A 57671-nucleotide genomic window follows, 5' to 3' on the forward strand; every position below is an offset into this window, starting at 1 on the left:
GGTAAAGAAAAACACTATCCGCATCAACTTTCTGGCGGTCAGCGCCAGCGTGTCGCACTCGCTCGAGCGTTGGTGGTGAAACCTCGCATATTATTGCTTGATGAGCCACTTTCTGCGCTTGATGCCAAAATCCGCAAACATCTTCGTCAGCAAATCCGAGACATTCAGAAAGAGATGAATCTCACCACTATCTTCGTAACTCATGACCAAGAAGAGGCGATGATTATGTCTGATCGTATCTTCCTAATGAGTAAAGGAGAAATTGTTCAAGCAGGAACACCTGAAGAAATTTATACTCATCCTGCTAACGAGTTTGTGGCCGGTTTCATGGGACACTACAACCTTGTAGAAGCCAATAAAGCCAAGCAACTCTTCAACATTGATACTGAATGGAAAGTAGCGATTCGCCCAGAGTCTATATATGTAAAAGAGCAAGGTCGTCAATATGATAGCCACATCTCAGCGCCACAAGTAGGTACGATCACCAACCACCAGCTTCTAGGTAATGTTATTCGCTATCAAGTGAACGTTGAAGAGTGTGAGCTCACTGTTGACTTGCTTAACCGCTCTTCAGAACGCTTACTAGCGAATGGCAGCCAACTAGAGCTACTCTTTAACCTAAACGAAATTCAACCAGTGAGAGCCTAAACATGTCCAAACCTTTGTATGTTTTTGATATGGATGAAACCCTAATAAACGCTGACTGCGCAATGATTTGGAACGAGTTTATGGTTGAGAGAGGCATCGCGACTGATCCTTTATTTATTAAGGAAGATCAGCGTCTAATGGCCTTATACTCTGAAGGCAAAATGGACATGGAAGATTACCTAGCGTTCTCCATGAAGCCACTAGAAAACATGCCGATTGAAGAAGTAAACGCCTTGGTTGAAGAATGTGTTGAAAGCCATATTTTGCCTAAACAGTTCCCTCAAGCCAAAACCCTAATTGAGCAACTGTCTCGTGATGGTATAGATATGGTTATCATCTCTGCCAGCGTCACTTTTTTAGTGGAAGCCGTTGGTCGCCGTCTTAATATTCCAACCACACTCGGCATTGATTTAATTGAGAAAGACAACCGTTATACCGCTGAAATTGACGGTGTCCCTAGTTATCGCGAAGGTAAAGTCACACGCTTAAAACAGTGGCTAGAAAATCAGCCTGAGCCTTATTCAGAAATCCACTTCTATACCGATTCAATCAACGATTTGCCGCTCTGTGAGTACGCGGACTACGCTTACCTGGTAAATCCATGCCCACGCCTAAAAGAACACGCGAATCGATCAAACTGGATGCTATTACGTTGGAATTAGCCTTCGGTCTTTATAGCAATAAAGGGCAGCGAACTGCTGCTCTTTTCCTTTAATTGCCTGGTTATACGTGAACTCAAATTTGAGACCATCGAAAAACAAACACACCAGTAACAAAATGGCGTAAGCCATGTCGAGTTATTAAAAATAATGAAGATTTAGCAGTGTGATATGACAAGATTTATATAACCAAAATGGATAAAGAAAGGGCCATCTATATCTCATGATGTATTCAAATTCGACAGTCAAGCATTCCAGGAACAATAGAACAACATATTCACAATCCAGGCTAACGATAATGAAAACATTGATTGAAGAATTAACATTTTAACAATCATTGCAACAATGTTAACTTTAGCTCCGTTGGTCGCGCTGGTGGTAAGCCTCTCACCAAGCCTATTGTCAGTTTTATATGGACGTTCGACCACCTCCAAAATGAATAGACACCCAATTTGGTGCCCTTTTTTCGCCCGCAGAGGAAATTCTTTGCGGGCTTTTTTCTTTAAGTTGAAAGTCAGAGCGCACAGGATCAATTTTATTTGGTCAATCTCTCTACCTTGGAGGTAGTATACGAATCAACAAGCGGAGACAATTCTAGTAACTCTAACACCTTTTTCTCAAAGGTTTCATCAGCACTTCTCACCCAATCTAAAAACTTTTTTTGAGCAAACATAGGCTCGATTTCGTATAAAAACTCGATACTAAAGTAAAACTCATTTTTGATATGCAAATTGTAGACTCTTCGATAGTCCTTCTTATACTCCAAGTTACCTTCTACGTATTTTGAGTACGTTTTCTCTCCAACATCAATAGCCTGGCATTTAATTGGGGGGTAGCCGCGAAGAAACTCTCCTACGAGAAACTCTTCTTTCGCTCTCTTTTTTTCTTCGTTTATCGGCTCTAATCCCCAGCGATGATTTGCGTAATCGTTAGCATCATTCATCATCTCTGTATGATCTCCTTTCTTAGATCCTTCAGGAGACTCTAGAGCATGATAAAACTCCACATACTCTTTTTCTATGAATGAAGATAATTGATTGACAGATCTAATATTCTCATTGGCAGACTTGATCCTTAGTCTAATATATAAACCACCTTGTTTATTTATAGGTAATAGAGGGTTTAATATTTTTTTTGAAATGAGAAATAAATAGAAGCCAATTTTATTAACTTTTCATGCCGTTCTTCTTTTGAGTCAACATCGAATTGTTTTAACTCCACAAGATCTTGGTATACATGCCCTTCATATATATTGTTCGGACACTCAAATGACAATACTAAGTCATCTATCTGGAATACATTATGTAGCAAGTTTGAAAAATCTGGTTTTCCTCGAAAGCCATCTTTACAAATTTTAATAAGGCCCATATTTCTAACTCTTGTTCTTTAAATATGCATCAATACCTTTAAACGAGAGCCTGCAATATGAGTTCTAATTCAAGTAAAGGTAAGGCACATACTAAGGTATGATGAAGGTCAAAAAGGAGAACGGCTCTTTTCTAAATTTAAAATATCTAACATCGCCTCCAGTTTGCTGAAATCTACACTTTTAAAAGTTACATCCGCTCCAGCGATAGCTCATCAAACACGCCAACGATTGATAATAAGCTTGAGGCTCTGAGACCACCTATAAAATGAGAAACAAAAAAGCCAGCCTTAAAAGGCTGGCAAGTAGAGCAACAAGGTCAGTGCTTACTGCTAACTAACACCGAACTCGTATTGGATTCATTTTCGTCTGTTAGTCTCTTTTATCGGCGGTTATGACTTGCTTGCTTTCTCTTTGTGGCACGTTACCTTTACTAACTGTTCTTGCTCATCTTTAATGTTTTTCACGATACGCTCATCGCGTGCGTGGATGGCATCCATATTCATTTGCTGAATATCTGCTACAGCTTCATGCTTCATTTCAGAAAAGTCCTGACGTAAATCTGAGCTCCACTCCTCTTTGTCTAAAGTGTTAGCAGCAGCGATTGGTGATGACATTACAACAATAAGACTTAGAGTAGATAGAAATACGCTTTTCATAATAAGCTCCTTGAGGATTAGCAGTTCGTTTTAGTTACAATTTATATATTGCACATACGATGCCAACCTTTATTTTGTTATTTTTCAATAACTTAAATAAATCCATATATTCATCATTATCTCCCTCTGGTAAATTTCGCTAACCAAGTGTTAAATTAACCAATGGAATCAAACACGCAAAAGGTATTCATAAAAAGAATAACTTATCAGGAGATTTTCTCGCTGTTCTTTCATCGAATAAATTACGTAACAACCCACTCTAGAACTGCTTTGAATCAAAATACAGAAATAAAAAAGCAGCCCGAAGGCTGCTCCTAATCGTTAACATCAAGCTTGTTAACTCTATATATTTACTTCAACGCTCGACGTCACTGGCGACTTTCTGAAACGATTGATAAAGCGATGAAGAAGCCCCTTAATCGATCTGAAAATATTTTTAATATCTTCAAGCATTAAATACAAACAAGGCACCAGCACTAAAGTCAGAACCGTTGCGTACAACACCGCAAAGCCCAAAGCTACAGCCATTGGTATGACAAAACGCGCCTGCAAGCTCGTTTCAAACATAATCGGCAATACACCCGCAAACGTCGTTATTGAGGTGAGCGTGATCGCTCGAAAGCGTGCACAGCCCGCTTCAACCACCGCTTGTTTGATGTTCATACCCTTTTCTCTCACTTGGTTTACGTAATCTGTCATAACTAGAGAGTCGTTGATAACCACGCCAGCAGCGGCGATCAAACCAAATGTCGACATCATACTGATATCCAAACCTAGCCAGAAGTGGCCCCAAATCGCCCCCGTCAGACTAAATGGAATGACTGACATTACAATCAAAGGTTGGGTATAACTTTTTAACGGTACGGCTAACAAGATGTAGACGATGATCATGCCTGCAATAAAGAACAAAATCTGTTCATTACGCTGCGCTGCCTGCTCTTCAATATCACCACCTAATTCCGTTTTCACACTCGGGAAGACTTGCTTCATGTCCGGTAAGATATTGTCGTCGATGACCTTCACGACTTCTTGAGGTTCAACCAATTCTTCGTCTATCGAACCATAGACATAAACGGTTTGATACCCGCCTTCACGCCGAATGCTACTCACGCCCGGCTGCTCGTTGATCTTAACCACATCACCCAGCATGACCTTCTTACCTGCTGGCGTGGTAATCACAGCGTAACGTAATGATGAGAATGCTTCACGTGTCAGTTGCGGGTAACGCACCATAACTTTGATTTCTTCACCATCACGAATAAGACGCTGTGCTTCACCACCGTAGAAGCTGCCACCCACTTGCTCTGCGATCATGGTGAGATCCAGTCCGAGATCGTACGCTACAGGCGCAAGAGAGAGAGTACTTCTTTGCTTCCTGAATCAATAGAAGATGAAATATCGTATAACCCTTCTTCCTGCTGTAAACGCTCTATCAAGTAACGCCCAGCCTCGTTCAATTCATTAATATTAGAACCAAACAGCAAGTAACCAAACTCATCTCTGTCACCGCCACCCGCGCTCTGCTCGCGGATTTTGATGCTCTTCATTCCAGGAATAACTGGCATAGCTTCACGCCAACGTCGAGCAAGTTCAAATGTATTGAACGGGCGTAATTCCTCATCAACCAATGGCACCAAAACACGGCCTTCGGTGCGGCTTCGGTTGTACGAAAGCACATCACGAATCATACCTTGACCATGTTCTGCGATGGTCTCTGATTCAATTTTTTGCATCACACGTTCGATGGTCTTAAGAGCACTGATTGTTTGCTCACTTGAAACGGTATCGTTCATTTCAATAGTGATCGCAGGATAGTCAGTAGGCACTTTAGGGTTAGGGATCACCCGAACATAATTCGCGTTGATCAAAGCCGCACTGATCAGCAGTAAACCGCAAAACACAGCAAACACTGTCCAGCGCCAATGCGTACATGTCGTGACAAAGTTACGATAAGTGCCGTTTACAAAGCCAAAAAAGCGTTGGTTAAATCGGTCACGCCAGCCACCAGGTTTAACTGGCTTAAAGTGGGTATGTGCGAGGTGAGCAGGAAGGATTAACTTTGATTCAATCAAACTGAAGATCAAACAAAGAATCACAACACCCGCGATACCATAGAAGAAAGCACTATCAATACCGCTAGACAACAAGAAAGGGGCAAACACGGCAATTGTGGTTAAAACGCCAAAAGTAGCTGGCGTGGCAACACGTTTGACACCGCGAACCACATTTTCGACGCCACCGCCTTTTTCTTCAATTTCGCTGTAGGCGCTCTCTCCCATCACGATGGCGTCATCGACCACAATACCGAGCACCATAATGAAGGCAAAAAGAGATACGATGTTTACCGTGATCCCTAATGCAGGCATCATCATCACCGCGCCAAGAAAACACACTGGCAGCCCAATCATTACCCACATTGCCAAGCGAAAGCGCAAAAAAATGGTCAGCATGATCGCCACTAGAGCTGCGCCTTGCAGCAAGTTTTTCAACATCATGTCGAGACGACCATTTAAATAATAGGTCGTATCCACTAAGACTTTGAGCTTAACGTCCTGCGGTAATGTCTTATTTTTTGCTTCGATATAATTACGAACAGACTCGGCAACAGGGATAATGTTCTGATCACGAGTCGCTTCAACAGACATGTAGATCGCATTTTGCCCTGAGTACTCAAAGTAGCGCTCTTCTTCCGTAAAGCCATCTTTGATCGTGGCGATATCTTGCAGTAAAACCTTCGCACCATTTGCGCCAAGCTTTACAGGAATATTCCTAAACTCATCACCACGGTAGTACTGATTTTCAATCCTTACTGCGATCATCCCTGAGTTTGTTTTGACTTCGCCCGCAGAAAAGTTGGCAGAATAACGACTGATCGCGCTGCTGATATCGCTCAACGTCAAGTCGTATTTACGAAGAACGAGTGGATCAACTTCAATCGCTATCTCTTCCTCTGGTGCACTCAAATACACCAACATGACATTTTTGAGTTGAAGTAATTCATCCTCGACTTGCTTAGCAATGGGTTTGAGCTCTTCAAGCGGTCGGTCCCCAACTAACCCCATTTCGATTACATCTTGGCGCCACTCAACTTGGTAGACATTGATCGGTTCCATACCGGCAGGTAAGTTGGATAAAGTATCAATGCGTTGATTTACATCATCCAAGACACGCTTGATATCAGCATTAACGTCTACCTCGATAGAGACATACGCGCTACCTCTAGAGGCCGTTGAGACCGTTTTTTTAATCCCGGTGACATCTTTAATCGATTCCTCAACCTTAACGAGAATACTTTCTTCAATTTCTTGAGGTGAAGCGCCAGGATAAGTCGCACGAACATCAATGTAGTTCACCTCAATGTTCGGAAACATCTGCCTTTGAATAAAGAGAAAACTCACCACACCCATGATGATGATGAACACCATCAAAAGGTTGGCAGCGACGGGGTTATTCGCAAAATAGGCAATTAAGCCCTTTTGTTTAGTATCTTCCATGACAAACTCCTACTTACTGTACGACGGTTTCGGAGTCGTCACTCTTTTTTGCGATTTGTACCGCCATGCCTTTTTGAGGGTACTCCGGCAAGGTAAGTACCAACTTATCACTTTGCTCTAAGCCTTCCCCCACAAGTAAAAACTCACCTTCTGCTCTCAAGACCGTTACCGTCCGAGGTTGAAGTTGATTCTCACCATTCACTACCCATACCGTGCGATTTTTGACTAATTCCTGTGGCAGGCGATAGATATGCTTTAGCTCCTTACCTGTAAAGCTCACTTCAACGTAGGAGCCAAATTTAATTGGAGGCTGCTGATTATCAATACCATATGGGTCCGCGATTTGAATGACCATGTTAATCATTCGGGTAGCGCTATCAATCATGCCTAAATCACGAACCACTCGACCTTCTCTAGTGGTAGAAAACACACCTTGCTGCGTTACTGTCGCAGTGAGCTCACCAATGGATTCGGGTAAAAATGCACTATCAAAACCGGCAATTGGTACGTGCACCTCCGCCACTTCAATGTTGTTTAGCGTGGCAACTCGAGAGCCAGATGTGACAAATTGACCAACACCAATATCACGCTCAACAACCAGCGCATCGTAAGGTGCAACGACTTTGCAATTTTCTAAATCTCTTTTTGCTCGTTTGAGTGCTGCTTGAGCCGACTTCACTTGCGCTTGCGCGCTCAAAACCTGAGGCTTACGTAAATACAGGTCTGTCACTTGCTTATCGCTCAGTCTCTTGGCCTGGCGTTTTGCCACTTCCGCTTTGGCTTGCTCCTCAATCAAGCTCGCACGTGCGCTAGCTAAATTGGCTTCGGCTTGCAAAACCGACGCTTCATAGTTGTCACTTTCAATCGTGAACAGCACTTCTCCTCGTTTCACGATCCCACCCGTTACAAAATTAGGGTGCCAACTTATCACTTCACCACTGACTTGCGCGGAAAGGTGTGTTTTTTCAAAAGGGACTAACTCACCATGGCTGGTTATCACCACTTTATGATCGGTAGGAAAAAGAGAAGAAGCCTGAACGGTAGGCTCTGTAATGGCATCTTTGGTTGACTCTTTTTCCGGAGCTGTCGCGGCGATTGCGGCATATCCTGCATAAGATCCACCAACGACAACGAAAGGTAAAAGCCAACGTAATACGGGTTTTGCTAACATCGAAAATCCTTTTTTATTGTTGTTTTCATCACCATGCTTTTATTAAATCTTTGACTCCCTGTAAGCATGATGGTGAGGGAATTACATTTGAATAGACGTCAAAGCAGCGCGTACCTTGCTTTTTCGGTTGCTAACTACAGAGTTATTGCCAATTCAAAGTTAATAAAATTAACAAAAAATTAACTAACTTCGCAAGTTGCCCTGACTTAACTCTTCTTTTAAATAGCAAGGGACGTGCCAGGCATTTATTTATTAAAATTCAAATAGTTATTATTACTCAACTATTTTAACCAGTGTGCTATTGGTCATAATCACCAGATATTAGTGATTATGACCAATTCAGACACAATCATAATTAAAATAAATGATTATCTGCGTTCAAAAAGGTGAACTTAATCCCGAGAACATGACAATTCATTGATTAATAGCCCGTTATCAAACCTTGTTGGATGCACGCTGCGGCAACTTAGGTCTATAATTTCCGATAAGTAACACTCTGTAAGACAAGGAAATGTACTTTGTTACATACACTCGCTAAGCTGCTCTTCCCTTCTTTATTCACAATTTTATCGGCATGTTCATCCGTGTCATTGAACGATCCCAGTGAAAAATCCACTAGCTTCCAACTTGGGTATCAAGGTGACTCTGTGCTTGCACAGTACTTTGAAGCTTACGGGAAAGACCCAAAGTCAATCACTGGCTTTTCCCCGTTAAATCAAGGACACGATGCCCTTCTTGCTCGCACCTCTTTAATCGAGTCCGCACAAAAAAGCCTTGATCTTCAATACTATATTTACCGTGGTGACGAAACGAGTCAGCTAATAACGTGGCGCTTGTATGAAGCTGCAAAGCGTGGAGTCCGAGTAAGGCTGTTGCTTGACGATATGCAAAAGCGAAACGATGACGTGATGGCTGCCCTCAATGCACATCCTAATATCGAAATCCGCTTATTCAATCCGCATCAGTATCGCGACTCCCGCTGGTTCGCTCTTGCTAGCGATTTTGAACGTCTTAATCGTCGTATGCATAATAAGTCTCTGATTGCAGACAGTGTTTCTGCCATTGTCGGGGGTAGGAATATCGGCAATGAATACTTTTCTTTCGAATCACAGGTCGAATTTGGTGATTTTGATCTACTGCTCTATGGTGAGGCGGTACAACAAACTGCAGATCAGTTCGACCTCTACTGGAATAGCGCCTATGCGATACCAATGGAATGGATAACACCGGACTCACAGCAAATTACCGACCTGGCGATTCAAAAGCAGGTCGACAAACTCCAGCTAGAGGAAAAGTTCTCAACCGGCCGTTATGACTTCACTAAACTGGATATGTACCAAGCTCTCAAACAAGGCAATCTCAAGCTCTACTGGGGAGAAGCAAAAGTATGGTTTGACTTACCCGATAAAGTTGCGACCCGAGAGAGCCAACTTATTGATAATTTAACGGAGCTGGTTAAAAGTGTTGAACATTCATTTGTTCTTATCTCCCCCTATTTCGTCCCAACCGAAGTCGGCACTCAAGCATTGAGTAACGCGGCCAAGCGAGGCGTTGATATCACGATAGTGACCAATAGTCTCGCCTCTAACGACGTGTTTGCCGTGCATGGTTGGTACGCAAAATATCGAACAGACCTACTCGAAGCTGGGGTCAAGCTATGGGAAGTAAAAGCGAGCGCGAAACTCAAAAGCAAGTGGAGCCTCACGGGGAGCAGCAGAGCAAGTTTACACGCAAAAGCAATGACGATTGATGACAAAACTCTGTTTGTTGGCTCGATGAACTGGGATCCACGTTCAGCCGCTTTGAATACCGAAATGGCCGTTGTTATCGAACAGCCAGAATATGTGCAAATGTTTCTAGAACAACTGCCGAATCAATTGTCGAATAACGCCTATGCCTTAACTCTACGCGACGGAGACATTGTCTGGACTGACATAAAAACAGGCAAAGAATATGATTCTGAACCAGAGGCCGGAGTATGGCGAAAAATGGGCGCTTGGTTCTCCGGCATATTGCCAATTGAAGATCAGCTATAACACTTGCCAATGTTTCAAAACCTCCCCGATAAAGCAATACAAGAATGGACACTAGATTTGGGGAAACACAATAAATACAAGGAAGTTCAATGTCAGCACAATGGAACGAGTACTATCAGAAAATTTTAAACCAACCTCACCGCCCAAACGTAGAAAATGCCGTAAACCTACTGAAACTCGAGAGCAAAGTCGCTCTTGATATTGGCTGCGGAATAGGTCGAGACAGTCATTTTCTCCTCGAACAGGGGTTTAACGTTCACGCATTTGATAGTCATGAAGATGCAGTAAAAACTTGTTTAACACGCTTTGAAGGCCACAAGCGTTTCTCAATTTCACAGTGCTGTTTTACTGAGTTTGACTATCCTCAATGCAGCCTGGTTATCGCGAATGCCAGTTTGTTCTTTTGCCCGGACGAAGGCTTTGAGCAAGTTTGGACCAAAATAGACAGTGCCTTACAACCTGGCGGTATCTTTTGCGGTGATTTCTTGGGAGTAAAAGACTCCTGGGTTGCATCAGAAATGCATCCGAACATTACCGCATTAACGAAAAAGGAAGTGGAAAGTTTATTCGCGGATTACGAACTCATTTCATTGAATGAAAGAGATGAAGACGGAACCACGGTAGTCGGAAGCCCAAAACACTGGCACATGTTTAGTGTGACCGCTCGCAAGCGCTAAAAGCGGTCTCTCAAGAAAGCAGCACTTCAAATAAGTGCTGCTATCAGAGATTAATTGACTGGATACACCACTTCAAAATGCTCCAAAACTAGCGTACGTTTCTCATGCCAATCTATGTTCAACTCATCGCATTCAGCTTTAAAAAATGCAGTATGCGCGTCACGCCACCAGTTTAAGGTTCTATCACCTTCGCCTTCTGCGTAGGCAAACTCTGCGGTTACATCCTCATATTTGCATGTGCTGACATCAGTAATTCGTATCACACAAACGGGGTCCCCGTTCCAATTCGTGACGACTTGTAAATGGCCCACTTGTGGCATGCTTTCGCCATGCTCTCGATACCAAAGCTCCATACTGCAAGAGGCGGTTTTCTGTCCAATTCGAACCAAATCGGCGCATACGTTGGCGTTGTATTCATCGGCACAATAATAGTCAGCACTAACTGATGGTACGGCTGCTCTTTGTTCTGGTGATAATAATTTTAGATACTGCTCTAAGTAATCCTTGGCTCGCGCGTCCATGCTCACTCCATTAATCATAAATTCGCAAGGAGGATAAAAGATATCACGGCAAATAACCACCAGGAACAAACTGAAAAACAACAAGAATATGACTTTTACGTAGACGACAATTATTTCTTTTGTAATAACTTTGCTAAACGTTTGTGCTATTTGCTATTGTTGCATGGTCTATCTGTACTCTTCTCGTGAAAGGACGTTATATGCGCTTATTTATTGGTATTTTTTTCTCGCTGATACTTGCCTTGCCGACAATGGCATCGGACGAAAAGTATTCAGAATCGGATCTGTTAGATAGACCATTAATGGAACGCTATATTTTAGATGAGCTAAAAGCACTGCGTCAGGACTATCAGAGCCTAGAAAAACGAATGATCACAGAGATCACCGACCGCGAGCTGACGGTTGCGGATAAATCGTTGAACTATGCCAACGTGACCGTAACCTACTTCTTCTACATCATCGCAGGTGTCGCATCGCTGATCGCCTTTGTAGGCTGGCAATCTCTGCGTGAGTTTAAACACAACACCAAAGAGATGGCGGATAAACGATTAGAAAAGATCGCCCAAGAATACGAGAAGAAATTTGTCGCCCTTGAGCGAGATTTAAAACGCAAAACTCGCATTATCAGTGAAAACAATAAAGAAATTGAGAAAATCAACGAGATCCATAACTTATGGTTGCGTGCGCAAAGCTCACAAACACCAGAGCAACGTATTGAAATCTATGATGAGATCTTGCTGATTCGCCCAGGTGATTTAGAAGCGTTGACTTACAAAGCAGACGCCGCGATGGAAATCAACGAATACCACTGGGCACTTAGCATCTGTAACCGCGTACTTGAAGTCGATTACACCAATGGTCCTGCACTGTATCAACGTGCTTGTGCATACTCTCGTCTTGGCATTGAAGAGCAAGCCATTGAAGACTTGGAACGCGCTATTGAATACAGCCCATCTATTCGTGACTTGCTTGCCGAAGAGCGAGACCTCGAATTGCTGCATGGTAACGAGCGCTTTGAAAAGCTCTTACACCTAGCAAACGAATAATGGAATGAGCAGCATGAGTAGTCACTTTAACTTAGAAGACGCCAGCCAAGTGTTGGTTGGCGCTTTTGCCCTCGCCGTACCCATCTCTTTTTCTGAAGAGGCGTGGCGACTGGGTGAAAGCTTGCCAATGGCAAACCTGCTCATGCTGTTAAGCCTTTCTGTCATTTTCCTCAGTTTTTTCGCCTATCAAAGCGTGTTCCAAAGCCACATCAAAAATCGCGTATCCATTTTTATTTTTCGTGTGGTTATCGCCTATTCTATCGCCGCTATCGTAGTAGCGCTGGTGCTATTCTGCCTCGATAAATTACCGCTACTGTCTGACCCTCTGGTTGCGATAAAACGGGTCATCGTCATCACAATGCCGGCGTCAATGGGTGCAATTGTGGTGGACAGTTTCGACAAAGAATAGGAATAGCACCTACTCTTCTAACGTTAAATTAGAACCCGAGTGGTCTTTGCCTAACACATCTTCTGGGTTTCGCAGCGCGCAGGTTTCTAACGACAAACACCCGCAGCCAATGCATCCACCCAAATCGTTTTGCAGGGCTTTGAGCTTTTGAATTTTTTGCTCCAACTGTTCATGCCAATGACTCGCCATGACTTCCCATTGCTGTTTGTTTGGCGCTTGATGTTTCGGCAGCTCATCTAGCGCATGTTTGATTTCTTCTAACGACAACCCCACTTGCTGCGCCGCTTTAATCACCGCAACACGGCGCAAAACGCTGCGGTGGTAGCGGCGCTGATTACCTTGATTTCTCCAGCTCGAAATCAGTCCTTTTTGCTCGTAAAAATGTAGGGCAGATACTTTCACTCCAGAACGTTTTGCCACTTCTCCTACGCTGATTTCCATCCTTGACTCCCTGTGTATCAATTTTGTTAAAAAAATGCTTTACCTCAAGTTTACTTGAGGTTTTAAAGTTGCACCATCTTAATTAACGCTAAACCCAGATGGTCTCGAAATAATGCGTTCGGAATGAACAAGTTGGTCGACAAACATAGCACCATTATAAGTCAACGTTTTGAAATCCAAAGGGAACTTGAGGCAAACATAATGAAAAATAAAACTCAGCCGTACTTAGCAGGCCGCTTCTTCGACAGTATCTCCTCTGGCTTATTCATGATGGCGCTGCCATGGGTCATGCTTTCCGAACCTAACATGGGTACATTCGTCGCTTTAGTTTCTCTGAGCTGCACCGCGATTTCTTTTCTGGCAACGCCTTTCTTTTCCACTTTAGTTGACCGACATTCACGCAAAGTACTACTCGTGCTCAATCAATGGATTCAATCGGGCATGGCTTTGGTGGTGTTCATTGCTTATTGGTTGGGTTTTGAGTCCCACTGGCTGCTTGCTTTTGCGCAATTGGTGTATTGGGTTTCGAGTAATTTTGCATGGACGACCAACAACGCCTTCACCCAAGAAAATTATCAGCACCATGAGTATGCGAAAATTTCGGGTCAGCAAGAAATTGTAATGCAATCCACGACCCTCGGAGCTGGCGCGTTGGGTATTGTTTTGCTTGAAATGTGGGGCATGAAAGAGTTTGCTTTGTTTGCGGCTAGCGCCTCTGCGTTAGCAGCGATGTTTTATATTCTGACGCCGTATACCCAACAATTAAGGGCATCAAAGTCCGTTGCTTTCATCGCACAACTCAAAGAGAGCCAACAAATATTCCGTCTCGAACCCCGCTTTTATGGCTTTATTCTGCTCTCTTGCCTCTCTTATCCTGCATTGACGTATTTGAGCAAATTGGTGCCGATTTGGTTTTCTGAACAAGGCATCTCTGGCGATTGGTTTGCAGGATTCAACATCAGTTTTGGTCTCGGCTCGTTACTAACAGGTTTCATTGTCACCAAAGTGCTGAGTCGCGCCTCCCATAGCCACATTATGTTTGCTTCGATGGTCATGGTATCTCTAGCGTTTATCGGAATGAGTTTTGCGATAAGCCCGCTGACCATCTTATTGTTTACGGCTCTGTTTGGTGTGTTTAACGCGCTAAATCGCATTGCGAGAGTCAACTGGATGCATCACACCGTAGCGGTTCATCAACGAGGTCGCGTCGATGGCGGCATCAGCATGTTTGCCACCACCATTCAATCTCTCAGTTATGTATTCATCGCGATGTTGAGTTATTACGAGCTAACACAATACGGTTTTGCAATAGCAGCTATTGTCATGGTGTTAGCAGTGGTATTGATGGGATTACTCAGCCGAGACGTCGAACCGTTTAACGACCAGCCCCTTCATGCAGCGGCAAAGTGAAGCATAGAAATTGAGAAGTTGAGAAATTGAAAAAGTGAGATAAGAAGATAACCAACATCGTCTTCCTAATTTTCTACACCAGTACTTTTTTCCTCTATCGCTCATCAGCAAGGTTGGGTATTCTGAGGCGACCAAGATGAGCAGAAGGAATTCGCAGTGAACTTAAGACAATTGGAAGTCTTTTACGCCATTATGCAAGCAGGAACGGTGTCAGGCGCGGCTCGCTTACTGCACGTTTCCCAACCTAATGTCACTCGAGTTCTCGCCCATACAGAACAACAACTGAGCTTCGCTTTATTTGAGCGTGTAAAGGGTCGTCTCGTTCCCACTCAAGAAGCCAAAGCTTTATTACCAGAGGCAGAAAAAGTCTATCAACAACTCGGACAATTTCGCTCTCTGACCAACAAAGTCAAACAGGGAACTCAACATTTACGAGTCGGTGCCCCGCCTGTTTTGGCCGCACACTTGTTAGCGCCGACTGTCGCGTTGTTGTCGAAAGAGAACGGCATCTCCTTTGAGCTATTAACGGCCAATCGCGATGAGCTGTGCTCTGGGTTGCTGAAACATGAATTGGATGTCGCTATCGCTTTTGGTGAAGAAACACCACCAGCGATCATGGGGCACGTGTTATTGAAAGAAAACTTAGCACTGATCGCTCCTAAAAGCGCAGCGATACCCGCAGAAAAAACCGTCATTTTAGAAGAACTCTTCAGGCACGATTTACCCATTATCGGTTTAGATAGCCGAGACCCTCTGGGCTTATTGCTGCATCAAACCTTGTCGGCGCGTGACGAGCATTATCAACATGCCATCACCGTACGCAGCTACTCCGCGGCGGCTGAACTGGTGAAACACCAAGCAGGGTTCGCCATTGTAGACCCATGGACTGCAAAACAATATCGCCAAGATGATGCCGTTTCCGTGCATGCTTTGGAGCCAAACATGTCCTTCTCTGTCTCTATTTTATTCGCAGAGCACACTCCTCAATCCATTGCGACAAAGCAGTTTATCACCGCCCTAAAACAACAGATGGTTTAGAGGTATAACTTGAAGTTATATCTGCCCAACAAATAAGCATTCGGTTTCCTAAATCAGTCTGGCTACATTAATGAGCAATAACGATGACGAAGGGAACCATCATGCAAATTGCTCAACCTTACCTACTCTTTCTTGGCGATGTAACCGATCCACTCGCAGCAAAAACTGCGCGTGGCATTTACCAATGGCGACCTGAGATTTGTCTTGGCCAAATCCGCCTGACGCCAGAAACCGTATCACTTGGTTTAACCGACATGACACTACAACAAGCGCAGCAGCAAGGAGCAAAAACACTGGTGCTTGGCACAGCAAACCCGGGGGAGTCATTCCCGAAACTTGGCAAGCTACCTTACTTGAAGCGGCAGAAATGGGATTTGAAATTGCATCGGGCATGCACCAACGTTTGGCGGAATTTGCTCCTCTTGCAGATCTAGAACAACGCGGATTAACCAAACTATATGATGTTCGCCATTATGATGCCCCGCTCAAGGTCGGCAATGGCAAAGCTCGCGCAGGCAAGCGAGTACTTACTGTAGGAACAGATTGCTCCGTTGGCAAAATGTACTCTGCCCTTGCCATTGAACACGCATTAAAGCGTAAAAACTGTCGCGCAGAGTTCAAAGCAACGGGTCAAACGGGAATTCTCATCGCAGGCAGTGGCATTTCAATTGATGCCGTAGTTGCCGATTTTATCTCCGGCGCAGTAGAAGCGATCAGCCCCGACTTCACTGACCACGATTGGGACATCATCGAAGGGCAAGGTTCGTTATTTAACCCTTCGTTTGCTGGCGTAAGTTTGGGCTTACTTCACGGCGCACAAGCGGACGCTCTGGTACTGTGCCATGAGATTGGTCGCCCGCACATCCGCAACTTACCACATGCGAGCTTGCCAACCATTGAACAAACGATAGAAGCGAATCTGGCCGCGGCTCGCCTAACAAATCCAAAAGCTCAATTAGTGGGTATTTGCTTAAATACTTCGGCGATCAACGAAGAAGATGCTGCCCAGTTATGCCAGGATTGGAGCGACAAATATCAGGTGCCCGTCACCGACCCTGTGCGTTTTGGCGTTGATGCGGTTGCAGATAAGATCCTTACGATTTAGGAAACATTTACGGTTTAGAAAATAACTGCGGTTTAGGGAAAACTAGTGAGATGAAAATTCATGTAGAACCTGTCACGATTGCCATGGCGACACCATTTCGCATATCTCGCGGCAGTCGGACAGAGTGCCACGTAGTCCGCGTGACAATTGAACATCGAGGCATGATCGCCCAAGGAGAATGCACACCATACCCACGTTATGGTGAATCGGTTGAATCGGTAATTAAGGCGATTTCTCACGCCGCGCATGAACTGCAAAGTTTGTACGCCAAAGGCGAAGCTGATGTGATGGCTCTCAAAAGCCAGCTTCAATCGTTATTGCCCGCAGGAGCGGCAAGAAATGCATTGGATTGCGCCCTTTGGCATCTTCGCGCGCTTTTGAGCCACAAGCAGCAGGTTCACGACCTCTTTACGTTACCCGAGGCGATTGTGACGGCGATGACGGTTTCTATCGACACGCCGCAAGCGATGGCAAAACAGGCGCAAGCTTACCTTAGCCAAGGCGCAAAACTGCTTAAGGTAAAACTGGATGGTGAAAACGTGATTGAGCGCGTTGCAGCAGTACGCGATGCCGCGCCGCACGCGCAAATTGTTTTAGATGCGAATGAAGCATGGCAAAGCCTCGACCTCGCGACGGTATTTGATCAACTCGAATCGTTTAATATCACCATGATCGAGCAACCGTTGCCACAAGACTGCGACAACGCACTCGCCAGCATTCCGCACCCCATTCCACTTTGCGCCGATGAAAGTTGTCACACCAGAGAGCAATTGCATCAACTGCTTGGAAAATACGAGATGGTGAATATTAAGCTAGATAAAACAGGTGGGCTCAGTGAAGCATTATTGCTGGCCGACGATGCAAAAGAACTCGGTTTTAGCCTCATGTCCGGTTGTATGTTGGGGACGTCGCTGGCGATGCGTGCTGCGTTACCCATTGCTGCTCAGGCAAGCGTTGTCGATCTTGATGGCCCGGTGTTGCTCGGACAAGATGTAACGCCGAGCTTAGTTTATCGCGACGGCGAAATCGTTCTTTCCAAATAGCCTAAATAATCCCGAGGTTTTGATCGAAAAGTCAGAACCTCTGAGTTTATGATCTCGATTAAAAAACAATCAGCCCCATCATGAAATAAGTCACATAAATTATACGGTTATTACGGCATGCTAAGATTACAGTAGTCCAAGAAGGTGGTCTTATGCATCGAGTCATCCGGAAAATGACATGGAAGACGAATAGGCGGTAATCCCGCCCTACTCCAATGCAGTGCGTGGGTTTCTATAGCAACCCACTTCCTAGCAATTCGTAGGTTTTTCACGCCATCTTGCAAGGAGGCTCTATGCCTATAAACAAAATACGCAATATCGCTTTCGTCGGCCAAACCGGGACCGGTAAAACCACGCTGATAGAAAAACTGCTCTTCACCTGCGATGCCACTCACCATTTAGGCAGCGTAGAAAAAGGCGATACCGTTACCGACTTCGACCCTCAATCCATCCAATATCAACACAGTATTGAAGCAACGCCAGTCGCACTGCGCTGGAATAAACATCGGCTCAATATCATCGACACTCCGGGACAAAACGAGTTACTTGGCCGTACGATCAGCGTTTTTCCTGCCGTTGAAACATCCGCCCTTGTCATCGACCCTCAAACCCCACTAAACCAAACTTCCGATCGCTTATTCACCTTTGCTAAAGAGCAGCAAAAATGTCAGATGATCATCATCAATAAGCTCGATAACCACGGTAGTCAGTTAGAAAGATTGATGGAGAACATCGTTGAGCATTTTGGGGACCACTGCTTGCCGATCAACTTACCTTCGGCTGACGGAGAATCTGTAGTTGACTGCTATTTCGAACCAGAATTGGGACGAGAAACCTTACTTGCGACGGTAGATGAAGCTCATGAGACCTTGATTGATCAAGTTATCGAAGTCGATGAAGAACTGATGGAACTGTATCTGGAACAAGGCTCCGAACTCACCGCAGAGCAACTGCATGATCCGTTTGAAGAAGCACTGAGAACTGGACATGTGATTCCGGTCTGTTTTGTCTCAGCACAAACCGGCGCGGGCATCGAGCTTCTGCTTCGTACCTTGGCGGAGATCATGCCCATGCCAAACGAAGGTAACCCTCCTCTATTGGAAAAGAACGGCAAAAAAATCAAAGTAAATTGCGAAACTTTAGAGCACACCGTCGCACACGTGTACAAAGTCAGCGTCGACCCATATATGGGAAAACTTGCCTACTTACGTGTGTATCAGGGTGAAATCAATGCGGGCAGCCAGCTTTATATTGGCGAAAGCAACAAGGCATTTAAAGTTGGGCACTTATATCAACTGCAGGGCAAAGATAGAACCGAGATCCCTCGTGCGCTTGCGGGCGACTTCTGCGTTTTAGCCAAAGTGGATGATCTCGAATTCGATTCAATCGTTCATGACTCTCACGAAGAAGATGGTGTTCAACTCAAAACGTTGGATCTTCCTGACTCCATGTATTCTTTGTGCTTGAAGCCTCTTAAGCGTGGAGATGAGCAAAAATTAGGAGATGTGCTGAATAAAATTGCCAGTGAAGATCCTTCGCTGCGCATCGAACATCGTGCTCGCACCAACGAAACCATCATCAGCGGCCAAGGGGAGTTTCACCTCAAAGTCGCATTAGAAAAGATGGCGAACGTGTACAAACTGGACGTCGAAACCTGCCAACCAAGCGTCGAATACTTTGAAACCATCACCAAACCTGCCGAAGGGCATTATCGACACAAAAAACAAAGTGGCGGTGCAGGCCAGTTTGGTGAAGTGCAATTGAAGGTTCGTCCACTCGAACGTGGCGCGGGATTTAAGTTCATCAACAAAGTGGTGGGTGGCGCTATTCCAACCGCGCTCATTCCTGCTGTTGAAAAAGGTATTTTGCAAGCGTTAGAGGAAGGCGCGATTTCTGGCAACCCAATTAAGGATGTGGAAGTCACCGTTTATGACGGTAAATATCACTCCGTCGATTCGAAAGAAATTGCATTTGTCATCGCAGGTAAGAAAGCCTTTTTAGATGCGATTAACAACGCTGATCCTATTGTGTTAGAGCCAATTGTCCAAATGGAGTTACACGTCCCAACCACAAACGTCGGTGACGTGTCTGGGGATTTGTCAGGTAATCGAGGATTAATAGAAGGCACTGAACCGATCGATGGCCAATTCACGTTGTTGAAAGCTAAGTCACCAGTAAATGAGCTGCAAGATTACGCTCGTCGATTACGCTCCATCACTGGTGGTGAAGGCAGCTTTAGTATGACCTTAAGCCATTACGAGCCTGCGCCACCAGCAGTGCAAAAACAAGTCTGCCAAGGCAGTGCTCAACAAGGTTAATTCCCTACGATTCAAATCAATCAAATAAAAAAGCGCCCTCAAAATGAGGGCGCTTTTAGGTAAATTAAAATTTATTTATCGAGAGACAAACCGATCTGACTGATTTTATTTTCAAACTCTTCGATGCTGTTCGCTTTGTAAGTCGGAGCACCGTTAAAGTAGCGCGGTTTCTCTGGCAGCATCGCATTTTTCAGCTCTTGTTCTTGATCGACATTGTCATGATAAACCGTTACACGATTTGGAATATCCTGCTTTATTACAGCCATATTGGTTCTCCTTGTTTAAATCGAATATTAAGCGTAGAACGTGGTTAACGATGCGTAAAAGCCACTGTGCAAAATTTAGACACCAGCGACAATTTTATACTCAAACCATTGCATTATTTTGTTTCAATGTTCTCTTTAAGTATTCTTGGCGCACACACCTTTCGCGTTTAAGGTAAGTGAAGATTCCACCATCAAAAGACAGGATGTCTTATGTCAAAGCAAGAGCTTAACCAGATGGGCAGTGCCAAAGTTTATCTGGTAGAAAAACACGGCATTTCATTCATTGAAAAGCAGCAGGTAGAACAGGTTGAGGTCGCTTTTTATCAACACCAGGCTAAACCATTCAATGAACTTGGCATTCTTGTACCTGAGCTCATTGATTACGATCACCAACAAAATACGTTACGAATCGAGTATATCCCGCACTCTGTCAATCAAGAATTCCTGCTTGAAGAGCCGCGCGTGATAGAACAACTAGCTAAAATACATAGACTATCTCCGACATCAGACGGTGTTTATCATCCTCATCAGTGGACACAACCAGCCACTTCCCAAGCTTTAAACACGCTCAAACTAGACGCAAAAACAGAGCGGTTCTTTTATCAGCTACAAGAGCAATCCGGCCCGCTTTTCAACGCCAAAAATTTGATCTCTGGAGACACCAATGCCGGGAACTGGGGGCGACGAGATAATGGCGATTTGGTGCTGTTCGACTGGGAACGTTTTTCGACAGGGCATATCGCGATAGATTTAGCACCACTAGTCAAAGGCATGGGCACATTCGAAGATTATCTTGGTGTGGCGCATACCTATACCAAGACGGCAAAGCAAGGCGATGCGAGTAATTTAGCAAGAACGATTGCAATAGCTAAAACGTGGATGGTGGTAGAAGTGGTGAATATACTGGTCTCGAGACAGAACCCTCAGACCAGTAAATACATTGACTGGTTTAAACAAACCTTACCGAAATGGGCAAAAGATCTTAGCGCTCAGATGACGAATTAGGTTCGGATATTTGATACAAACGTCTTTCAGGCTCGGCACAAGAGGTTTCACAATTGCACACCTTATCAACACCGACATTATTCAATCCGCCACAACTCCCTTGAATACGCTTGTTGTGGAAAATGACGCCAAGCGACATCAACAAAATGATTGCGAGAAAACCAAGAAAGGTAAATAACCAAACCATATTAACCTGCCTTATTAGCCATCGTCTTTAGCCTAAGTATAGCAGGGCGAGATGTCACTTTAAGTAGCCCTGCTGGTGCTTTCGGTCTTGCCAGCAAGGAGAGTTTGGATTTTTTGCCACCACAACCACAGGAACCACAACCGCCTTTTGACTTGTGAGCATTTTTCTTATGATTGTTTGAGGGACGACCTTGAGACGGCTCAATGAGAGGCTCTCTTGGAACCGCAAGTACATCTTCCAGTGAGCTACGGGTAGAAAGCCTGAATACTTGCGTGCCACTACGAAGTAATTTGGCTAGTGCGCGTTCACCGATATTTCGTACAAGTACAGCATCCACATTGTACTCTTGCAGAGACTGAATTAACTGAGACTTCGCATTGCAACCTGCTTGTGGCATCGAAGCAATGTTCGCTAAGTTTTTTAGCATACCGTCAGTATCAGAATAAATAGCAATATATGGTGCTTTAACAAAGTGGTTTGCCACCCGCTCACCATCATTAGGAATAGCATAAATCATAAGTTTGACTCCTCATCCGGAAAAACTAATGCATGACCTTCAACTAAACTTTTTGCGACTTTCAATCTTGCACTTTTTACTGTGTTACCAAAAGTTTGTCTAGAGACGCCCATCTGTTCAGCAGCATGCTGCTGGCTAAGACCCTCTAAATCGGCCAAACGCAGTGCTTCTAGCTCTTCTGGTAATATGGCGACTTGCTCCAACTGATGAAATGGCACGCCATTGGGTTTGAAACAATGGTGTGCAGCACGTCCGCATATTCGTCTTTCTATCTTTGGTCTTGCCATCATTATCCCTCGAAAACACAGGGTCAAATTACGCCTTAAACTGGCATATGCCAATAACATTTTTAGCATATGCCAATAAACTAAGTTTGCAAAAATCGACACGATAAATACGTAAGACATCAGGATTAATTAGATATCTAAGAATTGACAAACTTTGGTGACAAACGAGCAAAAAGATCAATTCTAATTATCTAGATAATAAAAACGTTAGTTTGCGCAGACTTTTCATACAAATACGCGCTAATGTATTCATTTTATTGGAGAAGAAAAACTATAATCCGATCAAATCATTCATTTGAACACTAATGATTGTTTTATTAAAAGAGTGTCTCCCTAAGTAACTATAAAGTGCAGGTCGACTGCATTGAAATGAGCCTAAAGGGTAAAACAATAGATGGAGGACCTATCGAACCACCAATCATTACTTGGTCTACGATCCCAGCCATTCTTGCTGAATCACGCTCTTGAGGGCACCTAGATATATCAGAAAAGGAAGTAAATATGTCTGACTCGAATTGGCTCAGCGAATTCCCAGAAATGGATCGCTCTGATCTTAGAGCGATTCGCAAAACACTCGATGGCGCCTACCGAGATTTCTCTCGTGAATATGGTGAACTTATCGAGTCTCTCTTTGATCCGCTCCTTTCATTTCTTGTCTGGTTTGAAAAACTGCTTATTTCAACACCTTGGGTCGTTGTTTTAGGCGTCTGCACCGCCCTCGTTTATGCCGCTAGTCGCTCTTGGAAACTGGCTATCGCATGTTTTGGCTCACTTATCCTGATTGGCTACTTCGGCATGTGGGAAGACACAATGCGCACGCTCAGTATTATCACGGTGTGTACCATGCTGGCAATCACACTCGGGATCCCTATCGGCATCGCCATGGCGCGCTCTAATCGTATTCAGTCTGTTGTGACGCCATTACTCGACGTCATGCAGACCATGCCGGCATTTGTGTACCTCATCCCAGTTGTTATGTTACTCGGGATCGGCAAAATTCCTGGCCTCATCGCAGTAGTAATCTACGCGATTCCACCTGTTATTCGTTTAACTAATTTGGGTATTCGTTTGGTGGATAAAGAAGTGTTGGAAGCCGCAACCGCATTTGGTGCCAGCAGTAAACAGCGGCTTTTTGGGGTCCAACTTCCGCTCGCAATGCCAACCATCATGGCGGGAATCAACCAAACGATAATGATGGCACTGTCGATGGTTGTCATCGCATCGATGATTGGGGTAAAAGGTTTGGGCCAGCCCGTTCTTAAGTCGATTACCAATCAATATTTCACTCTTGGTCTTTTAAATGGTCTAGCCATTGTCGCCCTAGCGATTCTTTTCGACCGCGCTTCACAAGCGTATGCGAAACGCACTCAAGCCCATCTAGGAGATTTAAAGCATGACTAGTCCACTTATCGAAATCAGCGGTCTGTATAAAATCTTCGGCCCCAAACCCAACAGCGTGATTGAGCGCGTCAAGTTGGGACATAGTAAAGAACACGTGTTGGCGGAAACGGGGCACACGGTCGGGCTAAAAGACATCAACCTCCAAATTAAAAAGGGCGAGATTTTCGTCATTATGGGTTTATCCGGTTCAGGAAAGTCCACCATGATTCGCCACTTCAATCGCCTAATCGATCCAACCATGGGACAGATTTTGGTGGAAGGGGTAGATGTCATGCAGCTTTCTAACAAGGAGTTAGAGCAGTTTCGTCGTCATAAGATGTCGATGGTGTTTCAACGTTTTGGCTTATTGCCTCATCGCACTGTTATCGACAACATCGCTTACGGTTTGGAAATTCAAGGAATAAGTAAAGAAGCGCGCTTATCAAAAGCAAACGAATGGTTGGATACCGTTGGATTAACGGGTTATGAGAACCAATATCCCGCTCAGCTATCAGGTGGTCAGCAGCAACGCGTAGGCCTCGCGCGAGCGTTGGCAACCAATGCCGAAATACTATTAATGGACGAGGCATTTTCAGCGCTGGACCCACTGATTCGGAGCGAAATGCAGGATCAGTTAATAGAACTGCAACAGCAGTTACACAAAACGATTGTTTTTATTACTCACGACTTAGATGAAGCACTGCGCCTTGGCGATCGCATTGCGATCCTTAAAGACGGTGAGCTTGTCCAACAAGGTTCACCAGACGAAATATTGCTGCATCCTGCCGATGAGTACGTTGAAGCCTTTGTAAAAGACGTCAATAGAGCGCGAGCATTGACGGTTGAGACTGTGATGCAGCCACCTTCATATCGCATTGCCGCTAAAACCATTGAAGAAGCGCTCAGTGAGATGAAACGAGTTAAACGTGATTATGCTTATCATGTGACCGATGCAGGCTATCAAGGCGTGATAACGCAACAAGGGTTACTAGACGCGACGAAGTTAGCTCAAACCCCAAGCTGGGATGATGATATCTATGAAGAAGTACCTATCATCTCTCCCCATTCAGCCATTGAGCAAATATTGACTGAAACCATGTCGTGCGAATACTCACTGCCCGTTGTCGATGAGCATGGTCATTTGAAAGGTGAATTAGAGCGTCGTACTGTTGCTGGTCTATTCGCTAATGAAGACAGCACAAAACGAAGCACCTCACGTTCAAACATCGATAAGGCCTCTTAACTGATTTAATAAAACAGCTCACGGCAATGTGGGCTGTTTTCAGCTATCTCTGCCCCCTCTAGATATTTATTTGTAGACTCAAGCTTGATATCCCAATCAACATTTACATTGTTCTGATTTTCCTGACAATTTCATGCTCATATTCGGTTTTATTGACATAGATAGATCATTCTATTGCTTTTTGATGACGCAAATACCTGATAAATGTCTACTATTACTCTCATACAAAATCTTGATTTAAAGAGGGATAAAATGAAAAAAACAATGTTGGCACTAACAGGCGCGGTAATCATTCTTGCAGGCTGTCAAGATGAGAAACCTGCCGAAACAAGCGCAGTTGAAGTACCTCAAGCGACGGAAACTGAAGTCACTACTAGCGCAGAAGTTACTACAGAGACAATTGACACGCTGCCAGTAGCAGAAGAACAAGTCATCACTGAAGAAACATTTGTAGACTCTGAGCATAACGCACAAAATGCCCTGGACTGGAACGGCACATACAAAGGTACGCTTCCATGTGCGGATTGTTCAGGTATCGACATGATCATCACACTAAATCAAGATGGCACTTACGTACTTGAAGAAAGCTACCAAGACAAAGAAGACGGTCAGTCAAAGTCTGAAGGCCAATTCACTTGGGATGCAAACGGCAGCATCGTAACGTTGACAAACGAAGATGCGCCAAACCAATACTTTGTTGGTGAAAATGTACTTATGAAGCTAGACATGAATGGCGAAAAAGTAACAGGTGACCTAGCACCGTTATACAACTTAACGAAACAACAATAAGTTAGTATCGATACCTGATAAATAATCTAAATCCGAGCTACCCCAGCTCGGATTTTTTCTTTCCATCGACGGCGGTTGCCTTTCTTATCTTCCTCCTCTGATCTTACGTTCCGCTTCTTATCCTGATGGTTCATTACATTTCCATACGCTTTGCTGATAGAGGCTTACAACTTCATTTTGTACAGTGTTCAAAACAAATCAGAACAACTCGGAAAAATGATGAAAAAGACATTAATTGCACTACTAACTCTGACTGCTGCTGGTTCAGCGGTTGCTGGTGATACTTATATTCGTAACGGTAACATCTACAACAATGAAGGTGGCTGGAACGCGGAAGTCGGAGTGGCTCATGGCAGCGATCTTTTCAAAGATCAAAAATACAATACAGCTCCAATTCTAAATGGCGGTTACCATGGTGACGACTTTAACGCCGATCTAAGTGGCATTAACTACCGCTTCTTCGGTAACACCAATGAATTAATCAACATGAGTGCTTACCTTGTTGGCAGTGGTGTCATGCGTGACGGTGATGTTGCAAAGAGCCTGAAAGGCACGGATAAACGTCGCTTTGCTGTCGATTTAGGTTTGAACACTGACTTTACGTTAGATCAACACAATGTGATTTCAACATACCTTCAACATGATATCAGTGGTGCTTACAAAGGTTACTTAGCGGGCGCGACTTACTTCCACATTATGAACTTCGGTAGTGTTGATTTTGTTCCTTTTGCTAACCTAACTTATCAAAGTGAAGACTACGTAGATTACTACTTTGGCGTAAAACAACGCGAAGCAAATGCAAACCGCAAAGCGTACAAAGGTGATTCAACAGTAAGCTATGGTTTAGGCTACAAGCTAGTCATGCCAATCAACGATAACTGGCAAGTGAGCCAAATGACACAATACACTCGCCTAGGCAGCGGTATCAGCGATTCCTCGATTGTTGATAGTGCAAACCAATGGGTTGTTGGCGCGAGTGTGTCGTACAACTTCTAACTCTACATTCCACATAAAGCCATCATTGCGATGGCTTTATGTATTCATACTCTGTGCTCACCGTGTCGAAATATGCTAGTTAGAGTGAGCGATCCAGAGACGATGCAAATCGCTATAACCCGTATTTTTCACCTGAACACCGCGCACTTGCTGTGTTTTTGTCACCTCTTCATAGCCAACAAATAAAGGCAAATAAAGATACTGCTCTCGTAACGCTTTTTCTACGCCTAAAAGAGATTGTAAAGATTGAGCATTTGTCATGGCTTCGCGAAGGTTTTCTCGATGGATCAACATCTGGCTTTGATCAAAACTAAAACGCAAACCTGTTGCTATCGATAGCCATTCAAATACGCCATACTCAAACGGCGCTTCCATAACTTCTTCAATTAGGAGCAAGTCCGCTCGATGTGATGCGACTTCAGGAAAACTAATATCATCAATAATGACGATCTCCAGCTCTAATCCCGTCGCCCGAATCACACGGTGCAACCACTCAGAGTGACGAATTAAACTCGGTATCGTCCAGACTGGCTCAGCTAGCGCTACTTTACCTTGTAGCTTAGGCGTCACAACAGCCTCTGCTATTAGTAAATCGTGCTCTTGGGTCGCTAACTGAATACTGTCAATGGCACTGTGCGCCTCATAGATTCTCTTTTGCGCATTGATGTAATCGGCGAGTTGATGCCAGTCTTCTTTTGCAAGATTAGAGTCCGCGCGCTCCCGATAGGTCAAATATGAAAATGCACTGATTTTTTCCACTTCAACGTGATCAGATGTTTGGTTAAAACTCAACATATTCAGGGCCTTAACATCACCATGAGACAGCGTAATTTGGTCTAACAATGCACGCGATGAAAAATATTCTTTGTGTGCTTGAAGAAGCATACTCTCTTGGTTCCAACCACTGATTTTAAATGGTCCAGTACCTATGTGGTACGAATAACCCGAGCCGAAAGAAACAACATCTCGACAAAGAATAGAAGCGTGAGGAGTGGTTAGTATGTATGGAAAAAACATGTTCGGATGTTTCAATGTAATTTTTAAGCAGCTCGATGTTTCAGCAACCACACTGTCAATGCATTGCCAGAGCTCGTGTACTGGTCCTTTTATTTCCTTAAGTCTTTCTATGCTCCAAACAACATCTTGTATGCTAAGAAGTTCGCCATCGTGACGATATATTCCAGGTCTCAACCATAACATCATCACATTGCCTTCCATTTTCCACTCATGTGCTAGCGAAGGCTCAATGCCACCATTGGAATTTTGAGTCAGCAAAACATCATAAACACTTTTCGCCACATGCAGTTCAGTATGACGATAAGTATTCGCAGGATCGACCTTAGACACCCAAGGATAAGAGGAGATCAAAATAGCGTTATTTGACTCATTCAACTGGTTCACTTTTTCAGAGGCAATCGTCAGCGCCCTGACAGCACTTTGGCCAAACCAATCGATAAGTTTTGTTATCGAGTTCATTCTTCCCCGACCAAGCTCCTCTACCAAAAATTCGGTCATCGCTTGTTGAAGGGAAATAGTAATATTCAGGCGGCTGGCGTTACTTCTGCCAATTGCAGGTTTCCAATCTACCCAACCGTAGGTGGCAAGCTTTTTCATCACAATAGAAACATTGCGCCTTGACGTACAAATTACCACTTCAAGCTCCGACAGCGTAACAAAGTGATATTGATGAGGTTCAAAGTGCTTTAACAGTAGATCCAGATACCTAAGATTGACATCGTTCACAAGGCTTCCTAAGCGTTTTTCCAAAGCAAAAAAATAGCATAGTAAGCTTAACAACTAAACTTACTATGCTATATCTAAGCAAATTTAAAGCTCGGGCTTAGCTCGACCAACAGAAGTCAAAAACGTTTGCTACGCCCAGAGAGCACTAAATACTTATTCTTAGAAGCGGTAGTTCATACCTACTGAGAATACATTGATTTCAGTATCAACGGTTCCTTTGCCATACGCTCCTTTTGATACTTCTAGCTCAGGCATCATGTACTCCCACTCAACCTGCAGTGCAAAGTTTTTGGTAATAGCAAATTCAGCACCTAAACCGTACATGCCAGTAACCGTGCTATCAGAAAGCGTGGTATGGCCAGTACTGCCGCCTAAAACCGCATTACTCACTTTTACTTCAGCATTAAAATAGGAAAGGCCTGCTTTCGCAAAAAGATTAAAATGGTCACCGATTGGCAACGTCGCTTTTGGTTGGATGGCTAAAAACTTCATATCGCCAACTGTGACAACTTTGCCGTCTAAAGCATCGTAGCCACCAATGGCTGCTTCTAGAGAAATGTATTCGTTGAACTTGTAACCACCAAATACTTTACCTGACAGGCTTGAATCATCTTCAAGTTTAAGCTTAGTAGTTGCGGTATTTCCACCAGCGCTGAGTGAACCGTTTACATCACCAAACGATGCTTGACCTACAGATACACCAACGTAAGGAGCTGCGTTTGCAACAGAACATGTTGCTAGAAGGGCTGTCATTAGCCATGTTTTTTTAAACATTGTATTTCACTGCCTGTTAATTATTGAGGTTGTGTTTTGCCCATCCTTAAGCACGTCATGCTATCCATTTCACTCGGTTTCAAAACCAAGTTGATGTTAATGAATAAAAACTCAATAAAACATGAAATATTTAAACACAACTTTGCCACTTTCTTTCTTAATCATGACAATTTAGTCATTTCACAAGCACTGTTGCTTCAACCAATTAGTGAGTTTGATAATTTCCGCCTGCTTGGCTCGGCTCTTTTTATGAATAAAATAAAAGCTGTCCCCCGTCTCTAATCCATGAGAAGGGATATACACCAAATCATGCGCTTTATCTCTTTCATTGAGCATAAAATCATTCGCAAATGCGATGCCTTGGTCATAACGTGCAGCCTCAATTGCCAACAACATATGACTAAAATGTTGAACATCGACATCTTTTGGCAAAGTGTAACCACCCGCTCTGCACCACTCAGCCCAGTCTTTTCCTCTCTCACGATAAATAGAGTCTGTCGACAAAATAGGATATCGCCAAAGCGCTTCTGGAATGGGTTGATCTTGTAACTCTTTCCAAATTTTATGGCTGCATACGGGATACAGCGTTTCCGCGTATAACTTCACCGACATATAGTTGCGCTTTGGCTTCTCTACCGTGATAAAGCAATCACCAACGCTATCTGTCTGCTCAGGATCACCAACAACCATATTGAGTGTCAGATCGATCTCCGGATGTAACCGCTTAAAATCAGACAAACGCGGAATAAGCCACTTTACGGCAAGCGAGCTATAAATCGCTAAACGTATGCTGCCTTTGTCCCCCTCTCTCACCTTTTGGCTGGCCATCGCAATAGAGCTAATTGCCGGGCTAATATCCTCTAAATAACGAGCACCAGTATCCGATAAAGAGAGCTTTCTTCCTTGACGAATAAATAATGACTCGCCCAAATAATCTTCCAATAATCGTATCTGATGACTAACGGCACTTTGCGTCACATTGAGCTCTTCAGCCGCAAGCGAAAAGCTAGAGTTTCGAGCGACAGATTCAAAACAGTGAACCGCTCTGAGTGGTGGCAATTTCATTATCTAAAAATCTCATACTTAAACTAATAAATATCACTTCACTTCATCCTATGACATCACCTACTCTTTGGCAAAGAAAGAGGAGAGGAAATAAGTGAAAGTTACATCGGTCGGCGCAGCTATGCTGCTATTAATTGTTGGGAATCTCATTGCGGTGCTTTCAGACTCTTTAATTAAAAGTGTCGGAAATGAAGTGCCTATTTTTCAGTTTGTCTTTTTCCGACAAATTTCCGCAGTGCTTTTTCTACTGCCTGTCTGCTTGCTGACAAAAAAGACTCATTTTCTTGAAGGATTTAAATGGCATGCTGTCCGCGCTCACGTGTGGTTGCTTGGTGCTATATTTATGGTTTTGGCGATTTCATCTTTACCGCTCGCAACTGCGAACGCAATCTTCTACGCCGCGCCATTGATCATGTTGCCGCTTGCAGCAATCTTTTTTGGAGAACAGTTATCTAAGCAATCGGTCGCCGCTGCGATAATGGGCTTTGCCGGTGTATTGGTCATCATTCGTCCAGATCAAATCGACTGGGCAGCGATTTCGGCTTTAGTTGTGGCTATTACCCTGGCAATCAATAACTTGCTTATTAGAAAACTGCCAAAAAATCAGTCCGTCATGCAAACGTTATTGATGACAAACTTGGCAGGTATTCCAGTAGCTTTCTTACTTGTTCTGATCGAAGCAGAACCTTGGGACTGGAGTGCTTTCCCTGTTGCTGCTGGCTCAAGTTTGTTCATCATGATTTATGCAGCAACATGTGTCATCGCTTACCGCTCGATCGATAGCAACAAAATTGCCAGCGCTGAATACAGTGGCTTAATTGGTGCCGTGTTTGTGGGATTGATTTGGTTTGGAGAAGTGCCAGATATATTTATGGCAATAGGAACCATTATGATTGTTGTGCCTCTAGTTTGGCTTTCTAAACGAGAGCGTCGCAAGAAAAAGCTGCAAGCTCAGCAAGAGCGAGAACAAAAAGAGGCGCACGTTACTTAAAATCGCGCTCTATCTCAAAGACTAAAAAAACCGAGTCGTAAGTACTCGGTTTTTTTATGTGGCTCTAATCCATTCTGATGTAAGCGACCACATGAGATAAAAACTGCCTTGCAAAGCGATCATTAAACCGGATGCGATATTCATGATCGGCTTCCGACACTAGACGCCAGCCTTCAGCAAAGTATTCTTTGATATCATCAACCGCTTCTTCTTTATTTTTGATGTGTTTCGCACTCCACTGATAAGTGCAAGAGACAACGATCAGCCCACCAACCTTGGTGGTTTTTTTAGAGCATTGATCACGCTAAGTGGCGACTCACATTGATCAATCACATTTAAACATACGACTAAATCAAAGCGAGATTGGAGAGTATCGAGCTCAAAAGGCTGGTTAATTAGCGTCAACTCAACATGAGCACATTTCTGTACGATATCTCTATTCTCTACCTCTAAAGCGTTTAAGGTGTTCACATCATGAAGATAAGTTAGCTCGACTCGTTGTCCTTCTATTAATAGTTGCTTCAAACCATCCATCAACCTATTTGAAGGCTCCACAAGCGTCGCTTCTTTAAGGTTAGGTAAGCGTTGCACTAACTCATAATAGTTTCTTCCCAGCGCCGCGCCAACCTCAAGTAGGGAATACGGCTGAACGCTGCTTTCGATTACCGCCTGCGCAATAAAATCAGCAACTTGGGAGTAGTGAGGTGATGACAAAAAAGAGAGTGGGACTTGTTTTGAGCGACTGGTTATCGTCTCAATCTGCTTATCTTCGATGAACTTGTCGAACCATTGCGCTTCGAAATAGCCAGCTAAACCGCGATCGGTCAGGTAAAAATCTTCCATGTTTTTTCCGTTCGTACTTTTCGAAAAGTGATTGTATCGAACGCTGAAATTAGCTGGTAATTCTGGCTGCACATTCCCGCGGGAAAATAGATGAAAACACCGCTTATGTGAAAAAGCCCTTTCATCTCAAAGATAAAAGGGCTTGTTAATTACTTCGGTTGAGGAGCTAGTTATTGCGGAAGAACAACTTTGCCATCTTGAATTGGGAACGTTTTTGTCGCTGGCTTGCTCGCTAAGAGAACCGTCGTTGGCGCACCTGAAACTTCATAAGTGACATCGTAACCCACTACTTTTTCAGATGTTGTGTATTCTGTATGGCACTGCTTTTTCGTCGTTGTCACTACATCGCCTTGTTGCACGTTCTCCTGAATCTTACGACCCGTTAATGCACCAGCGATCGTACCAGCTGCAGTTGCAATCACTTTACCTGAGCCGCCACCGATTTGATTACCCAATGCCGCGCCAGCTGCTGCGCCGCCGACCGTACCAATTATCTTATTATCGTCCGTAGGGGCAACTTGCTCCGTTACTACCACGTCTTTACATACTTGGTGTGGATTTTTCACAGTTTCAGTCACCGCTTCAACCAAAGTAATGTTTGCTTGGGTTGGAGCTGGTGGCGTTTTGTCTTTACAGCCTGCTAGTACAGCAACAACTGCCGTTGCAATTGCGATAGATTTCATATTCATGATTTACATCCCAGTATGGTTTGCTTTGATGAGCGGTATAGTAAATCGCAATTAGGAAATCACATCAGGCGAAAACAAACCCTCTGTCATTAACGAGTAAAGAAACGCTGTTTTATAAAAGGTACGTCAAGAAACACTCAACAGAATGTCAACTGAGCTAAAACCGTATCATTACTGATTATGATTAGGCTTGATTAACCTATGAGGCTTATTTTTAAGCCAAGCTTAAAAACAGTTCGTCGTCGGTTAAATACTTATGACGGTGACTCAGGTTACGCACGTGCATAAACATAAAATCAGGAAAGCCAGGAGCAATAATGTTGTTTGGTTCCCAGCATACACCGCCAACAAACACATATCGCCCTTGCTTGTCATCTTCGTGAAGGGGGTTATTAAGAGGAGAAGAAAACTCTGCGCGGCAACCTTCAACCACACAAACAATTTGTCCTTTAAAAAGGCCGATCACGCGCTTAACAAGATTTGCCTTGATGCCACATTTCCATGCCTGCCGAGTTGCCATCTCATAGCCATATTTTCGGATCGCTTTCTTTTGCAAATGTACTACTAGGTTCATTTTGACTCCTGATTCAAGCAATTACGCGAAGCCCAAAATCATAAAAGCAGATAGACGTCTATACCCGAGTGACCTCATGGTACATGGGAATAAACTACGTGATTAGACTGAGTTTAGTGTCCGATGAAAATACACCTTCCACGATGCTGTAACGTATCGATTTACACCAATCATAGGCACATAGCACATCAAAAAAAACAACCTCATTTTCGAGTGCTTTCCTACGCTGTATCTGGTTACTTCTGCGTATTACTATAACGAAATCACCCTCTACGTTTGTCTATATAAATTTGTCGTAACGATAGAGGGTGCTTATCAAGAAGGAGGGATAACGCCTACGCGTCGATGAGATAGTTTTGACCTTCAGTTTCTAGACGATCAATCAATTTACGACACTCATTTAAATCAAGAGGTTGCTCGAAGCGGCGCTTGAGGTTCATCAAAAAGAAGATATCTTCACACATGGCTTTCTCAGGTTCGTCACTGATTTTTGCGACTGGTGAACCATTGCACGTGACCATTTTGATCACGATAGAAAGTGGCTGGTAGGCTTCACCCTCTTTATTGACATAATCACCCATATCGTTCGCAAGAAAAGTACCGATACCGAAACTCACCTGAATACGTCCTTGGAAATACTCGCAAATATCTAACGCTTGTTCGAAGTTAAGTCCGTCGGTAAACACCAGTGTTTTTGTTAACGGGTCTATATTAAGCGACTGATAGTGTGCAATCATTTTTTCACCCCAGCTATAAGGGCAACCACTATCGTGACGTACACCGAAATACGCGTTACTTAGCTCTTCATCAAAGTCTTTAAGGAAGGCATCAATACCAATCGTGTCGGTCAGTGCAATACCTAGTGCACCGTTAAACATTTTTTGCCAACGCTGCAAAGCCACTTTTTGCGAATCTCGCACATTCACCAGAGCTTGATGGCCCATAAACCATTCATGAGCAACGGTACCGATAGGCGTTAAATTCAGTTCTTTTGCTAAGTGGTAGTTGCTTGTTCCTGTCAAACATTCCGGCACTTCCTGGCACAAGAACTCCAGCATGGTGCGCTGAGCTTGAAAGGAAAAACGTCGACGCGTCGACATATCAGAAAACTTAAAGTTAGTGATGTTACGACGTTTTAGTTCGGATTTTAGGTACCGAACTTTCTCTTCTAAAACGGTGGTAAATTGCGCTACAGGGATATCTGACCAACGCTGACGGCTACGAACTTCAGACACGATACTCATGATGATCGTTTCGTACAAAATAGTATCTCGCCACAAACCATTGATAGTAATGCGTAACTGGCTTGAGCCATCAGCCATGGCTTTATTATGGAAAGAGACATCACTTTGCGGGTTAAACCGGAAATGGCGCAATGCATCAACAAAATCAGGATTCAGGTAAGGCGCGACACGCTTGATGTATTCGATTTCTTCTTGCGTAAATTGAATGTCTTGCAGTTTAAGAACTTCTGCTTTTACCTCTGGTAGCAGTTCAGAGAGATCTTCCTCGCTACGCACAATAAACTTGTATGACACCATCGCATCAGGATAAAGCGCTGTTACTGCGCTCATCATATTGACTTTGTAGACATCAAAATCCAAAGCGCTTTGAATGATGCGGGAAGAAAATAGTTTGGTGGTCATTAGGTGCCCTTCTACACGCCCTTCCTGGGTATATAACTTTTTGTTACTAACTAATTTGCGTAAACAATAAACACCCATCTATAGTTTGTCAACTTTTGTTACTAACCACTCATTTTTATAAGGTTTTTCTGTCTAGAATTCGCACACAGATTGTGAATAAGTCAGATTCATTCGTAGATTTATACTCAAGGCGTACTATGAAGCACTACCAAAAACGTTTCGCACAACTCGTTACTTACCCATTGATTGACCACTTGTTATGCGCTAGATTACTTACAAATCAATATTAGGACCCAACCATGATCGTATCTGTCGACATTATTCCATTCAGGCTATCTGGCTGTGCCGATAAGGGATTGGAAGTGTTGTTGATTAAACGTTCAAATCCAAATCGGCCATACCATGGAGTCTGGGCACTACCGGGCGGATTTGTCTTTGATAAAGACTTAACCAGTGAAGGCGGACGCCCGGCCGATGAAAACTTTGAGGCGGCGCGTCGCCGAATTTGCCGCGAGAAAATCCATACCTACCCTCGTCATTTTAGCGAAGCGTTTATCGACGGTGATCCAAAGCGCGATCCAGAAGACTGGAGCTTAAACATTACGCACTACGCCTTAGTCGATCGTAACAATGTAGAGCAAATCAACAATGCTGGTGTACCAGAGTGCCAACTTAAATGGTTTTCGCTACAAGCTATACTCAATGGAGAAGAAACTCTCGCGTTTGACCATCAAAAAACCATTGAAAAAGCGTGGCAGAAGCTTCGTGCATCCATTGAATACACATCGGTTCTTTTGTTTGCATTAGACAAAGAGTTTTTGGTTGCCGACATCATTTCTGCTTATCAAGAGTTTGGTATTGATATTAGCCGAATGACGATTAAGCGCCGCTTGATAGATTCAGGCGTACTAAAACCCACCAATAAAGTCGCTTCTACCAACAAAGGCAAAGGTGGAAAACCCGCAATGGTATATACGCTGACCAGCGACGAAGTAACCTTTTTTCAAAACTGTTTGCGTGGATAAACGCAGGCAATCAGACAGACAAGGAGTCTGCCATGACTGTTCGAGTAAACTATCAAACTACAGCGGTGATCGACGTTGACCCAGAGAAAGGCTTTAGCGAGTTATGTCCAAATGAACTGCCCGTTGCAGGTGCGTTGGAAATCGTACCGGAGCTTCTGAGTAATCATGCCAAAGGCCGATTAAAACTGGTGAGCCGTGACTTGCACCCACCGAAAGCAAAATGGGATGCAGAAACACCAGCCAACATGCTTGAACCCGTCGGTCTACCCAATGTGGATATAAAATGGAACCGCCATTGTGTGCTTGGCACAACAGGTTCAGAACTTTTAGACGGTTTACCACCTGTTTTGGACTATGATTTTCAAGTTAATAAAGGCATGGATCCTGATGCGCATCCTTACGGTATTTTCTTCCATGATATTGCCGATACTAAAACGACAGGTGCACATGAATTTCTAAAATTCAACGGGATTGATACCCTAGTGATCGGTGGTCTCGCGCTAGATTTTTGTGTGAAGAAATCCGTCATGCAAGCACTGGATCTTGGCTACAATGTGGTGGTCAACCTTGCTTCAACTCGCGCAGTGCTGCCTGATAATGTTGAAAATGTGCTGACAGAGCTCAAGGATCAAGGCGCATTATTTGTCGAAAAAGCGGATGACATCATCGTAGAAAAATTCGCCTAGAGACGATAGTAACCGAGAAGGATTTCACTATGCATCAACATGAAAAATTGAATTACGTCGAATTTGGTTCCACCAATATTAACGCTACAAAACAATTTTTTGAGCGTGCCTTTGACTGGACTTTTATCGATTATGGTCCTGAATACTCTGCATTTTCAGGACAAGGGTTAGATGGCGGATTCTTCAAATCTGAGTTTGTAAACCAAACCGCAAATGGTGGCGCACTTTTAGTGTTTTATAGCTCAGATATTCAGGCCACGCAGATAAAAGTTGAGCAGCATGGTGGAAAAATTATCCGCCCTATTTTCGAATTTCCCGGCGGCTGCCGATTCCACTTCACCGAACCAAGTGGAAATGAATTCGCAGTATGGTCGGAGAGCAATTAGTACTTACCCCAACACCACTTCCACACCTAGCTTTTTGATTTGCTCAAGGTCGCTTTTCGGAGCGGCTTTGTCGGTTAACAACACCGATATTTCGTTGGTATTTCCAATTGAAGAAGGATAAATCTGTCCAAATTTACTGGAGTCCGTCAGTACGATGTTACGTCTATTCTTTGCCAGAATGGCCTCTGCGATGTCGGCACGCATCATGTCTCGGCTAGTAAAACCAGTGTCTTGGTGAAATCCGTCTATACCCAAGAAAGCCGTGCTGAAGTGAATGTTCTCAATACAGAGTTTGGTGAGCGGGCCAACGAGGCTCTCACCTTGATGCTGATACACACCACCAAGCAAGATGATGTTAGCTGAGGTGTTACGGATGAGATGGGCGATGTACGCCGATGGGGTAATGATGGTCACATCGCCGCGTTCAGCTAAAGTGCGAGCCAAGAGCGCATTAGCACTGCCGCCCTCGATCAATACGGTTTCGTTTGGTGATACCAAGTCCGCCGCTTTATTTGCAAGTGATTGTTTAATATCGAAACGGACTTCTAATCGGGTATCAATATCATCACTTTGCAATGCGGTAGCTGCGCCGTGTACGCGCTTTAGATAGCCCTGTTGCTCCAGGAAATTCAAATCCTGCCTGATGGTCACGCCCGACACGCCGATAATGTCAGAAAGCTCCGTGACTTGAACGCGTTTACGATCATTCACTAATTGCAGGATTTCATTTTGTCTTGGGTTCACAGGCTCACTCCTTATTAATGAGCTTGCAGTATACGCCCGAACACTTTCATATGAAAGCAGCCTGTGAACGATAGAAATAAGCTAAGTCGCGTTACACCGTAAGCTCTAGACGGTTGCCATCCGGATCTAATACGCAGCTTTCGTAGTAACCATCACCCGTTTGTCTCGGACCGTCGATCCATTGGTAGCCATCATCTACTAAGGTTTTGGTTAATTGATCCACCGCCTGCTCTGATCCTAAAGCGAAGGCAAAGTGTGCTAATCCTGTTACCTGCATCGCATGAGATTTTTCACAAGCGGTCACACCTTCCATCGACATTAACTCCAATCGCGCTCCACTTTCAAACGAAAGAAAGTAAGATGAAAACTGCTTAGTTGGGTTGTGGTATTTATCGTTAGACACCGCGTTAAAATATTTCTCATAGAAGGCTTTTAACTCTTCCAAACGTTCTGTCCAAATCGCGATATGTTCAATTTTCATTGGGATTCCCCTTAGCTCTTAACTGCGCTCAATCTAACGAGGAAAAGCAGCACAAAAAAGAGAGCAAATCACCACCGAGTTGTTCCTGTTTTATGTCCGAACTGCTCATCGATGAGTCATTAAATCTATGGTTGGAGTTGTGTTTGAGCGAAAGTGATGTCCATAATGGCGCAAAGTTTTACAGGATAAAATGATGGAAGAGATTTACTTCGCAGGCGGCTGCCTTTGGGGCGTGCAAGAATTTATGCGCCACCTTCCGGGCGTAATTGGCACCGAAGCAGGACGAGCAAATGGCACGACGGATAACACTCAATCCGAATACGATGGTTACGCAGAATGCGTGAAAACCCAATTCGACCCTGAACAAGTTTCGGTTGAAACTTTAATGGGGTATCTGTTTGAGATCATCGACCCGCACAGTGTTAACAAGCAAGGTGAAGACGTAGGTGAAAAGTACCGTACCGGTGTTTATAGCCAAAACGAGCAACACCTAACGATTGCTAAAGCGTTTATCGCAGCAAGACCGGATGCCGATAAAATCGCCGTAGAAGTGCTGCCACTCACAAACTACGTGCCAAGTGATGATGAGCACCAAGACCGACTCACGCGCTTTCCAAACGACTACTGCCATATCCCGTTAGATTTGCTGCATAAATATAAAAATTAATGGCCAGCTTTTATCACTGTTTCTATTATCTCAAAACTAAGAGGCGCAACGCCTCTTTTTGCATCCTAACCAGGACTATTGATCCTCCTCCAGTTCATTTTCATGTCCAGTTTATTTATTTCAAAATAACTGGAATATAAATCACATAATAAATTTTATAATATTCCGCATTATTAATGACGGCTATCACACTTAAGATTGAGTGATACAAAAGTATAGTTATTGTTTTTTTTTACTATTTCCGAAAACCACTTCATTAATTAAATTTGACTCATTACTTCAGTACCAATGAGTCACAAAATGATTACAGAACTAACAAACGTCAATTTAATTAACGGCAACCTTCAAGCAAATAATAAAAAAGAAGTCTTTGAAGAGCTAGCACAGATGCTATTCGAAAATAATCGAATCAGTAGCAAAGAGGCTTTTTTAACCGACATCGAAGCACGTGAAGCATTAAGCGTGACTTCAATGGACGGCATCGCCTACCCACACGCAAAAAGCAAAGCGGTTACAGAGCCTGCAATCGCCGTTGGCGTAAAGCACGAAGGCATCGAGTATGGCGACGAAGAGGGAGTCAAACCGACCGTATTCTTCATGATTGCTTCACCTGATAACGGTGCCGACCACCATATTTATGTTCTTCAAGAATTATTCGGAAAATTTAGCGAAGAGTTTATTGAAGATATTCATAACGCAAAAGACGAAAACCAAATACTAAATATTTTAATTAATTCATAAGGCGTGAAATTATGAGTACAATCACAGCTCAAGTTAGCAATAATAGCGATTTCAAAAAACTCCTAAGTACCATGAAAGGTCACCTTTTATTCGGTACTTCTCACATGCTGCCATTTATCGTTGCGGGTGGTGTACTACTGGCGCTGGCGGTAATGGCATCAGGTAAAGGTGCGGTTCCTGCGGACGGTTTATTGGCGGATATTTCTAATATCGGTATTAAAGGTCTGGTGCTGTTCCCAATTATTCTTGGTGGCTTCATTGGTTACTCAATTGCAGACAAACCGGCACTTGCTCCAGCGATGATCTCTTCTGGCATCATGGCTGACATGGGCGGCGGCTTCCTAGGTTGTATCGTCGCTGGTTTTATCGCTGGTGGTGTAGTTCTACAACTTAAGAAGATCCCTCTTTCTGCTAACATGACTGCGTTGGGCGCTTACTTTATCTACCCGCTTGTTGGTACGCTTATCTCTGCAGGTATCGTTCTTTGGGGTATCGGTGAGCCAATCAAGATCTTCATGGCTTCTATGAACGAATTCCTAGCTTCTATGGCTGGCGCCTCTAAAGTGGTTCTAGGTACGATTCTTGGTGGTATGACTGCATTCGATATGGGCGGCCCTATCAACAAAGTAGCAACGCTATTCGCTCAAACTCAAGTTGATACTCAACCATGGCTAATGGGTGGTGTTGGTATCGCAATCTGTACGCCTCCTCTAGGTATGGCACTAGCAACATTCCTATTCAAAAAGAAGTTCACTAAACAAGAGCAAGAAGCAGGTAAAGCAGCAGCAATCATGGGTTCTATCGGTATCTCTGAAGGTGCTATCCCATTCGCAGCAAACGACCCTGTACGCGTTCTTCCTTCAATCGTTGCTGGTGGTATCGTTGGCTGTGTGTTCGGCTTCCTAACAGACGTACTGCTACACGCACCATGGGGCGGTCTAATCACAGCTCCTGTATCAAGCAACATCCCAATGTACGTTGTGGGTATCGCACTAGGCTCACTAACAACAGCAGTTATCGTTGGCTTCTGGAAACCAGTAGCTGAAGAAGAAGCAGAAGACGAAATCGCAGAAGCAGCACCTGCACAAGCTCAAGCGGCTCCAGTAGCAGGCGAAGGCGAGTACGACATCGTAGCAGTAACATGTTGCCCATCTGGCGTAGCACACACATTCATGGCAGCGAAAGCACTAGAGAAAGCAGGTGCAGCAGCAGGTCTGAAAATCAAAGTAGAAACTCAAGGTCAAAACGGTATCCAGAACCGCATCACTGACCTAGATGTAGCAAACGCGAAGCTGGTTATTCTAGCTCACGATATCCAGGTAAAAGACGCTCACCGCTTTGCAAAAGCAAACGTTGTTGAGTGTTCAACGAAAGAAGCGATGCGTAACGCAGCGACTCTTGTGAAAGCTTAAACCTTAAGCTCCTCCCCTAAGAGCCCTTTCCCCCAAAGGGCTCTATTTATTATCGAATAAGTCAATTCAAATCAATCCCTTCCACTAATGACAGTGTCATTTCTGCCGCCGAAATTTCTTTGCAACCCGACGAATTTTGTCCGCACCACAACGGCGTAAATTCATCTCGGTTTTGCTTCTCCATAAGCGCTCTTAACTGAGTCATTTCAATGGAAGCATATGGGAATTTCGGCGCAGACTCACAGATGTAACCTAGCTCCGACATCGCGCGATTCACAATACCTCTCGCTGGTCGGCCCGAGAAAACATTGGTCACAGCGGTATGTTGCGCGCGTTCACTAGCAATGGCATATCGATGTAAAGACGATGTTTTCGCCTCATCACACAACAAATAGGTGCTGCCAACTTGAACGGCACTCGCTCCTAATCTCAACGCGGCTTCCACACCGCTTCTATCAGCGATTCCGCCTGCAGCAATAACAGGCAAATTCACCCGTTTGGAGATTTGTGGTAATAACGCCATCAGACTTAATTGAGTAGTTAAATCATCCGATAAAAACATGCCTCGGTGTCCACCAGCCTCCAAGCCTTGGGCGATAATACCGTCAACGCCTTTTGCTTCCAGCCAAAGTGCTTCATCCACCGTGGTTGCTGTCGAAAGGATCTTCCCTCCCCAGCCTCGAATTCGCGCTAATAAGTCATCGGTTGGCAAACCAAAGTGGAAACTGATCACTGGCGGTGCAAATGGTTCAATCGCGTCAGCAATATCATGATTGAAAGGCATTCTTGTCGGAGCGTTTGGCTGCTCCTGTACGGTTGCACCAACTTCAGCAAAATACGGTTGCAGCGTTTTTTGCCACTCTTCGTGCTTGTTGGCGTCGTATTCCGGCATTTCATGGCAAAAGAAGTTGAGGTTGAACGGTCGATTGGTCGCCTGTTGAATAAGTTGAAGTTCTTTAACGATGGCGTCTTTATTCAGCATTCCACAAGGTAACGAGCCAAGCCCGCCAACATTACTGACAGCTATGGTCATTTGGCTGTCTTGCACGCCGGCCATTGGCGCTTGAATAATCGGTAACTCTGTTCCCAAAAGTGTATTAAATACCTTGTTTATCATGATCTTTCCTTGAAAACTTAACCTTTACCTGTGATGGCTCTGCGCCATAGTTATCCAGACTAGACTTTCACATGATTAACCACTTATAAAGTTAAAGTGATGCATTTGTGCGCTATGCACTTTTGATAGAAATGACAAAGGGAGCACATGGCTCCCTTGATGTAGTGGCGAACAATAATTGAAATGGCTATCGTGCTACATCTGATTCAAGCTCTAATTCTGCAACCGACAGCATGGCAAACTCTTCCTCGGCGGTTGCTGCAACCAATTTGTTGCGGCTGTACAACCCATAATAAACACCACCGATAAGAAACAATCCCATTGTCATGAAAAAGGCTGAGGGATCAAAAGCATAAACACCTGTCATTGCGATCAAAGAAAGCACCAGAGAAATACTCGAAGTAATTATCCCGCCAGGCGTTTTATATGGGCGAGCTAACTCCGGCTGTTTAATTCGCAATAAAATATGGCTCAAGGACATTAATGCGTACGATACAGTCGCACCGACAACAGCCATCGCCAAGATTAAGTCCCCCTCCCCCGTAAGAGAAACCAAGAACCCAAAAACGCCCGGAACCAAAAGCGCACGAGAAGGCACTTTTTTGTCACTGGTTAATGACAAAGTTTGCGGCAAATAACCTGCGCGGGAAAGCGCAAACACCAAGCGACTGTAACCATAAATGATAGAGAAGAAAGAAGCGATAAGACCAGCTAACCCGAGTAAGTTCACGGCCATTGCTATCGTTGAGTTGCCTGTAAGCTTCAGCGCGTCAACTAATGGCACAGCGCTATCGCCTATGACCTTTGAACCAACCGCACCAGCCAAAAGAACGACCACCAGAGTTGCGGTTAGTAATAAAAACAACATCGCACCAATGATGCCTTTTGGAACATCTTTCGCCGGATTTTTTGCCTCCTCTGCCGCTAAAGGCACACCTTCAACCGCAAGAAACAACCACATTGCAAATGGCAACGCCGCCCATACGCCATACCACCCAAACGGCAAGATTTCTGTTGCTTGAGCCGTCGCCGGAGCAATATCGAATAAGTTGTTCACATCAAAGTGACCAATAAGCACACCTGCAGTAATGAGAATAGCTAACACAGCCAAACCGCTGATGACCATCATTACTTTGAGAGCTTCGCCAACCCCTGCCATATGAATAGCGATAAAGACGGCGTAGAAAAGTGCGTAAACAACAGGGCCATCAATACCAACCAATTCATTTACTGCAGAGCCAATAAAAATCACTATCGCAGCAGGCGCGAGCGCATATTCAATCAAAACTGATAAGCCAGTGAAAAAGCCGCCTGTCGGCCCCATCGCCTGTCTTGCGAAGCTGTAACCACCACCCGCAGCAGGAATCGCCGCAGACATTTCAGCTAAAGACAATACTAGCGTGAAATACATTACTGCCATCGCGATAGCAGCAATAAGAAAGCCTCCCCATCCTGCTTGAGCGATGCCAAAGTTCCAACCGGCGAAGTCACCTGATATAACATACGAGACACCTAAGCCAGCAAGTAAAATCCAACCTGCGGTGCCTCTTTTTAGCTGCCTTTTGGCCAAGTACTCCTGATGTTTAGACATAGTAAATCCTTCTACTTTGATGAAATTAAAAAGTTGTCGCTGTGTTTATCTTCAACGCTTGCGCCACCTGGCTCATTGATATCTGAGCGATCTTTCAGGTTCACTCCTGACAGTTGTAATTTTCGAGCCTCCTTAAGCAAGTAAAATGCGCGTTCACAGGCATCGTCATAATTGAGCCCCTGAGGGCGCACATTGGAAATGCAGTTTCTTTGGGAATCTTTAGAGCCTCGTTTAGCCCCCCAAGTGAGATACATACCCATGCTATCCGGAGAAGTTAAACCTGGCCTCTCTCCAATTAAAACCAGCACGGCCTTAGCGTTAAAACATTCACCAACATCATCCCCTACCGCCACTCTTCCTTGCTTTACGATTGTGATAGGCGCGAATTTCCATTGATGTTCATCATCAGCGCTTAAAAGAGAAATCAATCGTGTAACAACAGGCACGGCATGGTTTTGAATTGCGACGGAAGAAAGTCCATCAGCAATAACCATCGCAAGATCAATGTCAGTGTTATGCTCATTTGCTATCGAGTTGAGCGTTTGCCAAGAAGATTCATCGAGCTGCCTTCCTAAGTCGGGCCTTTGCAGGTACATAAGCCGATCACTCACTTGACTGCTCACTACCACTGGAGGCTCTAAGGTATTTTCAAGAATCGAGTAAGAGTCAGATAAACCAGCAACGAGAGACTCAATATTCAAACTGCAATGCACTGCATCCATAGCTTGGGCGTGATCCAGCTGAAATGAGAGTAACTCGTTGGTTGGTACACTGTTCCCGCTGCGACCCAGAGCGATCCGAGCAGAGGTGAAGTCGCGTAACTTGCCCCAAGGGTTGTGTGTGACAACTTCAGACTCGTCTTGTGTGGACTGAGCAATGGTGATCACTTTACCCATGAGAATACCCCTTATTCAGTTGATTAATTGCTCCCGAAAACGAGCGAGAGATTTGCTCACTTAACCGAACGTCTTGCACGCTCTCGAAAATCTGCATCTCCATTAACCATTGTTCAAACTCTGGAGCTGGCTTCAGACCGAGTACTTTTCTTGCGTAAAGGGCATCGTGAAATGAGGTAGTTTGATAGTTGAGCATGATGTCATCAGACCCTGGAATACCCATGATGAAAGAGCACTCGGCCACGCCTAACAGTGTCAGCAAATTATCCATGTCATTCTGATCGGCATAGGCATGATTGGTGTAACAGATGTCGCAACCCATGGGTAAACCAAGTAGCTTCCCACAAAAATGATCTTCAAGCCCAGCACGAATGATCTGTTTGCCATCAAACAGGTACTCTGGGCCAATAAACCCAACAACTGTATTAACCAACAAAGGATCGAACTGTTTCGCGACAGCATAAGCACGAGCTTCGCAAGTCTGTTGATCGACCCCATGAAATGCATTCGCAGACAACGCTGTACCTTGTCCGGTTTCAAAATACATCACATTGTTTCCTACGCTACCTCGATTCAAAGACAATGCCGCTTCATGGGCCTCTTTCAAAATTGATAAGTCGATTCCGAAGGTATCGTTCGTTCCTTGCGTGCCGCCTATCGACTGAAAAACGAGATCGACTGGTGCACCCATTTCAATGGCTTCGATCGTGTTCGTTACATGAGTTAACACACAAGACTGAGTCGGTATTTGATAGTGTTGAATCACCTCATCCATTAAGTTCATTAACTTAATAGCTTGAGGCACATTATCTGTTGCCGGATTGATACCGATAACCGCATCGCCATTTCCGTACATCAGACCATCAAAAATGGTCGCTGCGATACCGTTGAGAGAATCAGTGGGGTGATTCGGCTGTAAGCGAGTAGACAGGCGACTCGGCAAACCAATCGTATTCCGAAAAGCCGTGACAACTTGGCATTTTTTAGCAACGAGAATCAAATCCTGGTTGCGCATAATCTTACTGACTGCGGCCACCATTTCTGGTGTTAAACCTTGACGAATTTTAGCCAACGTTTCACCATCGGCTTCTTCACTCAGCAGCCAATTTCGAAAATCTCCGACCGTCAAGTGCTCAATCGGCTTAAAGGCTTCAAGGTCATGCGTATCGATAATTAGGCGAGTGATATCGTCGCTTTCGTATGGAATAACCGCCTCGTTAAGAAACGTTTTAAGTGGTAACTCAGACAGCGCCATTTGTGCGACTACACGTTCTGCCGCTGACTGAGCACAAACCCCAGCTAACGCATCGCCTGATCGCTCCGGTGTCGCTTTCGCCATCAAGTCAGCTAATGACTTAAAGGTATAGACTTTACTGCCTTGTTGCCGACGATAAGTTGCCGTCATTGCTCTTCCTCTTCACTATTTGGTTCGCTTTTTGCTGAACTATCAATAAGCTTTAAGAAAGTATTGCCAAATGTGTTCCGTAGCGTTATCAAAAACTGGCAACATTTATAAAACACTAATAAACAATGAGTTACATAAAAACTGCTCCAACATGACTCACAAAAAAGGAATGAGCATCACAAGGATGAGTGACCAAACACCCCAAACCGCACCAATGCTGTGCATCAATCACACAAAGGATGCAAACCAACAAGCTGCAAGCCTAATAAACTGGCAACAGGAATACGATCAACTCAGCGATGGTCGATTTTTAGGTCAAATTCGAGAACGACGATTTCCCAATTTCCATGTATTTCGTGAAGACAGTAACCGCTCACTAAGACAGCAATGCAGGGTTGAACAGGGAGGTATTTGGTTGGGTTTGAGTGCGGAAAATAAACCGCTACACCTAAATCACAGCCAGTTTAATGCAAGCCAGCTTTTGCTTAGACAAGGTGGTGCAGATTTTGAGTTAATGACACCTGAACAGTTTTCTATCTATGGGATAGTACTCGACAGAAAACTGGTTCAAATCATAGAAAAACAGCTCGAGTTAGACGGTATCGGCTGCAACACACCGCACTTAGCGGGACTAACAGAAAAGCACATTCAACAACTTAAATTCTACTTGGGTACTTTACTCGGTCCCACTGAATCGCGATGGTCTGACAGCACACATCAGGTGGTTTTAAAAGACATCGTACTCGAACTGTTCTCAATCAGTTCACCAAGCGCAAGCCACCCGATATCAATCTCTCATCGTCAGCATGTGATGCGCCGTATAAAACAACAGCTACAGGATCTAGACTACCGTACACCGATAACCGTCAGTGAACTGTGTGACGCAGTACACGTCAGTCGTCGCACACTACAGTACACCTTTGAACATTGCTGTAATACTTCCCCAAAGCAATTCATACACCGAATGCGGCTGAATCAATTACGTAGAGTGCTACAAAGCCCTGAAGATAATCGAACAATTGCAGAAATCGCTTTTGACTTTGGTTTTTTTCATCTCGGGCAGTTCAGTCAAAGCTACAAGCGGCTATTTGGTGAGACGCCAACTGAAACGAGAAAATGGGAGTCCAGCAAATAAAATGACAGGCAGTATATTCTTTCAAATTCTGCGTTGGGGCCATTTTATGTAGTCGCAATGATTTGCTGAAACTTAGCATGAAGATCTGTAAGCGCGGCTTCAACATCTGGTTCTGCTCGGCTTAAATGTGCGATTAGCGTCATGAAGTAGCAGTCAAAAATCAACGGTATTTTGTCTTCAAGAACAGAACTTACGCTCGCAGATTGAAACAAAGCTTGGTTAAACGACTGGTAATAATCCAAATCCCAAATCACCTCTTTCAACAAGGCTCGGCTCAGCTCGACGTTCGCAAAATAGTAGCGATAGTATTTCTCCGTCAGCGCCAAACCAATGTCGATATCTGTCTTACCTTCCACACTGACTAGCGTTTCTTGGCTGATCTGTTGCAGTTGTGTCAGCATCCCTTCGCGCAAAATCGACAGTTTAGTCGGGAAGTGGCTGAACACCGTACCATCGGCGACTCCTGCTTCTCTCGCAATCTGCCTTGTGGTCGTCATGTCATAGCCATTCTGAGCAAAAGATGCCCACGCGGCTTTTAGGATTTTATCTCTGGTTTGTTGTCGCTTCGTCATTGATGTGTCTGCTTAATGAGCCTGAAAGGATCATACCTTGAGCGGCTGACATTGACAAATTGAGCGCGCTCAATTATAAGAATGAGCGAGCTCAATTTTATATAAAAACAAAAGGAATCGCTCATGTACGTATTAAACAAACTAGGTCAAGGATTGATTTTCTTGCCGACCATATTCTGCTTTTCTTATATTTTAAGACCAATATTGATGGTGATTCTCATACCAGGTGGACTCGCACTTTTGGCGTTAATCGGTGGGGCAGAAGTCAGAGCAGAACTCAAAGACATGCTGCTTGAGGAGCTTTTTGGGGTCAGTCCATCGCACACCACCTCGAAAAAGGCGTGAGTGCGCGAGAAACGTTGGCAAGGTTAAGCAAAAAACAAAACGCGCAGGTATCGAGATATCAATACCTGCGCGATATAGATGTTCTGAAAAGAGGACTGGCGTTAGTCAGTATTCATGTTCTGACCGATTCGCCATAAAACGCCACTAGGGTCAAACAAACAACATTCGCGCATACCCCAAGGTTGCTCGACCAGCTCAGTTAAACGCGAACCAAATTCCTCATGGCCCACTTTAGATAAGTGCTGATGCCAGCTTTCTGCGTCTTCTACGAGCAAGTGCATCATGAAGTTGTTGCCGTGTTCTGGCTCATAAAAATTCTGTAAAAGAAACGCGCAGCTGCCTTGAGAGAAGTACGCCACATCACCGAAGTCTGACGCCATATCAAAGCCTATCGCCTCATAAAAACGTTTTGAGAGCGCATAATCTTTCGCTGGAACAAATGATTTGATTTCAACAATATTGAGGTTTTCCATTTCCAATTTCCTAAGCCCTTTTCCATCAAACTGACTGACGTAATCACGCTCTGCGCCTTCTATTCGCCTTGCGTATTTTGCTGCGATGGTAGTGGTACACACTCTACCTTTTGCGTTTGTAACCACGTGATGAATTTATGTTCGAGTTCTGTACGCTTTATCTTGGCTCAATAAAACATAATTGCAACCTGATAGCACAAAACCAAATGGCGCGACCAAATTATCGCGCTTAATATCGTCTATAACAAAAGGATACGATCCCATCGCCGAGCCTAAGCCATCCACCACGGCTTGTATGTAAAAATAAAAATGCGCAAATGATTGCTGAGTGTTGCCGTTGAAGGTTTTACAACGTGTTGATTGCTGCCAATCCGCCCAAGCATGTGGGGCGGGATTGGTCATTTTCGGCGCGATGCTAGGCTTAAAGACTTAATGCGCTTGCGATCAGATTTCGACCATAAAAAATGCGGCTACTAGAGCCGCATTACAATCCACAAACCTTCCGTCTGATAAGTGAAACGTTTATTGAGTGATAACGGTGAGCTTATCCCAATCAATCGTGAAGCGAATTTGCGCCTCAGTGTAATGGCTCGTTGTGCCTTGATCGTACCAGTTACACGCATTGCGAGAGAAACCTTCTTCAACTTCTTTCATGCCCGCTCGTGCGATCATCTCCGTTTTTGGCTCTTCTCCGCGCTCAAATTCTGGTGTGAACACGTACTGGAATTTCGGTTTGAAACCGTAGATCAAACGCGGCAAGTTCTCTTCTGGTAATAGGTTCTCGTTTGAACAACCTGTGTAGTGGTAAACACCCGCCCATTTACCGTAGTACTGGTAGTCGTTGGTGTAAATCTGGCTAAGAGAGGTGGTCCACTTAACGCCCATACCGCGTTCCATGGAAGCTTTTGGCTTGGCTGCGGTGACGTAATCCTTACTTGAGTAGCGAGACGTATAAGCCACACCCAGGTCGGTCGTCAACGAGCCAGAAAAACTTGGTGCCGAGCCCGGTGTTGCAGTCGCGGTTAAGCCGATAGACGGAGCAACCGTGGTTGTCGATACGGAAACATCATTGGCTTCGTTTTGCGGTGAGTAATCCTCACTAAATACCGGCGTGCCACCAGCTTGATAGATACTGTAGTCGAACGCGACTGGGTAGTTTTGAGTAAAACGGTCCACAATCGCAGCATCGTAAGTGTGTTTTACACCCGGATTACCTGGTACATAACCATTCCCTAGAGTGATCACGCGAGCCGCTTTTTTGTCGTTCTTTGAATTATGGAATAACTCAACCAGTAACTTCATTTGCACACGGCTACCACGAAACGCGTACGGGAAAAGCTCAGGCTCGCTTTGCATCACGACCTCATAGCTTTTCTTCACGTAACCTTCTAGCGCGATGTCATCAATCAAGACACTTTCTACAACCTTGTTATCAGAAGCAGCGGCAGTAGCGGAAATCCCTAACATTAAGGGAAGCAGTATTTTCTTATTCATTATTTTATTACCTTACTTGGGAACAGTCCCAATTTAAGCTAACACATTGAACAAGTAGCGACAATCAAACGAAAACGATTCACATTATCAATAATTTGACCTACACCCAGAAATGAAAAAAACAGCCAACTTACGCTGGCTGTTTCGATGCAGTTAATGAATGACCCGTGCGTCCCCTTTAAATAACTGAGACAAATCGATAGTGAATATCGTCACTGTCGGACGTTTAGGCAGAGCATTTTCGATCGAAAACTCTGGCCCAGCTGGAACTAGGGGAAGTGAATAGCCGTCGGCCACGTTGACGAAGCTTCATTACCGCTCGGCTCAGATATTGAGAAAGAAAACGCAGGTAAACGGGTCATAACACTTACCTCAAATGACTGATTCGCGGGCTCAAGCGAGCCCGCTTAGATTTTGCAATGTTATTGTTGTTTTAACGCTTACTTAATCACTAACGATTGATAACGTTAGATATCAAGTTCTTTGTCTTCAACGTGGTTGGTGATCATCGCTTCAGTCGTGATCATCAAGCCAGCAACAGACGCCGCGAATTGAAGCGCTGAGCGTGTTACTTTCGCAGGGTCCAAGATACCCATTTCGATCATGTTGCCGTATTCACCTGTCGCAGCGTTGTAACCGTAATCGGCATCACCCGCTTTGACAGCATTCGCTACGACTGAAGCTTCGTCACCTGCGTTAGTTGCGATTTGACGAAGAGGCTCTTCCATTGCACGTAGCGCAACTCGGATACCCACGTTTTGGTCATCATTGTCGCCTTTTAGATCCGCCAGTTCTTTCGCGATCTTAGTTAGGGCAACACCACCACCAGCAACAATACCTTCTTCAACCGCTGCGCGAGTAGCGTGTAGCGCATCGTCCACGCGGTCTTTCTTCTCTTTCATCTCAACTTCGGTTGCAGCGCCGATCTTGATCACCGCTACGCCGCCAGAAAGCTTCGCAACACGTTGTTGAAGCTTGTCTTTATCGTATTGAGAGGTGGTTGTTTCGATTTGTTTTTCAATCGAAGCCACACGATCAGCAATCGCGCTTGCTTCTGCTGCGCCACCCACGATGGTTGTTGTGTCTTTGGTGATGGTCACTTTCTTCGCACTACCTAGTTGCTCTAGCGTTGCTTTTTCAAGCTCTAGGCCGATTTCTTCAGAGATGATCGTACCTGCGGTTAGTACCGCAATGTCTTCCATCATCGCTTTACGGTTGTCACCAAAACCAGGTGCTTTCACCGCCGTCGCACGCACGATGCCGCGCATGTTGTTCACAACCAATGTCGCTAGCGCTTCACCTTCGATGTCTTCAGCAATGATCAATAGCGAGCGAGAAGATTTCGCCACTTCTTCTAGCACTGGCAATAGCTCGCGGATGCTGCTGACTTTTTTGTCCACCAATAGGATGTAAGGGTTGTCTAGCTCTACGCTGCCATTTTCTTGGTTAGTGATGAAGTATGGCGACAAGTAACCGCGGTCGAATTGCATACCTTCAACCACAGACAATTCGTTGTCTAGACCTTGGCCTTCCTCTACCGTAATCACGCCATTGCGACCCACTTTTTCCATCGCTTCTGCAATGATTTCACCGATAGCGCGATCGCTATTTGCAGAAATGCTACCCACTTGGGTGATGGATTCTTTGTCGCTGCATGGCTTAGACATTTCACGTAGTTTCTCAACCGCCGCTTCAGTGGCTTTGTCGATACCACGTTTTAGGTCCATTGGGTTCATGCCAGAAGCTACCGCTTTAAGACCTTCATTGATGAAAGATTGCGCCAGTACAGTAGCCGTCGTTGTACCGTCACCCGCTTCATCATTCGCTTTGGACGCCACTTGTTTCACCATTTGTGCGCCCATGTTTTCGAACTTGTCTTTCAGTTCGATTTCTTTCGCTACAGACACGCCATCTTTAGTGATCGTTGGCGCGCCGTAAGATTTATCAAGCACAACGTTGCGGCCTTTAGGGCCTAGTGTCACTTTTACTGCGTCCGCCAGTAAGTTCACACCTTTCAGCATTTTTTGACGTGCGTCATTAGCAAATAATACGTCTTTTGCAGCCATAATTATCTCCTCAAAAAACTACTACAAAAATAATTACTCAACGATTGCTAACACATCAGATTCGGACAGAATCAAGTATTCTGCGCCGTCAATTTTCTCGGTTTTCACGCCGTAACCGTCATTGAAAATGATTTGGTCGCCCACTTTGACTTCCATCGCAGCGCGTTCGCCATTTTCAAGGCGTTTACCTAAACCAACAGCAATGACTTTCCCGCGGTTTGATTTTTTCACCGACTGAGAAGTTAAAACGATTCCCCCTTCAGATTTATTTTCCACCTCTTGTCTTTCAACAATTAGCTTGTCATTTAAAGGACGAATTTTCATTTTTAAGTGCCTCCTACTTGGAACCAAAAATAAAAGACAGAATAAACATCAAGATGGATTTGCGAGTCGACCGCTCGCTTTCGATGAGAATAATAAGGTCGAAAAATTGGAGTTCAAGAGGTGGATTTCATAAAAATTTTTTATTGAATTGAATAAAATCTTCTATCGAAATTTTTGACATTCACGACCACTTAAAACCTCTTTATGATGGAAAATGTGTTCAATCAAATCTAGAGTGGTTACATACTCTTAAAAAGGATAATCAAACCATGAAAAAGGTCGTATCTCTGTTTCTTGCAACATTGTGCGTTGGCTTGCTTTCTCCCAACGTGGCGGCTTCTGAGCGTGCTGAGCAAGGGTGGCAACTGATTGAGAAAGGCGCAATGATTGTCGATGTACGCACGCCGCAAGAATTCTCTGAGGGGCATTTAGACAATGCGGTCAATTTCCCTTTATCTGATCTTGATAAACATTTCCAAGACGTCGATAAAGATCAAGCGATCGTGTTGTACTGCCGCAGTGGTAACCGCTCTGGTAAAGCGTATCAATATTTGCAATCGCAAGGGTTCACGAATCTGCACAATGCAGGTGGCTTAGAAGAACTGCAAGACGCAAAATAATCATCTCTGTTCTAATTTCAAAAATAAAAGCGCAGAGGGCGTTGCAGACTTATTGCAACGCCCTCTGTTACTAAATAATTCTCTTCCGCTACTACTCTATTTGGGCCCGGCCTCAAACTGAATCAGGTTATCCGATATCTCAAGCCACGGCGCTTTGGACGCGACAAAAATATGGAAATTTGGCTTGTGGGATGGAGCATCATCCAAGACACCTAGGCGAATATTGACAATCCCATTGTTCTTTTTCGAATACAGGCTCGACCCGCAATGGCGACAAAAACATAACATGGTATTTTCGCTTTTCTGATAAGTTTGAACATCCTCTTTTCCTTGGATAATGAGCAACTTATCTAGAGCAATACCGCCCGCCGATGAATAGTCAGAGCCAGTAAATTTTCGACATTCCGAGCAATGGCAATTTCCCATGTACTTGAATTCATCTGCCACTTCCAATTTCACCTTACCACACAGACATGAGCCTTTGAGTACTTCCATTTGAGTCCCTTTTTGTTATGAATCTAATTGAATTAGACGAATACACCGACACCATGCCACTGCAATGCGAAAAATTAAAGGCAGGTAATACAGGTTTTCAAAAATGAAACGAAAATGTAAAACACTCTACTCAGAGGAAAGATAGGTGTGCTCAGCACGTGAAAGCCCAAGCTATTGTCGATACAAAAACACCAAGCAAGACGCTTGGTGTTTTCTTAATATTTTGTCTAACACAGTCATCGCTCTTAATAAGAGACGCCGTGTTGAGAAAGTGTAGTGCTTAGAAAATGCAGTGCTTAGTAAAGCTGGTGGCTTCGTTTGCACTCCAGTCACCTTTTGGCTTATCTTTCAAGTTCTCACACCATTGCTCGCTGCCCACACCATCTTGAAGAACACAGTGCTTCGCAAAGTCTACTGCATTGTCTGCTGTCCATTCTGTTTTTGGCTTATCGCGCATGTCGTTACACCAGCCTTCAGTGCCCACTTCATCACTACAAGCGGTTAAAGCAGAAGCCGCCAACATCAGCATGACTAGTTTTTTCATAAATTTAAGGTTCCAGTTGCAAACAATATTAAAATAAAACTCAATCGCTTCAACAAATGCCCATTCAACGGTCTGAACTAAGCAGTCACTTGTTGAAGTGACTTTTGTATCAACTATAACGATATTATCAGTCTACGTGTTAAGACACCGAAAAATTATTGAGCCAAGCTGCGTAAATGACACCATAAACACCTATAGGCAGCGCGCTTGCGTTAATGCGCTGATCTTAGAAGACCCCGTGCCAAAACATGCTAAACGTAACTCTAACGCCATTTGCTCAAAGTGCTCGACCACCGCTTGAGTGCTTATGGTAGCCGCTTTCAAGACTGCGCCCGCTTGCCCAACGAGATTGGCGCCCAAATGTATGGCTTTCGCCGCTTCAAGTCCGTTATGCACACCACCTGAGGCGATCAAAGGTAATGTAGGATGCTGTGCTCTTATTTGAGTCAAACATTTTGCCGTCGGGATACCCCAATCGCGAAAAAGCTCGGCTGCACGCTGCATTTTCGGGTTATCTTGGCAATAGCCTTCAACCGCGCTCCAACTTGTGCCACCCGCGCCCGCTACGTCAATAGCATCCACACCGGCGTCAACCAATCGCTGCGCAACGTGACTACTTATACCAAAACCGACTTCTTTAATAATGATCGGAACATTCACGCGAGATTTAAGCTGCTCGATAGCGTGTAAGACCCCAATCCAATTATGGTCGCCATTTTTCTGAAACGCTTCCTGCATTGGGTTTACGTGTACAAACAACGCATCCGCTTGAATGGATTCAACCGCACGCTGCGCATTATCAAGTTTACCTTTGTCGCGCAATTGAGCGGCTCCAAGGTTGGAATAAAGCGGCACATCTTTGGCTAAATCACGAATGGTTTTGCCTAGACCTGCGTGTTGGCGCTCTTCTAAGCTAATACGCTGCGAACCCACGCCCATCGCAATGCCTAATTCACTGGCAGCTTCAGCCAAACGACAATTGATCACTTCTGCGTCTTTTGCTCCACCTGTCATTGAGCTAATCAAAAACGGCAGCGCCAATCGGTGGCCAAGAAACTCTGTCGACAGGTCGATCGCCTGAAAGTCACATTCTGGCAGCGCGCAGTGTTCAAACTCGACAGACTCAAAGCCCGCCGTTTTATGCTTCATGCTCATGTCATGATGTAAAACAGCGTCTAGATGTAAATCTTTTCGGTTAGTTTGCGGAGCCATAATGTCACCCTAAAGTAAAACAGTCGCGCAGTATTGCGATCCTTATCAGTAACGTCAATGCGAATTTTCTGAATTCACGAGATTACTTTTCCGAAACCAGTAATGAATCACGACTTACTCTGACATTATAGAAAGAGAAACTCGCCTTCTGTTTTAAATAAGCAGGCGAGTGTTTCTCCAAGTTGAAGTAATCAGCGTGCGAGACACCACGATAAAAATGAGCCGCATACTTCTCTAATTTACTTTGCGCTTTCTGACAGAATCAGAGACACAACGGTACTTGTGGTGGTTGGAGCAAACTGCTCAGGGTCATCACAGAATTGAATTTTTCCTTTTTCTTCAACGTGGAACAACGGCACTACCGAGTTCCCTTTGTGATGCGCTAAATAGTCTTGATACGTAAAGTTGTCGCTCAACTTCGTGTGTTTTATCTCTGCACCGCGGCTCAACAAACTGGCCAGCTGGGTATAGCTTACGTTACCGCCCATCAGCAATTTACCGTGGTACTCCTGAGCCACGGAGTGCTTCTCGCTACCATTGCCGTTGGTTTTCACTTTTTGCAAGCAGTGAACTTTATCTTCACCAAACTCGTCGACAAATTGCATGCAAGCCATAATGTTGAAATGCTGGTCAGGCGTTAATGCAACGACTTGTCCCACCCCTATCAGGTTCAAATTGTCATCTGCGTGACTAGAAATCGGATTTCCGTAGTAGTAATCCAGCCCCAACATACGAACTTGACTGATGTACTCCCAGTTAGAATCGGTCATCAATATGCGGCGGTCATAACGTGCCAACGCTTGACCAATTTCTCTGGCTACTCGGTTAGCACCAATCAACAAGAAGCCACGTGGCGCTGGCTCCGCGACGCCCAACATCAATGCGACAGGACGTGCCGTTGCACTTTGTAAAACAACCGTTCCGATGATCACCATGAAGGTCATAGGAACCAGTAAAATCGCTTCATCAATACCGTATTCGGTCAATTTGATCGCGAAAAGAGACGAAATAGAGGCAGCGACAATACCGCGCGGTGCAACCCAAGACAGAAACAGTTTATCTTTAAGTCTCAAGTTACTGCGGATGGTTGAGAGGAAAATCGACAACGGGCGCGACACCAACTGCATAAATACAAACAGCAATAACGCGCCATTACCCAGCGCAGCAAAATCATCCAAGCTAATGCGTGCAGCAAGGAAAATAAATAGGCCGGTGATCAGCAATATGGTCAAGTGCTCTTTAAAGTGCAGAATTTGTTGAATATTGATGCCCTTTGCGTTGGCAAGCCACATACCCATTACAGTAACCGTGAGTAATCCGGCTTCAGACTCAATATGGTTGGAGACGGAAAATACGCCGAGCACGATCATCAAAACCGCAAATGGCTGCAAGTATTCCGGTAGCCACGCACGGCGCATAATCGTTGCGACTGCTGCGCCGGAGGCCGCACCAAGAATGACGCCCACGGCAATGAGCGTCCCGAACACTTCGACGCTATTTATCGCGCTGTGCGATACGATGAACTCATAAACCATCACAACAAAAAGCGCACCGAGTGGATCAATCAAGATCCCCTCCCAACGCAAAATATTAGCAAGCGTACTGTTAGGCCTTACCGTCCGAAGAAGTGGCACGATCACCGTCGGACCTGTTACCACGGTTAAACTGCCGAACAACATGGCGAGCTCCCAAGTAAAACCGAGGAAATAGTGCGTCGCAATACTGGTTACTGCCCACGAAATGATGGCCCCGATGGAAACGATACTCCAGACTGAGCCACTCACACCGCGAATTTCTTTAAAGTTTAGGGTCAAGCTGCCTTCGAAAAGAATCACCGCAACCGCCAATGAAACCAACGGAAAGAGCAAATTCCCTAAAATCTCATCTGGATTTAACCACTGCATAAATGGCCCGACAATCAACCCAGCTAGCAGCAAAAATAAAATCGCTGGTAAGCGCAATCGCCATGCCAACCACTGACAACCTAAACCAATGACCCCAACCGCTGATAGAACCAGCGCTTCATTACCCACTTGCATTAATAATTTACCTGTTTTGTCTTTTTTCGCGTGAATGCGCTATACCCAAATAACCTCGGGCGTGCGGTTCAATAAGCATGACTTAGCATGCAGACTAAACGGCTTACCTTCGACTCTTCGACAGCATGCCTCTGAAATACACATTTTTGAGGTCACTTGGGTATC

General features: G+C 44.5%; 55 protein-coding genes and 4 pseudogenes (1 of these 59 cut by a window edge). 26 read left to right on the forward strand and 33 right to left on the reverse strand.

Features of this window, described 5'->3' with window-relative positions:
• Together P4S59_RS23395 and P4S59_RS23400 are read left to right on the forward strand one after the other, a co-directional pair.
• Positions 1-648 carry the 3' portion of an ABC transporter ATP-binding protein gene (locus P4S59_RS23395; protein ID WP_337169153.1) on the forward strand. The gene continues 372 nt to the left of window position 1, outside the view, so only the last 648 of its 1020 coding nucleotides appear in the window; the start codon falls outside the window, past its left edge; its stop codon occupies positions 646-648.
• Between the two features lie 2 nt (positions 649-650).
• Positions 651-1310, forward strand: coding sequence for an HAD family hydrolase (locus tag P4S59_RS23400; RefSeq protein ID WP_337169154.1), 660 nt, complete (start codon positions 651-653; stop codon positions 1308-1310).
• A 532-nt stretch (positions 1311-1842) separates the two neighbouring features.
• Here P4S59_RS23400 and P4S59_RS23405 read toward each other — a convergent pair.
• The 4 genes and pseudogenes from P4S59_RS23405 to P4S59_RS23420 all read right to left on the reverse strand — a co-directional run bounded on the left by P4S59_RS23405 (position 1843) and on the right by P4S59_RS23420 (position 7997).
• Positions 1843-2253, reverse strand: a complete 411-nt coding sequence (locus tag P4S59_RS23405; RefSeq protein ID WP_243328043.1) for a hypothetical protein — start codon at positions 2251-2253, stop codon at positions 1843-1845.
• 812 nt (positions 2254-3065) lie between these two features.
• On the reverse strand, positions 3066-3332 hold the full coding sequence (locus tag P4S59_RS23410; RefSeq protein WP_046873807.1) for a hypothetical protein: 267 nt from the start codon (positions 3330-3332) through the stop codon (positions 3066-3068).
• Between the two features lie 342 nt (positions 3333-3674).
• Positions 3675-6826 (reverse strand): annotated as a pseudogene (locus P4S59_RS23415) (efflux RND transporter permease subunit).
• 13 nt (positions 6827-6839) lie between these two features.
• Positions 6840-7997: an efflux RND transporter periplasmic adaptor subunit gene (locus P4S59_RS23420; protein ID WP_047008042.1), complete on the reverse strand. Its 1158-nt coding sequence runs from the start codon at positions 7995-7997 to the stop codon at positions 6840-6842.
• Between the two features lie 518 nt (positions 7998-8515).
• On the opposite strand from P4S59_RS23420, the gene P4S59_RS23425 reads away from it, so the two are divergent.
• Both P4S59_RS23425 and P4S59_RS23430 read left to right on the forward strand, forming a co-directional pair.
• Complete coding sequence (locus P4S59_RS23425; protein ID WP_046873810.1) at positions 8516-10033, forward strand: phospholipase D family protein; 1518 nt, start codon at positions 8516-8518, stop codon at positions 10031-10033.
• 89 nt (positions 10034-10122) lie between these two features.
• The gene (locus tag P4S59_RS23430; RefSeq protein WP_145472701.1) at positions 10123-10710 is read left to right on the forward strand and encodes a class I SAM-dependent methyltransferase; all 588 of its coding nucleotides are present in this window, start codon (positions 10123-10125) and stop codon (positions 10708-10710) included.
• A gap of 50 nt (positions 10711-10760) precedes the next feature.
• Here P4S59_RS23430 and P4S59_RS23435 read toward each other — a convergent pair whose 3' ends face one another.
• Complete coding sequence (locus P4S59_RS23435) at positions 10761-11231, reverse strand: ASCH domain-containing protein (protein ID WP_337169155.1); 471 nt, start codon at positions 11229-11231, stop codon at positions 10761-10763.
• Positions 11232-11431: 200 nt separating this feature from the next.
• Here P4S59_RS23435 and P4S59_RS23440 point away from each other — a divergent pair, with 200 nt between their 5' ends.
• Positions 11432-12277, forward strand: a complete 846-nt coding sequence (locus tag P4S59_RS23440) for a tetratricopeptide repeat protein (RefSeq protein ID WP_005392681.1) — start codon at positions 11432-11434, stop codon at positions 12275-12277.
• Between the two features lie 13 nt (positions 12278-12290).
• Positions 12291-12686, forward strand: a complete 396-nt coding sequence (locus tag P4S59_RS23445; protein ID WP_031780282.1) for a DUF2391 family protein — start codon at positions 12291-12293, stop codon at positions 12684-12686.
• A gap of 9 nt (positions 12687-12695) precedes the next feature.
• Here the strand turns inward: P4S59_RS23445 and soxR are convergent, their stop codons facing one another.
• The gene (soxR, locus tag P4S59_RS23450) at positions 12696-13127 is read right to left on the reverse strand and encodes a redox-sensitive transcriptional activator SoxR (RefSeq protein WP_005392679.1); all 432 of its coding nucleotides are present in this window, start codon (positions 13125-13127) and stop codon (positions 12696-12698) included.
• Between the two features lie 201 nt (positions 13128-13328).
• Here soxR and P4S59_RS23455 point away from each other — a divergent pair, with 201 nt between their 5' ends.
• The 5 genes and pseudogenes from P4S59_RS23455 to fusA all read left to right on the forward strand — a co-directional run bounded on the left by P4S59_RS23455 (position 13329) and on the right by fusA (position 20041).
• Positions 13329-14537, forward strand: a complete 1209-nt coding sequence (locus tag P4S59_RS23455; protein WP_337169156.1) for an MFS transporter — start codon at positions 13329-13331, stop codon at positions 14535-14537.
• Positions 14538-14693: 156 nt separating this feature from the next.
• The gene (locus P4S59_RS23460) at positions 14694-15575 is read left to right on the forward strand and encodes a LysR family transcriptional regulator (RefSeq protein ID WP_337169157.1); all 882 of its coding nucleotides are present in this window, start codon (positions 14694-14696) and stop codon (positions 15573-15575) included.
• Positions 15576-15676: 101 nt separating this feature from the next.
• Positions 15677-16680 (forward strand): annotated as a pseudogene (dgcN, locus tag P4S59_RS23465) (N-acetyltransferase DgcN).
• Between the two features lie 50 nt (positions 16681-16730).
• Positions 16731-17723, forward strand: a complete 993-nt coding sequence (dgcA, locus tag P4S59_RS23470; RefSeq protein WP_337169158.1) for an N-acetyl-D-Glu racemase DgcA — start codon at positions 16731-16733, stop codon at positions 17721-17723.
• 293 nt (positions 17724-18016) lie between these two features.
• Positions 18017-20041, forward strand: a complete 2025-nt coding sequence (fusA, locus tag P4S59_RS23475) for an elongation factor G (protein ID WP_337169159.1) — start codon at positions 18017-18019, stop codon at positions 20039-20041.
• A gap of 71 nt (positions 20042-20112) precedes the next feature.
• Here the strand turns inward: fusA and P4S59_RS23480 are convergent, their stop codons facing one another.
• Positions 20113-20307, reverse strand: coding sequence for a hypothetical protein (locus P4S59_RS23480; protein ID WP_005392673.1), 195 nt, complete (start codon positions 20305-20307; stop codon positions 20113-20115).
• 210 nt (positions 20308-20517) lie between these two features.
• Here P4S59_RS23480 and P4S59_RS23485 point away from each other — a divergent pair, with 210 nt between their 5' ends.
• On the forward strand, positions 20518-21312 hold the full coding sequence (locus tag P4S59_RS23485) for a phosphotransferase (RefSeq protein WP_005392672.1): 795 nt from the start codon (positions 20518-20520) through the stop codon (positions 21310-21312).
• On the opposite strand, the gene nqrM is transcribed toward P4S59_RS23485, so the two are convergent.
• From nqrM to P4S59_RS23500, 3 genes are read right to left on the reverse strand one after another with little or no spacing between them, the layout of a single operon-like run.
• Positions 21290-21499 (reverse strand): (Na+)-NQR maturation NqrM, encoded by a 210-nt coding sequence (gene nqrM / locus P4S59_RS23490; protein WP_005392671.1) that lies wholly within the window; start codon positions 21497-21499, stop codon positions 21290-21292. The two genes, P4S59_RS23485 and nqrM, sit on opposite strands and share 23 nt — an antisense overlap.
• 1 nt (position 21500) lies before the next feature.
• The gene (locus tag P4S59_RS23495) at positions 21501-22016 is read right to left on the reverse strand and encodes a NifB/NifX family molybdenum-iron cluster-binding protein (protein ID WP_337169160.1); all 516 of its coding nucleotides are present in this window, start codon (positions 22014-22016) and stop codon (positions 21501-21503) included.
• Positions 22013-22303, reverse strand: coding sequence for a DUF134 domain-containing protein (locus tag P4S59_RS23500; RefSeq protein WP_253651429.1), 291 nt, complete (start codon positions 22301-22303; stop codon positions 22013-22015). The genes P4S59_RS23495 and P4S59_RS23500 overlap by 4 nt, the downstream gene beginning before the upstream one ends.
• Before the next feature lie 501 nt (positions 22304-22804).
• On the opposite strand from P4S59_RS23500, the gene P4S59_RS23505 reads away from it, so the two are divergent.
• The 4 genes from P4S59_RS23505 to ompV all read left to right on the forward strand — a co-directional run bounded on the left by P4S59_RS23505 (position 22805) and on the right by ompV (position 26711).
• Positions 22805-23704 carry an ABC transporter permease gene (locus P4S59_RS23505; protein ID WP_046873819.1) on the forward strand — a complete coding sequence of 300 codons (900 nt, stop codon included), beginning with the start codon at positions 22805-22807 and terminating at the stop codon, positions 23702-23704.
• On the forward strand, positions 23697-24926 hold the full coding sequence (locus P4S59_RS23510; protein ID WP_104970235.1) for a quaternary amine ABC transporter ATP-binding protein: 1230 nt from the start codon (positions 23697-23699) through the stop codon (positions 24924-24926). The genes P4S59_RS23505 and P4S59_RS23510 overlap by 8 nt, the downstream gene beginning before the upstream one ends.
• Before the next feature lie 252 nt (positions 24927-25178).
• A complete protein-coding gene (locus P4S59_RS23515) occupies positions 25179-25715 on the forward strand; it encodes a copper resistance protein NlpE (protein WP_012842378.1) in 537 nt (178 codons plus the stop codon).
• A 219-nt stretch (positions 25716-25934) separates the two neighbouring features.
• Positions 25935-26711, forward strand: a complete 777-nt coding sequence (ompV, locus tag P4S59_RS23520) for an outer membrane protein OmpV (protein WP_124007508.1) — start codon at positions 25935-25937, stop codon at positions 26709-26711.
• Between the two features lie 75 nt (positions 26712-26786).
• Here ompV and P4S59_RS23525 read toward each other — a convergent pair whose 3' ends face one another.
• From P4S59_RS23525 to P4S59_RS23535, 3 genes are all read right to left on the reverse strand, one after another.
• On the reverse strand, positions 26787-28454 hold the full coding sequence (locus tag P4S59_RS23525) for an ABC transporter substrate-binding protein (RefSeq protein ID WP_337169161.1): 1668 nt from the start codon (positions 28452-28454) through the stop codon (positions 26787-26789).
• Positions 28455-28613: 159 nt separating this feature from the next.
• The gene (locus P4S59_RS23530) at positions 28614-29228 is read right to left on the reverse strand and encodes an outer membrane beta-barrel protein (RefSeq protein WP_104970238.1); all 615 of its coding nucleotides are present in this window, start codon (positions 29226-29228) and stop codon (positions 28614-28616) included.
• A gap of 180 nt (positions 29229-29408) precedes the next feature.
• A complete protein-coding gene (locus tag P4S59_RS23535) occupies positions 29409-30293 on the reverse strand; it encodes a LysR family transcriptional regulator (RefSeq protein WP_005392662.1) in 885 nt (294 codons plus the stop codon).
• A gap of 94 nt (positions 30294-30387) precedes the next feature.
• On the opposite strand from P4S59_RS23535, the gene P4S59_RS23540 reads away from it, so the two are divergent.
• Complete coding sequence (locus P4S59_RS23540) at positions 30388-31284, forward strand: DMT family transporter (RefSeq protein ID WP_046873824.1); 897 nt, start codon at positions 30388-30390, stop codon at positions 31282-31284.
• 64 nt (positions 31285-31348) lie between these two features.
• Here the strand turns inward: P4S59_RS23540 and P4S59_RS23545 are convergent.
• The 4 genes and pseudogenes from P4S59_RS23545 to pncB form a co-directional block, all read right to left on the reverse strand.
• A pseudogene (locus tag P4S59_RS23545) lies at positions 31349-32127 on the reverse strand (methyltransferase domain-containing protein).
• 170 nt (positions 32128-32297) lie between these two features.
• On the reverse strand, positions 32298-32816 hold the full coding sequence (locus P4S59_RS23550; RefSeq protein WP_337169162.1) for a glycine zipper 2TM domain-containing protein: 519 nt from the start codon (positions 32814-32816) through the stop codon (positions 32298-32300).
• Positions 32817-33030: 214 nt separating this feature from the next.
• Entirely contained in the window at positions 33031-33390 is a 360-nt protein-coding gene (locus P4S59_RS23555) for a hypothetical protein (protein WP_005373947.1), read from the reverse strand.
• Positions 33391-33725: 335 nt separating this feature from the next.
• A complete protein-coding gene (pncB, locus tag P4S59_RS23560; protein ID WP_074190011.1) occupies positions 33726-35036 on the reverse strand; it encodes a nicotinate phosphoribosyltransferase in 1311 nt (436 codons plus the stop codon).
• 299 nt (positions 35037-35335) lie between these two features.
• On the opposite strand from pncB, the gene P4S59_RS23565 reads away from it, so the two are divergent.
• The 3 genes from P4S59_RS23565 to P4S59_RS23575 are packed head-to-tail and all read left to right on the forward strand — an operon-like array spanning position 35336 to position 37133.
• A complete protein-coding gene (locus tag P4S59_RS23565; RefSeq protein ID WP_005373953.1) occupies positions 35336-36061 on the forward strand; it encodes an NUDIX domain-containing protein in 726 nt (241 codons plus the stop codon).
• 32 nt (positions 36062-36093) lie between these two features.
• On the forward strand, positions 36094-36747 hold the full coding sequence (locus tag P4S59_RS23570) for an isochorismatase family protein (protein WP_005392655.1): 654 nt from the start codon (positions 36094-36096) through the stop codon (positions 36745-36747).
• A gap of 29 nt (positions 36748-36776) precedes the next feature.
• Entirely contained in the window at positions 36777-37133 is a 357-nt protein-coding gene (locus P4S59_RS23575; protein WP_046873826.1) for a VOC family protein, read from the forward strand.
• Between the two features lie 3 nt (positions 37134-37136).
• On the opposite strand, the gene P4S59_RS23580 is transcribed toward P4S59_RS23575, so the two are convergent.
• Entirely contained in the window at positions 37137-37877 is a 741-nt protein-coding gene (locus P4S59_RS23580; protein ID WP_053808097.1) for a DeoR/GlpR family DNA-binding transcription regulator, read from the reverse strand.
• Between the two features lie 91 nt (positions 37878-37968).
• On the reverse strand, positions 37969-38358 hold the full coding sequence (locus P4S59_RS23585) for a VOC family protein (protein WP_005429448.1): 390 nt from the start codon (positions 38356-38358) through the stop codon (positions 37969-37971).
• Between the two features lie 193 nt (positions 38359-38551).
• Between P4S59_RS23585 and P4S59_RS23590 the strand changes: the two genes are divergently transcribed.
• From P4S59_RS23590 to P4S59_RS23600, 3 genes are all read left to right on the forward strand, one after another.
• Entirely contained in the window at positions 38552-39025 is a 474-nt protein-coding gene (locus tag P4S59_RS23590) for a peptide-methionine (S)-S-oxide reductase (RefSeq protein ID WP_005392650.1), read from the forward strand.
• Between the two features lie 300 nt (positions 39026-39325).
• Positions 39326-39766, forward strand: a complete 441-nt coding sequence (locus P4S59_RS23595; protein WP_006741334.1) for a PTS sugar transporter subunit IIA — start codon at positions 39326-39328, stop codon at positions 39764-39766.
• An 11-nt stretch (positions 39767-39777) separates the two neighbouring features.
• Positions 39778-41178: a fructose-specific PTS transporter subunit EIIC gene (locus P4S59_RS23600; RefSeq protein ID WP_337169163.1), complete on the forward strand. Its 1401-nt coding sequence runs from the start codon at positions 39778-39780 to the stop codon at positions 41176-41178.
• A 61-nt stretch (positions 41179-41239) separates the two neighbouring features.
• Here the strand turns inward: P4S59_RS23600 and P4S59_RS23605 are convergent, their stop codons facing one another.
• The 4 genes from P4S59_RS23605 to P4S59_RS23620 all read right to left on the reverse strand — a co-directional run bounded on the left by P4S59_RS23605 (position 41240) and on the right by P4S59_RS23620 (position 46187).
• Positions 41240-42295 carry an NAD(P)H-dependent flavin oxidoreductase gene (locus P4S59_RS23605; RefSeq protein ID WP_337169164.1) on the reverse strand — a complete coding sequence of 352 codons (1056 nt, stop codon included), beginning with the start codon at positions 42293-42295 and terminating at the stop codon, positions 41240-41242.
• Positions 42296-42482: 187 nt separating this feature from the next.
• The gene (gene eat / locus P4S59_RS23610) at positions 42483-43886 is read right to left on the reverse strand and encodes an ethanolamine permease (RefSeq protein WP_085343305.1); all 1404 of its coding nucleotides are present in this window, start codon (positions 43884-43886) and stop codon (positions 42483-42485) included.
• A gap of 11 nt (positions 43887-43897) precedes the next feature.
• Complete coding sequence (gene eutC, locus P4S59_RS23615; protein ID WP_337169165.1) at positions 43898-44782, reverse strand: ethanolamine ammonia-lyase subunit EutC; 885 nt, start codon at positions 44780-44782, stop codon at positions 43898-43900.
• A complete protein-coding gene (locus P4S59_RS23620; protein WP_005388715.1) occupies positions 44775-46187 on the reverse strand; it encodes an ethanolamine ammonia-lyase subunit EutB in 1413 nt (470 codons plus the stop codon). The genes eutC and P4S59_RS23620 overlap by 8 nt, the downstream gene beginning before the upstream one ends.
• 184 nt (positions 46188-46371) lie before the next feature.
• Here P4S59_RS23620 and P4S59_RS23625 point away from each other — a divergent pair, with 184 nt between their 5' ends.
• Positions 46372-47322, forward strand: a complete 951-nt coding sequence (locus tag P4S59_RS23625; protein ID WP_337169166.1) for a helix-turn-helix domain-containing protein — start codon at positions 46372-46374, stop codon at positions 47320-47322.
• A 44-nt stretch (positions 47323-47366) separates the two neighbouring features.
• Here the strand turns inward: P4S59_RS23625 and P4S59_RS23630 are convergent, their stop codons facing one another.
• Positions 47367-47894, reverse strand: coding sequence for a TetR/AcrR family transcriptional regulator (locus P4S59_RS23630; protein WP_337169167.1), 528 nt, complete (start codon positions 47892-47894; stop codon positions 47367-47369).
• Between the two features lie 123 nt (positions 47895-48017).
• On the opposite strand from P4S59_RS23630, the gene P4S59_RS23635 reads away from it, so the two are divergent.
• Positions 48018-48239, forward strand: coding sequence for a hypothetical protein (locus P4S59_RS23635; RefSeq protein WP_258488419.1), 222 nt, complete (start codon positions 48018-48020; stop codon positions 48237-48239).
• A 101-nt stretch (positions 48240-48340) separates the two neighbouring features.
• Here the strand turns inward: P4S59_RS23635 and P4S59_RS23640 are convergent, their stop codons facing one another.
• The 5 genes and pseudogenes from P4S59_RS23640 to P4S59_RS23660 all read right to left on the reverse strand — a co-directional run bounded on the left by P4S59_RS23640 (position 48341) and on the right by P4S59_RS23660 (position 52596).
• Positions 48341-48712: a VOC family protein gene (locus P4S59_RS23640; protein ID WP_005395273.1), complete on the reverse strand. Its 372-nt coding sequence runs from the start codon at positions 48710-48712 to the stop codon at positions 48341-48343.
• Positions 48713-48771: 59 nt separating this feature from the next.
• Positions 48772-49099 (reverse strand): annotated as a pseudogene (locus P4S59_RS23645) (LysR family transcriptional regulator); the annotation flags it as partial.
• Positions 49100-49234: 135 nt separating this feature from the next.
• Positions 49235-50206, reverse strand: coding sequence for a leukocidin family pore-forming toxin (locus P4S59_RS23650; protein ID WP_104970249.1), 972 nt, complete (start codon positions 50204-50206; stop codon positions 49235-49237).
• A 467-nt stretch (positions 50207-50673) separates the two neighbouring features.
• Positions 50674-52272, reverse strand: a complete 1599-nt coding sequence (gene groL, locus P4S59_RS23655; RefSeq protein WP_337169168.1) for a chaperonin GroEL — start codon at positions 52270-52272, stop codon at positions 50674-50676.
• Between the two features lie 33 nt (positions 52273-52305).
• Positions 52306-52596, reverse strand: a complete 291-nt coding sequence (locus tag P4S59_RS23660; RefSeq protein WP_005373989.1) for a co-chaperone GroES — start codon at positions 52594-52596, stop codon at positions 52306-52308.
• Positions 52597-52865: 269 nt separating this feature from the next.
• Here P4S59_RS23660 and P4S59_RS23665 point away from each other — a divergent pair, with 269 nt between their 5' ends.
• Positions 52866-53216, forward strand: a complete 351-nt coding sequence (locus tag P4S59_RS23665) for a rhodanese-like domain-containing protein (RefSeq protein ID WP_104970250.1) — start codon at positions 52866-52868, stop codon at positions 53214-53216.
• Between the two features lie 96 nt (positions 53217-53312).
• Here P4S59_RS23665 and P4S59_RS23670 read toward each other — a convergent pair whose 3' ends face one another.
• The 4 genes from P4S59_RS23670 to P4S59_RS23685 form a co-directional block, all read right to left on the reverse strand.
• A complete protein-coding gene (locus P4S59_RS23670) occupies positions 53313-53711 on the reverse strand; it encodes a GFA family protein (RefSeq protein WP_337169169.1) in 399 nt (132 codons plus the stop codon).
• A gap of 280 nt (positions 53712-53991) precedes the next feature.
• Entirely contained in the window at positions 53992-54255 is a 264-nt protein-coding gene (locus P4S59_RS23675; RefSeq protein WP_005395285.1) for a DUF3012 domain-containing protein, read from the reverse strand.
• A 192-nt stretch (positions 54256-54447) separates the two neighbouring features.
• A complete protein-coding gene (gene fni, locus P4S59_RS23680) occupies positions 54448-55467 on the reverse strand; it encodes a type 2 isopentenyl-diphosphate Delta-isomerase (RefSeq protein ID WP_337169170.1) in 1020 nt (339 codons plus the stop codon).
• A 239-nt stretch (positions 55468-55706) separates the two neighbouring features.
• Entirely contained in the window at positions 55707-57506 is a 1800-nt protein-coding gene (locus P4S59_RS23685) for a cation:proton antiporter (RefSeq protein WP_337169171.1), read from the reverse strand.
• Positions 57507-57671 lie beyond the last annotated feature (165 nt).

This window comes from Vibrio sp. M60_M70 (assembly GCF_037162085.1).
Taxonomy (GTDB): Bacteria; Pseudomonadota; Gammaproteobacteria; order Enterobacterales; family Vibrionaceae; genus Vibrio; species Vibrio diabolicus.

Bases quoted from the DNA above. Each gene is read 5' to 3' on its own strand.
- P4S59_RS23400 (WP_337169154.1), top strand. From the start codon at position 651: ATGTCCAAACCTTTGTATGTTTTTGATATGGATGAAACCCTAATAAAC.
- P4S59_RS23405 (WP_243328043.1), bottom strand. From the start codon at position 2,253: ATGATGAATGATGCTAACGATTACGCAAATCATCGCTGGGGATTAGAG.
- P4S59_RS23410 (WP_046873807.1), bottom strand. From the start codon at position 3,332: ATGAAAAGCGTATTTCTATCTACTCTAAGTCTTATTGTTGTAATGTCA.
- P4S59_RS23420 (WP_047008042.1), bottom strand. From the start codon at position 7,997: ATGTTAGCAAAACCCGTATTACGTTGGCTTTTACCTTTCGTTGTCGTT.
- P4S59_RS23430 (WP_145472701.1), top strand. From the start codon at position 10,123: ATGTCAGCACAATGGAACGAGTACTATCAGAAAATTTTAAACCAACCT.
- P4S59_RS23435 (WP_337169155.1), bottom strand. From the start codon at position 11,231: ATGGACGCGCGAGCCAAGGATTACTTAGAGCAGTATCTAAAATTATTA.
- P4S59_RS23440 (WP_005392681.1), top strand. From the start codon at position 11,432: ATGCGCTTATTTATTGGTATTTTTTTCTCGCTGATACTTGCCTTGCCG.
- P4S59_RS23445 (WP_031780282.1), top strand. From the start codon at position 12,291: ATGAGTAGTCACTTTAACTTAGAAGACGCCAGCCAAGTGTTGGTTGGC.
- soxR (WP_005392679.1), bottom strand. From the start codon at position 13,127: ATGGAAATCAGCGTAGGAGAAGTGGCAAAACGTTCTGGAGTGAAAGTA.
- P4S59_RS23455 (WP_337169156.1), top strand. From the start codon at position 13,329: ATGAAAAATAAAACTCAGCCGTACTTAGCAGGCCGCTTCTTCGACAGT.
- dgcA (WP_337169158.1), top strand. From the start codon at position 16,731: ATGAAAATTCATGTAGAACCTGTCACGATTGCCATGGCGACACCATTT.
- fusA (WP_337169159.1), top strand. From the start codon at position 18,017: ATGCCTATAAACAAAATACGCAATATCGCTTTCGTCGGCCAAACCGGG.
- P4S59_RS23480 (WP_005392673.1), bottom strand. From the start codon at position 20,307: ATGGCTGTAATAAAGCAGGATATTCCAAATCGTGTAACGGTTTATCAT.
- P4S59_RS23485 (WP_005392672.1), top strand. From the start codon at position 20,518: ATGTCAAAGCAAGAGCTTAACCAGATGGGCAGTGCCAAAGTTTATCTG.
- nqrM (WP_005392671.1), bottom strand. From the start codon at position 21,499: ATGGTTTGGTTATTTACCTTTCTTGGTTTTCTCGCAATCATTTTGTTG.
- P4S59_RS23495 (WP_337169160.1), bottom strand. From the start codon at position 22,016: ATGATTTATGCTATTCCTAATGATGGTGAGCGGGTGGCAAACCACTTT.
- P4S59_RS23500 (WP_253651429.1), bottom strand. From the start codon at position 22,303: ATGGCAAGACCAAAGATAGAAAGACGAATATGCGGACGTGCTGCACAC.
- P4S59_RS23505 (WP_046873819.1), top strand. From the start codon at position 22,805: ATGTCTGACTCGAATTGGCTCAGCGAATTCCCAGAAATGGATCGCTCT.
- P4S59_RS23510 (WP_104970235.1), top strand. From the start codon at position 23,697: ATGACTAGTCCACTTATCGAAATCAGCGGTCTGTATAAAATCTTCGGC.
- P4S59_RS23515 (WP_012842378.1), top strand. From the start codon at position 25,179: ATGAAAAAAACAATGTTGGCACTAACAGGCGCGGTAATCATTCTTGCA.
- ompV (WP_124007508.1), top strand. From the start codon at position 25,935: ATGAAAAAGACATTAATTGCACTACTAACTCTGACTGCTGCTGGTTCA.
- P4S59_RS23530 (WP_104970238.1), bottom strand. From the start codon at position 29,228: ATGTTTAAAAAAACATGGCTAATGACAGCCCTTCTAGCAACATGTTCT.
- P4S59_RS23535 (WP_005392662.1), bottom strand. From the start codon at position 30,293: ATGAAATTGCCACCACTCAGAGCGGTTCACTGTTTTGAATCTGTCGCT.
- P4S59_RS23550 (WP_337169162.1), bottom strand. From the start codon at position 32,816: ATGAATATGAAATCTATCGCAATTGCAACGGCAGTTGTTGCTGTACTA.
- P4S59_RS23555 (WP_005373947.1), bottom strand. From the start codon at position 33,390: ATGAACCTAGTAGTACATTTGCAAAAGAAAGCGATCCGAAAATATGGC.
- pncB (WP_074190011.1), bottom strand. From the start codon at position 35,036: ATGACCACCAAACTATTTTCTTCCCGCATCATTCAAAGCGCTTTGGAT.
- P4S59_RS23565 (WP_005373953.1), top strand. From the start codon at position 35,336: ATGATCGTATCTGTCGACATTATTCCATTCAGGCTATCTGGCTGTGCC.
- P4S59_RS23570 (WP_005392655.1), top strand. From the start codon at position 36,094: ATGACTGTTCGAGTAAACTATCAAACTACAGCGGTGATCGACGTTGAC.
- P4S59_RS23575 (WP_046873826.1), top strand. From the start codon at position 36,777: ATGCATCAACATGAAAAATTGAATTACGTCGAATTTGGTTCCACCAAT.
- P4S59_RS23585 (WP_005429448.1), bottom strand. From the start codon at position 38,358: ATGAAAATTGAACATATCGCGATTTGGACAGAACGTTTGGAAGAGTTA.
- P4S59_RS23590 (WP_005392650.1), top strand. From the start codon at position 38,552: ATGGAAGAGATTTACTTCGCAGGCGGCTGCCTTTGGGGCGTGCAAGAA.
- P4S59_RS23595 (WP_006741334.1), top strand. From the start codon at position 39,326: ATGATTACAGAACTAACAAACGTCAATTTAATTAACGGCAACCTTCAA.
- P4S59_RS23600 (WP_337169163.1), top strand. From the start codon at position 39,778: ATGAGTACAATCACAGCTCAAGTTAGCAATAATAGCGATTTCAAAAAA.
- P4S59_RS23605 (WP_337169164.1), bottom strand. From the start codon at position 42,295: ATGATAAACAAGGTATTTAATACACTTTTGGGAACAGAGTTACCGATT.
- eat (WP_085343305.1), bottom strand. From the start codon at position 43,886: ATGTCTAAACATCAGGAGTACTTGGCCAAAAGGCAGCTAAAAAGAGGC.
- eutC (WP_337169165.1), bottom strand. From the start codon at position 44,782: ATGGGTAAAGTGATCACCATTGCTCAGTCCACACAAGACGAGTCTGAA.
- P4S59_RS23620 (WP_005388715.1), bottom strand. From the start codon at position 46,187: ATGACGGCAACTTATCGTCGGCAACAAGGCAGTAAAGTCTATACCTTT.
- P4S59_RS23625 (WP_337169166.1), top strand. From the start codon at position 46,372: ATGAGTGACCAAACACCCCAAACCGCACCAATGCTGTGCATCAATCAC.
- P4S59_RS23630 (WP_337169167.1), bottom strand. From the start codon at position 47,894: ATGACGAAGCGACAACAAACCAGAGATAAAATCCTAAAAGCCGCGTGG.
- P4S59_RS23635 (WP_258488419.1), top strand. From the start codon at position 48,018: ATGTACGTATTAAACAAACTAGGTCAAGGATTGATTTTCTTGCCGACC.
- P4S59_RS23640 (WP_005395273.1), bottom strand. From the start codon at position 48,712: ATGGAAAACCTCAATATTGTTGAAATCAAATCATTTGTTCCAGCGAAA.
- P4S59_RS23650 (WP_104970249.1), bottom strand. From the start codon at position 50,206: ATGAATAAGAAAATACTGCTTCCCTTAATGTTAGGGATTTCCGCTACT.
- groL (WP_337169168.1), bottom strand. From the start codon at position 52,272: ATGGCTGCAAAAGACGTATTATTTGCTAATGACGCACGTCAAAAAATG.
- P4S59_RS23660 (WP_005373989.1), bottom strand. From the start codon at position 52,596: ATGAAAATTCGTCCTTTAAATGACAAGCTAATTGTTGAAAGACAAGAG.
- P4S59_RS23665 (WP_104970250.1), top strand. From the start codon at position 52,866: ATGAAAAAGGTCGTATCTCTGTTTCTTGCAACATTGTGCGTTGGCTTG.
- P4S59_RS23670 (WP_337169169.1), bottom strand. From the start codon at position 53,711: ATGGAAGTACTCAAAGGCTCATGTCTGTGTGGTAAGGTGAAATTGGAA.
- P4S59_RS23675 (WP_005395285.1), bottom strand. From the start codon at position 54,255: ATGAAAAAACTAGTCATGCTGATGTTGGCGGCTTCTGCTTTAACCGCT.
- fni (WP_337169170.1), bottom strand. From the start codon at position 55,467: ATGGCTCCGCAAACTAACCGAAAAGATTTACATCTAGACGCTGTTTTA.
- P4S59_RS23685 (WP_337169171.1), bottom strand. From the start codon at position 57,506: ATGCAAGTGGGTAATGAAGCGCTGGTTCTATCAGCGGTTGGGGTCATT.